50 protein-coding genes (1 of these 50 running past the window's edge) are annotated in these 57,671 nt (G+C 33.7%); 17 read left to right on the top strand and 33 right to left on the bottom strand.

Annotated elements, in window-relative coordinates; all coding sequences use genetic code 11:
* From MPR_RS07105 to MPR_RS07070, 8 genes are all read right to left on the bottom strand, one after another.
* On the bottom strand, positions 1 to 1,045 hold the 5' portion of the coding sequence (locus tag MPR_RS07105) for an aminoacyl-histidine dipeptidase (RefSeq protein WP_025125126.1). 428 nt of this gene lie to the left of the window's left edge; the window shows 1,045 of its 1,473 coding nt (coding positions 1-1,045); it begins with the start codon at positions 1,043 to 1,045; the stop codon falls past the left edge of the window.
* 332 nt (positions 1,046 to 1,377) lie between these two features.
* The gene (locus MPR_RS07100; protein WP_041890784.1) at positions 1,378 to 2,010 is read right to left on the bottom strand and encodes a LexA family transcriptional regulator; all 633 of its coding nucleotides are present in this window, start codon (positions 2,008 to 2,010) and stop codon (positions 1,378 to 1,380) included.
* Between the two features lie 955 nt (positions 2,011 to 2,965).
* Positions 2,966 to 3,541, bottom strand: coding sequence for an AraC family transcriptional regulator (locus MPR_RS07095; protein WP_041890781.1), 576 nt, complete (start codon positions 3,539 to 3,541; stop codon positions 2,966 to 2,968).
* A 139-nt stretch (positions 3,542 to 3,680) separates the two neighbouring features.
* Complete coding sequence (locus MPR_RS07090) at positions 3,681 to 4,151, bottom strand: hypothetical protein (RefSeq protein WP_041890778.1); 471 nt, start codon at positions 4,149 to 4,151, stop codon at positions 3,681 to 3,683.
* A gap of 14 nt (positions 4,152 to 4,165) precedes the next feature.
* On the bottom strand, positions 4,166 to 5,257 hold the full coding sequence (locus MPR_RS07085) for an efflux RND transporter periplasmic adaptor subunit (protein ID WP_041890775.1): 1,092 nt from the start codon (positions 5,255 to 5,257) through the stop codon (positions 4,166 to 4,168).
* Positions 5,258 to 5,262: 5 nt separating this feature from the next.
* The gene (locus MPR_RS07080; RefSeq protein WP_041890772.1) at positions 5,263 to 8,421 is read right to left on the bottom strand and encodes an efflux RND transporter permease subunit; all 3,159 of its coding nucleotides are present in this window, start codon (positions 8,419 to 8,421) and stop codon (positions 5,263 to 5,265) included.
* Positions 8,422 to 8,427: 6 nt separating this feature from the next.
* Positions 8,428 to 9,819 (bottom strand): TolC family protein, encoded by a 1,392-nt coding sequence (locus MPR_RS07075; protein WP_041890769.1) that lies wholly within the window; start codon positions 9,817 to 9,819, stop codon positions 8,428 to 8,430.
* Between the two features lie 85 nt (positions 9,820 to 9,904).
* Positions 9,905 to 10,318 carry an HYC_CC_PP family protein gene (locus tag MPR_RS07070; RefSeq protein WP_016649555.1) on the bottom strand — a complete coding sequence of 138 codons (414 nt, stop codon included), beginning with the start codon at positions 10,316 to 10,318 and terminating at the stop codon, positions 9,905 to 9,907.
* 275 nt (positions 10,319 to 10,593) lie between these two features.
* Between MPR_RS07070 and MPR_RS07065 the strand changes: the two genes are divergently transcribed.
* Positions 10,594 to 11,091, top strand: a complete 498-nt coding sequence (locus MPR_RS07065; protein ID WP_006265125.1) for a GNAT family N-acetyltransferase — start codon at positions 10,594 to 10,596, stop codon at positions 11,089 to 11,091.
* A 66-nt stretch (positions 11,092 to 11,157) separates the two neighbouring features.
* Here MPR_RS07065 and MPR_RS07060 read toward each other — a convergent pair whose 3' ends face one another.
* Positions 11,158 to 11,670 carry a hypothetical protein gene (locus MPR_RS07060; protein ID WP_041890762.1) on the bottom strand — a complete coding sequence of 171 codons (513 nt, stop codon included), beginning with the start codon at positions 11,668 to 11,670 and terminating at the stop codon, positions 11,158 to 11,160.
* Positions 11,671 to 11,781: 111 nt separating this feature from the next.
* Complete coding sequence (locus MPR_RS07055; protein WP_041890758.1) at positions 11,782 to 12,147, bottom strand: winged helix-turn-helix transcriptional regulator; 366 nt, start codon at positions 12,145 to 12,147, stop codon at positions 11,782 to 11,784.
* A 165-nt stretch (positions 12,148 to 12,312) separates the two neighbouring features.
* On the opposite strand from MPR_RS07055, the gene MPR_RS07050 reads away from it, so the two are divergent.
* Positions 12,313 to 12,678: a DoxX family protein gene (locus tag MPR_RS07050; RefSeq protein WP_041890755.1), complete on the top strand. Its 366-nt coding sequence runs from the start codon at positions 12,313 to 12,315 to the stop codon at positions 12,676 to 12,678.
* A gap of 770 nt (positions 12,679 to 13,448) precedes the next feature.
* Here the strand turns inward: MPR_RS07050 and MPR_RS07045 are convergent.
* Complete coding sequence (locus MPR_RS07045) at positions 13,449 to 14,285, bottom strand: methylated-DNA--[protein]-cysteine S-methyltransferase (protein WP_041890752.1); 837 nt, start codon at positions 14,283 to 14,285, stop codon at positions 13,449 to 13,451.
* A 441-nt stretch (positions 14,286 to 14,726) separates the two neighbouring features.
* Between MPR_RS07045 and MPR_RS07040 the strand changes: the two genes are divergently transcribed.
* Genes MPR_RS07040 through MPR_RS07025 form a run of 4 tightly spaced genes read left to right on the top strand, consistent with a single transcriptional unit; the run spans position 14,727 to position 19,393 of the window.
* Positions 14,727 to 15,359: a TetR/AcrR family transcriptional regulator gene (locus tag MPR_RS07040; protein ID WP_006260994.1), complete on the top strand. Its 633-nt coding sequence runs from the start codon at positions 14,727 to 14,729 to the stop codon at positions 15,357 to 15,359.
* A complete protein-coding gene (locus MPR_RS07035; RefSeq protein ID WP_041890747.1) occupies positions 15,346 to 16,668 on the top strand; it encodes a TolC family protein in 1,323 nt (440 codons plus the stop codon). Before MPR_RS07040 ends, MPR_RS07035 begins: the two co-directional genes overlap by 14 nt.
* A gap of 1 nt (position 16,669) precedes the next feature.
* Positions 16,670 to 17,815, top strand: coding sequence for an HlyD family secretion protein (locus tag MPR_RS07030; RefSeq protein ID WP_041890744.1), 1,146 nt, complete (start codon positions 16,670 to 16,672; stop codon positions 17,813 to 17,815).
* 3 nt (positions 17,816 to 17,818) lie between these two features.
* The gene (locus MPR_RS07025; RefSeq protein ID WP_006263387.1) at positions 17,819 to 19,393 is read left to right on the top strand and encodes a DHA2 family efflux MFS transporter permease subunit; all 1,575 of its coding nucleotides are present in this window, start codon (positions 17,819 to 17,821) and stop codon (positions 19,391 to 19,393) included.
* 68 nt (positions 19,394 to 19,461) lie between these two features.
* Here MPR_RS07025 and MPR_RS07020 read toward each other — a convergent pair whose 3' ends face one another.
* From MPR_RS07020 to MPR_RS06995, 6 genes are all read right to left on the bottom strand, one after another.
* A complete protein-coding gene (locus tag MPR_RS07020) occupies positions 19,462 to 20,418 on the bottom strand; it encodes an AraC family transcriptional regulator (protein WP_041890741.1) in 957 nt (318 codons plus the stop codon).
* Positions 20,419 to 20,433: 15 nt separating this feature from the next.
* Positions 20,434 to 20,934, bottom strand: a complete 501-nt coding sequence (locus tag MPR_RS07015; RefSeq protein WP_041890738.1) for a DUF2938 domain-containing protein — start codon at positions 20,932 to 20,934, stop codon at positions 20,434 to 20,436.
* A 17-nt stretch (positions 20,935 to 20,951) separates the two neighbouring features.
* On the bottom strand, positions 20,952 to 21,257 hold the full coding sequence (locus MPR_RS07010; RefSeq protein ID WP_006260989.1) for a thioredoxin family protein: 306 nt from the start codon (positions 21,255 to 21,257) through the stop codon (positions 20,952 to 20,954).
* A 210-nt stretch (positions 21,258 to 21,467) separates the two neighbouring features.
* Positions 21,468 to 22,046, bottom strand: a complete 579-nt coding sequence (locus MPR_RS07005; RefSeq protein WP_041890734.1) for an NAD(P)H-dependent oxidoreductase — start codon at positions 22,044 to 22,046, stop codon at positions 21,468 to 21,470.
* Positions 22,046 to 23,071, bottom strand: coding sequence for a saccharopine dehydrogenase NADP-binding domain-containing protein (locus MPR_RS07000; protein ID WP_041890731.1), 1,026 nt, complete (start codon positions 23,069 to 23,071; stop codon positions 22,046 to 22,048). The genes MPR_RS07005 and MPR_RS07000 overlap by 1 nt, the downstream gene beginning before the upstream one ends.
* Before the next feature lie 61 nt (positions 23,072 to 23,132).
* On the bottom strand, positions 23,133 to 23,717 hold the full coding sequence (locus tag MPR_RS06995; protein WP_082027821.1) for a Crp/Fnr family transcriptional regulator: 585 nt from the start codon (positions 23,715 to 23,717) through the stop codon (positions 23,133 to 23,135).
* 94 nt (positions 23,718 to 23,811) lie between these two features.
* Here MPR_RS06995 and MPR_RS06990 point away from each other — a divergent pair, with 94 nt between their 5' ends.
* Positions 23,812 to 24,399, top strand: coding sequence for a thioredoxin family protein (locus MPR_RS06990; protein ID WP_041890728.1), 588 nt, complete (start codon positions 23,812 to 23,814; stop codon positions 24,397 to 24,399).
* 31 nt (positions 24,400 to 24,430) lie between these two features.
* Here the strand turns inward: MPR_RS06990 and MPR_RS06985 are convergent, their stop codons facing one another.
* A complete protein-coding gene (locus tag MPR_RS06985) occupies positions 24,431 to 25,003 on the bottom strand; it encodes a hypothetical protein (protein ID WP_041890725.1) in 573 nt (190 codons plus the stop codon).
* 276 nt (positions 25,004 to 25,279) lie between these two features.
* Here MPR_RS06985 and MPR_RS06980 point away from each other — a divergent pair, with 276 nt between their 5' ends.
* Positions 25,280 to 26,056: a hypothetical protein gene (locus tag MPR_RS06980; RefSeq protein ID WP_041890723.1), complete on the top strand. Its 777-nt coding sequence runs from the start codon at positions 25,280 to 25,282 to the stop codon at positions 26,054 to 26,056.
* A 95-nt stretch (positions 26,057 to 26,151) separates the two neighbouring features.
* Here MPR_RS06980 and MPR_RS06975 read toward each other — a convergent pair whose 3' ends face one another.
* The 8 genes from MPR_RS06975 to MPR_RS06940 form a co-directional block, all read right to left on the bottom strand.
* Positions 26,152 to 27,354: a DUF4374 domain-containing protein gene (locus MPR_RS06975; protein WP_041890720.1), complete on the bottom strand. Its 1,203-nt coding sequence runs from the start codon at positions 27,352 to 27,354 to the stop codon at positions 26,152 to 26,154.
* A 9-nt stretch (positions 27,355 to 27,363) separates the two neighbouring features.
* Positions 27,364 to 29,724 carry a TonB-dependent receptor gene (locus tag MPR_RS06970; protein WP_041890718.1) on the bottom strand — a complete coding sequence of 787 codons (2,361 nt, stop codon included), beginning with the start codon at positions 29,722 to 29,724 and terminating at the stop codon, positions 27,364 to 27,366.
* A 278-nt stretch (positions 29,725 to 30,002) separates the two neighbouring features.
* A complete protein-coding gene (locus tag MPR_RS06965; RefSeq protein WP_041890716.1) occupies positions 30,003 to 32,873 on the bottom strand; it encodes a serine hydrolase domain-containing protein in 2,871 nt (956 codons plus the stop codon).
* An 84-nt stretch (positions 32,874 to 32,957) separates the two neighbouring features.
* The gene (locus MPR_RS06960; protein WP_041890713.1) at positions 32,958 to 33,443 is read right to left on the bottom strand and encodes a hypothetical protein; all 486 of its coding nucleotides are present in this window, start codon (positions 33,441 to 33,443) and stop codon (positions 32,958 to 32,960) included.
* A 3-nt stretch (positions 33,444 to 33,446) separates the two neighbouring features.
* Positions 33,447 to 34,238, bottom strand: coding sequence for a (Fe-S)-binding protein (locus MPR_RS06955; RefSeq protein ID WP_041890710.1), 792 nt, complete (start codon positions 34,236 to 34,238; stop codon positions 33,447 to 33,449).
* Positions 34,239 to 34,289: 51 nt separating this feature from the next.
* Complete coding sequence (locus MPR_RS06950) at positions 34,290 to 35,615, bottom strand: 4Fe-4S dicluster domain-containing protein (protein ID WP_041890706.1); 1,326 nt, start codon at positions 35,613 to 35,615, stop codon at positions 34,290 to 34,292.
* Positions 35,616 to 35,679: 64 nt separating this feature from the next.
* On the bottom strand, positions 35,680 to 36,645 hold the full coding sequence (locus MPR_RS06945; RefSeq protein ID WP_041890703.1) for an MlaD family protein: 966 nt from the start codon (positions 36,643 to 36,645) through the stop codon (positions 35,680 to 35,682).
* 56 nt (positions 36,646 to 36,701) lie between these two features.
* The gene (locus MPR_RS06940; protein WP_041890700.1) at positions 36,702 to 37,847 is read right to left on the bottom strand and encodes an N-acetylmuramoyl-L-alanine amidase family protein; all 1,146 of its coding nucleotides are present in this window, start codon (positions 37,845 to 37,847) and stop codon (positions 36,702 to 36,704) included.
* Positions 37,848 to 37,968: 121 nt separating this feature from the next.
* Between MPR_RS06940 and MPR_RS06935 the strand changes: the two genes are divergently transcribed.
* Complete coding sequence (locus MPR_RS06935) at positions 37,969 to 40,668, top strand: putative LPS assembly protein LptD (RefSeq protein ID WP_041890697.1); 2,700 nt, start codon at positions 37,969 to 37,971, stop codon at positions 40,666 to 40,668.
* A gap of 60 nt (positions 40,669 to 40,728) precedes the next feature.
* The gene (locus MPR_RS06930) at positions 40,729 to 41,109 is read left to right on the top strand and encodes a RidA family protein (RefSeq protein ID WP_016649569.1); all 381 of its coding nucleotides are present in this window, start codon (positions 40,729 to 40,731) and stop codon (positions 41,107 to 41,109) included.
* A gap of 75 nt (positions 41,110 to 41,184) precedes the next feature.
* Here MPR_RS06930 and MPR_RS06925 read toward each other — a convergent pair whose 3' ends face one another.
* The 6 genes from MPR_RS06925 to MPR_RS06900 form a co-directional block, all read right to left on the bottom strand.
* On the bottom strand, positions 41,185 to 42,240 hold the full coding sequence (locus MPR_RS06925) for a linear amide C-N hydrolase (RefSeq protein ID WP_041890693.1): 1,056 nt from the start codon (positions 42,238 to 42,240) through the stop codon (positions 41,185 to 41,187).
* A 659-nt stretch (positions 42,241 to 42,899) separates the two neighbouring features.
* Positions 42,900 to 43,274, bottom strand: coding sequence for a methylglyoxal synthase (locus tag MPR_RS06920; protein ID WP_041890690.1), 375 nt, complete (start codon positions 43,272 to 43,274; stop codon positions 42,900 to 42,902).
* A gap of 8 nt (positions 43,275 to 43,282) precedes the next feature.
* A complete protein-coding gene (locus tag MPR_RS06915) occupies positions 43,283 to 44,128 on the bottom strand; it encodes a BadF/BadG/BcrA/BcrD ATPase family protein (RefSeq protein ID WP_041890687.1) in 846 nt (281 codons plus the stop codon).
* Positions 44,129 to 44,141: 13 nt separating this feature from the next.
* Positions 44,142 to 45,143: a type I glyceraldehyde-3-phosphate dehydrogenase gene (gene gap / locus MPR_RS06910; protein WP_041890678.1), complete on the bottom strand. Its 1,002-nt coding sequence runs from the start codon at positions 45,141 to 45,143 to the stop codon at positions 44,142 to 44,144.
* 26 nt (positions 45,144 to 45,169) lie between these two features.
* Complete coding sequence (pfkA, locus tag MPR_RS06905) at positions 45,170 to 46,156, bottom strand: 6-phosphofructokinase (RefSeq protein WP_006259209.1); 987 nt, start codon at positions 46,154 to 46,156, stop codon at positions 45,170 to 45,172.
* A gap of 71 nt (positions 46,157 to 46,227) precedes the next feature.
* On the bottom strand, positions 46,228 to 50,694 hold the full coding sequence (locus MPR_RS06900; protein ID WP_235280622.1) for a translocation/assembly module TamB domain-containing protein: 4,467 nt from the start codon (positions 50,692 to 50,694) through the stop codon (positions 46,228 to 46,230).
* A gap of 172 nt (positions 50,695 to 50,866) precedes the next feature.
* Here MPR_RS06900 and tsaD point away from each other — a divergent pair, with 172 nt between their 5' ends.
* The 7 genes from tsaD to MPR_RS06865 all read left to right on the top strand — a co-directional run bounded on the left by tsaD (position 50,867) and on the right by MPR_RS06865 (position 56,944).
* Positions 50,867 to 51,889: a tRNA (adenosine(37)-N6)-threonylcarbamoyltransferase complex transferase subunit TsaD gene (gene tsaD / locus MPR_RS06895; protein WP_041890676.1), complete on the top strand. Its 1,023-nt coding sequence runs from the start codon at positions 50,867 to 50,869 to the stop codon at positions 51,887 to 51,889.
* 9 nt (positions 51,890 to 51,898) lie between these two features.
* The gene (locus MPR_RS06890) at positions 51,899 to 52,603 is read left to right on the top strand and encodes a 16S rRNA (uracil(1498)-N(3))-methyltransferase (protein ID WP_041890673.1); all 705 of its coding nucleotides are present in this window, start codon (positions 51,899 to 51,901) and stop codon (positions 52,601 to 52,603) included.
* Positions 52,604 to 52,614: 11 nt separating this feature from the next.
* Entirely contained in the window at positions 52,615 to 53,706 is a 1,092-nt protein-coding gene (locus MPR_RS06885; protein ID WP_041890670.1) for an AI-2E family transporter, read from the top strand.
* Entirely contained in the window at positions 53,707 to 54,885 is a 1,179-nt protein-coding gene (locus tag MPR_RS06880) for a class I SAM-dependent methyltransferase (RefSeq protein WP_041890667.1), read from the top strand.
* A 330-nt stretch (positions 54,886 to 55,215) separates the two neighbouring features.
* Positions 55,216 to 55,794 (top strand): hypothetical protein, encoded by a 579-nt coding sequence (locus MPR_RS06875; protein WP_041890664.1) that lies wholly within the window; start codon positions 55,216 to 55,218, stop codon positions 55,792 to 55,794.
* Positions 55,795 to 56,071: 277 nt separating this feature from the next.
* Positions 56,072 to 56,512, top strand: a complete 441-nt coding sequence (locus MPR_RS06870; protein WP_041890661.1) for a hypothetical protein — start codon at positions 56,072 to 56,074, stop codon at positions 56,510 to 56,512.
* A 216-nt stretch (positions 56,513 to 56,728) separates the two neighbouring features.
* The gene (locus MPR_RS06865) at positions 56,729 to 56,944 is read left to right on the top strand and encodes a hypothetical protein (RefSeq protein WP_041890658.1); all 216 of its coding nucleotides are present in this window, start codon (positions 56,729 to 56,731) and stop codon (positions 56,942 to 56,944) included.
* Between the two features lie 89 nt (positions 56,945 to 57,033).
* Here the strand turns inward: MPR_RS06865 and MPR_RS06860 are convergent, their stop codons facing one another.
* Positions 57,034 to 57,498 (bottom strand): copper resistance protein NlpE, encoded by a 465-nt coding sequence (locus MPR_RS06860; protein WP_041890655.1) that lies wholly within the window; start codon positions 57,496 to 57,498, stop codon positions 57,034 to 57,036.
* Positions 57,499 to 57,671 lie beyond the last annotated feature (173 nt).

The following is a 57,671-nucleotide window of genomic DNA, read 5'->3' as shown; positions in this document are numbered from 1 at the left end:
AAGCTTCTACTAAATCATCGAAGTCTGGACTCATACGGAATACACCGTTATGAGCAGTATACATAGATCTTACGAAGAAATATTGCGCCATAGAAGGCATTACTTTCTTAGGAGTATCAGCAGCTTCTAATTTCTCAAATACTACTTCAAAATCAGGATCTACAGTATGTAACTCTGCTTTAATCTCATCTACGATAGAAGTCATATCAAATACAAATGCCTCATCAAAAGTATTTGCAATAATTACCTCAGCTACACTTTCTCTTGGAATAGCATTTCTTAAACTTCCTCCTTTGATTTTAGATATCTGTAATCCAAAGTTATCAAAAGCATCAAATAACAATCTATTCATGATTTTATTTGCGTTTCCTAATCCTTTGTGGATATCCATACCAGAGTGTCCTCCGTTTAATCCTTTTACAGTTATTCTATATCCGATAGATCCTTCAGGTGTATCCTCTTCATCATATTCAGCAGATGCAGTTACATCTACACCACCAGCACATCCGATATCGATTTCATCATCCTCTTCTGTATCTAAGTTTAAAAGAATCTCTCCTTCTAACATTCCTCCTTGAAGACCTTTAGCACCAGTCATTCCAGTCTCTTCATCTATAGTAAATAGAGCCTCGATAGCTGGGTGTGGAATTTCGTTGCTTTCTAAAATAGCCATAATAGCTGCTACTCCTAGACCATTATCAGCCCCTAAAGTAGTACCTCTAGCTCTTACCCATCCATCCTCTACATACATATCGATTCCTTGAGTATCGAAGTCAAATACAGTATCGTTATTCTTTTGGTGAACCATATCTAAGTGAGATTGCATTACAACCACTTTTCTGTTCTCCAATCCTTTAGTAGCAGGTTTTTTAATAATAACGTTACCTACCTCATCTTTTATAGTTTCTAGACCTAAAGACTTACCAAAGTTCATCATGAACTCAATCACACGCTCTTCCTTCTTAGATGGACGAGGTACTGCGTTTAGATCTGCGAACTTGTTCCATAAGTTCTTAGGTTCTAACCCTCTAACTTCTTGACTCATATCTTAATCTCTTTAATTATTCAAAATATTCCTTCAAATTTAGGACATTCTAAATAAATAAACTGCTATTCCCTAATAAAATTCGGTTAAATCCAATTTCTATTCTCCTTTATCCATATAATCCAAACACCTCATTTTCCTTTTTCTAATTCTCTAAGTATAACAACTTCAATCCTTCATAGCATAAGAACCACTTTTTATTCATTAAATAAACTAAGATTAGATTATTCTAGACCTAAACTAGGATAGATTCTAAAGAGCACTGTTATAAAGGCAATAAAAAACGGGTTATCACAAATGCAATAACCCATTTCTGTAACCAAATATAAAAATTATGAAAGATTCTTAATATTTCCAAGGAATGCTCCTCGTACACAGAACACCTCTCTGATATCTTGAGGTCTTACTACAATATTCTCATAAGTTTCATTATCACTAATAAATGATAAATCTCCACTCTCTGTATATCGTTTAAATCTATAACATAACACACCTTTTCCTTCAATTACAACTACATATATACCCCAAGGTTTAATTTCATCTAATCCGATTTTTTTAGTCAACACATAAGAAGACACTTTTACTGTAGGATACATATTTTCGGCAGAAATCTGAAATGCTGTATCAACCTCCTCTTCTGTTGGAAACACAAAACTAGGTGATGTTGCCCAAGTTCTTTCAGGATTTAAGAAATACTCAAAATGATGATCTACAGAAATCATTTTCACTTTTCGTTTTTGCAAATCAGTATTAAAAACTTTTTGTGTATTTGAAAAGAATAATTCATTCAAATCAATCTTGTGCTCTTTACACAAATTCATGATTTTTTCATACTGTAATGTCTCTCTTGATTTCCATGATGACACTGTATTAGGTTTTACTTCTAAAATATTCGCTAATTCCAAATCTGTTTTTATCCCTAATAACTGTTTCAACTTTTTAATTACGCTTTCACTACTTTTCATACTTTTCACAATTTATTATTCTACTTTACTAACCACTGCTTTATTCGCATATATCGACAAAAATCAATTATCTTGCCAAAAATTAAATAGCAGCAAAAAAATGTTTGAAAAAAGAATAAAAAACCTATCAAAAATAAATCAAATATCTATTAATCAATAATTTACACTTAATAAAAAAGTTACTTTATATTTATGATAAAATATAAATATTCAAATATTAATTATTTACAACGCTTAAAATCAAGCGATATAAACACACCTATAAAATCACAAAAAAAGAATAAGCAACGAATCATTAAATCAAACGTCTTTCAAGCTTCTATCCTATACAAATCTTTGATAAGATAATTTCATCTACTGACTTAAGTTGATTAACACAATAATACGTCCATTGATATAAGAGGAAGGCTACATCTTCCACTCTTATATTATCTATAGAATATCACCTATTTATACGTTCTATTATAGTTGCTGTTTAATGGTTTTTCTTTATTCAAACAATTCAACACAAACATATAATATTCAACAATACATAAAACACATACATTATTATTCAATAAAATAAACAAACAGAAGATAAATAATTATTTTTATATCAGTATTTAACTATTATTCAACATTACAAAACAACCAATAATTAGAGTACTAAACACATATAAACAAGTTAGTCGTCTTATTTGATCACATATAGTGATTATCATATAAGTAGATTTTTCACTAGCAAAACCCATTCACGTTTCGTGATTAAATCACATATTGCTAATTTATTAGCCTTTTTTCAGTTATACTAAACAGGCAGATTAAGATACTTAAAGACAAAAACAGTCAAATAGTAAATAAAGTCACTTTAATCATTATAAAATATCACAAAAAAAGAGGAGCATCTCCCGACGTCCTCTTTTACAAGTACAAATAAAAAAAATACTATGCACTCTCACCTGCATAGCGCATCAAACTAAGTAATTATCTTATCAATATAATTTCTATTAAATTTCTGTTCTTTCTTATACTGAGATGGAGACACCCCCACCACACTTTTAAACTGTTTACTCAAATGACTCAAATCATTATAATACATTTTACTAGCTATTTCTAATAGTGTCATTTCACCATACGAAATATATTCCTTCACACGTTCAATACGTTGATGGATATAAAATTTCTCTATTGTAACTGATTCTCGCTCTGAAAACAACTTACTTGCATAACTATAGTCTATTGCTAAATTATCCGATATTAAATAAGATAGATTGGTAGATAAACGACTATCCGTCTGTACGAGATCTATAATTAATTGTTTAATACCCTCTATCAGTATATCTTGTTTCTCTACTATTAATTCAAAACCAAGTATATTCAATCTCTCTTTAAACACCTTAAAAGTCTGTTCGCTTAAATTATACAAAAGCGACACCTTTCCTAATTCAACTTTAGTCTCTAATACACCTATTTTTTTTAACTCTTGTTCTATCATTAAAACACAACGGTGACAAACCATATTCTTAATATGTAAAACTACCGAATACTCCATATCTCATTTTTTTTATCCTAATAAACAATAGACTGATCATATCTCGTTTTAAACTTTCACTATATAGTATAGTAACTCAATACAATCTTTGTTTTTAAAAAGGAGTACTGACTATATCAGTACTCCTGATTCCTTTTTATTAACTCTGTTTGTGTTCTGCAACGAATTTTTGGTAATTCCCTTCATTCTCAAAATAAGCTACCTCACCATTATTCCCTACTATCACGATATAAGCTTCTGCTTTATCTACTGATTTTAAAGAATATGGATCTATAGCGGCACGCACAGTTGCATCTTGAGGGATTCTTGTTTTACACATTTCACAACATCCATAATACATTTTACCTTCATGCTCTACTTCTAACTGTTTATTCCCCATATAAGCATCATTTACCATACATACTAGATCACTTGGTACAGCATCTCCTCTTTTGTACTGGCCTGTAGCTGCTACTGGCTCACTTTCCTTATGCATTGAATGCATATCGTGATTAGCATGGTTTTCATGTATTGGAGCTGCCTCTACTGGCTCTTTTTTTGTTTCTCCACAAGCGATAGTAAGTAAACTAACTCCCACTACTGCTAAACTTCTAATTGCAAATGTTCTCATAATCATCATTTTTATTACATTAATTTTTGTTCATTCATTATTTCTTCTGTTGCCATTTTTAAGATCTTCATACCTGGTCTTAGCTCTCCAAAAACCTCAACCATCATAGGCATAGCACGTCCTTTAGCTACCTTAATATGATACGCTGTACCATTTCTAACTTCGATCACATACAGCCCAAGATTACTCTCTACTAAAGCTGACTTAGGCACAAAGAATGTTGGCTCTGTACTTTTTAAGCTTACAGTAGCATCTGCTATCATATTAGGTTTTAACAACTGTTCTTTATTATTAATATCTGCTTGAATCTGCTCTGAGCGCAACTTTAAATCTAGACTACCCGCCTTTCTAGTCACTACACCAGTAAACTCCTTTTGGGGAAGCGTACGCACTTTAAACTTCACTGTATCTCCCTCTTGTACATAAGGCGTATTTGCCTCTGAGATAGATAAGTTTAGACGCAGTGTAGAAGTGTCCTCTACGATTAGTAAAGGCATTTTACTCATCGGTCCTACATAAGCTCCTTTATCTACCTGTCTATCTGTAATCATTCCGTCAAAAGGTGCTCTAATTACTAGGTATTGATCTATATTCTTCATTTCTTCATACGAAGACTTTGAAGAAGCTAATTGTGCTTTATCTGCTAACATTTTAGCAGTCACTTGCTCTAAATAATCAGGTGCAATAGCTCCCTCTGTCTCATTCGCTTTTATTGTTCTATCATAAGTAGCTTTAGTTGAGATATAGATTGCCTCTTGTGCTTTCCATTTAGCCTGCGCACTTGATACTTGTGCCTGAATCTCAGGCGCATCTAATACCATTAGCACTTGTCCTTTCTTTACGTGATCACCTATATCCACACGCAAATCAATCACATAACTATTTACTTTAGCAAATAGTTCGGTACGTTGATCGGCTCTTAACTCTCCTGGTAATTGCAATGGAACAATAGGATTGGTTGGTTCTATGCCAATAGTCTCCATCTTATTCATTGCCATATTCATCCCTCCTTTTTCATCTTTCACTTCTTTTACTTCAGGAGTTTTTTTATCTGCACATGCAGTTAATACTACTAGACTAACTAATACTATATATATTCTTTTCATCTTTCTTATTTATTATCTATAGGTAAATAGTGGATACTTTCTTCGTCTTCTGGGTCTAATGATGGAGAATCTCTCGTTACTTTATTCATTACCCAAGCAAATACCATTGGTAAAATAATCAATACAGACACTGTCGATGCTAATAGCCCCCCAATTACTGCTCTTCCTAAAGGAGCTACTTGCTCACTTCCTTCTCCATGTCCTATCGCCATTGGTAACATCCCCGCAATCATCGCTATCGTAGTCATCGCTATCGGTCTGATACGTAACTTCGTTGCTTCTATAGCAGCTGCAGTAGACGTCCATCCTGTCTTTCTCAATGTCTCCGCATTATTAATTAATAATACTGCATTGGCAATAGATACTCCGACCGACATAATGATTCCCATATAAGACTGTAAGTTAACTGTAGAGCCTGTTGCTTTTAATAGTAATAGTGATCCAAGCATTACGAATGGTACTGTAGTCAAGATCACAAACGATACTTTAAACGACTGGAAGTTGGCTGTTAGCATTAAGAATATAACCACAATAGCAATCAATAAACCGTTAGCCAAACTCTGCATGGTATCATCTAATACAGGAGCCATTCCTTTTAACTCCACATTTACCCCTTTTGGTAATTCTCCTAATTCTGCGATAGCTTGTTGTACATCTTCTTTCGCTTTATTCAAATCTGTTTTGTGTACGTTAGCTACTACAGATACATATCCCATTGTCCCTTCATTATAACTCTCAGCTAATACCTTTGACTCTGTTACAGTAGCTACATCGCTTAGCACTGGTCTATCTGAATTCTTACTCAGTGGAATATTCTCTAATTCTTCCTTACTTCCCAGTTGATTTTGCGGCATCTGTACTTGTACATCATAAGCAATTCCCATCATACCTCCTACCCACATATTTCTATTAGTGTAACGAGAAGAAGCTGTTGTCGCCACTAATGATTTTGCAATATCCATTGCATCTAATCCTAATTGAGCAGCACGTACGCGATCTATATTAATTTCATAAGATGGATAATTCATCGAGATAGGCATTTTCTGATCACGCATATAGTCGATTTCTTTCAACTTTGCCAATAATTTATTAGCAGTCATCATATTCATCTTACGCATCATACCTGATACACGAATCTCAATAGGTGTATTGGTTCCTTGACTTAAAATCTTTTCAGTCAATTCGATTGGCTCAAAAGTCAATTTTAACTCTGGTAGCTTCTCTGCAATACGCCCTCGTATTTGGTCTTTTAATTCATCTGTATTACCATCAAAATCTTTAAAAGCTACTTGCATAGACGCTTCATGTGGTCCTGCATTATATAAGTAGATTGGACTTACTGCAAACGATGAAGGGTGTTGTCCCACAAACGCTGATGAAATTGCAATCTTCTCTTTACCAAATAAATCTTCTAATTCACCCAGTACCTTCTTCACTTTCATTTCAGTATGCTCTATACGTGTCCCTTCAGGAGCAGTAATACGCATTTGCACTTGACTTGAATTTACAGTTGGCAGTACATCCTTTCCTATATTTTGGTACATTACTGCTACAGCTAAGAAAGCAGCTAGAATAGAACCTATAACAATTATCTTCTTCATAGGCATCACTTTCTCAATCCCTGCAACTACTCTATTCTTAAACTTATCGAAACCTTTAGCTTCTTCAGGAATAGCATGTTTCTCAGGATTGTACTTCATCAGCCAGTTAGCCATAATCGGTACAAACGTTTGAGAAAGTAAGAATGAAACCGTCATCGCAAAACCAATTGCCATCGCTAGAGGCATAAATAGTGCTCCAGGAATACCTGTCATCATAAAGGCTGGTGCAAATACGGCTAAAATGCTAAACAAGATTAATAACTTAGGAAAGGCAATTTCCTTACACGCGTCCCAAATAGCTTGTACTTTATTCTTACCGAGGGCAAAGTGCTGGTGTATATTCTCTATCGTCACTGTACTCTCATCTACCAAAATACCTATCGCTAAGGCTAATCCTGATAGTGTCATAATATTGATCGTCTGACCAAACATCTTTAAGAACAATACTGCTGAAATAATCGCTATCGGAATAGTCATAATCACAATCAAAGCTCCTCTAGGATCTCTTAAGAATAACATTACCATAAGTCCTGTCAATAAGGCTCCTAGTACTCCCTCTACGATTAAACTCTTTACTGCATTAATAACATTCACAGATTGGTCAAACTCGTACGAAATCTTTACATCATCAGGTAAGTTATTCTGTATATGAGGAATAGATTTTTTCAATTGTTCTACCACATCATAAGTAGAAGCTTTACCCGATTTAGCAATATTGATATACACAGAACGTTTACCGTCTACTAATGCATAACCAGTCGTAATATCAGCACCATCTTTTACAGTAGCCACATCGCGTAAGTACACATTATCTACCTGTCCCTTAAACAAAGGAATATCTCCAAACTCTTCTACCGTTTTTAAAGTGTTATTAGTCGGTGTCAGATAGTTCTTATCTCCTACATATACGTTCCCTGAAGGCATCGTTACGTTTTGTCTACTAATTGCTTCTACCACTTGCTCTGGACTCATATGATGCGTACGCAGTTTATTAGGATCTATATTGATCTCTATCGTACGTGGTGACCCTCCAAATGGTGGAGCTGTAGTCAATCCAGGAATCTTAATCAAGAAAGGGCGCGCAGCAAAGTTGGCGATATCTTGAAGCTCATTATTCGTCTTCGTCTCTGAGCGGAACACTAATTGTCCTACTGGTTGAGAAGAAGCATCAAAGCGAATAATGAAGGGTGGTGGAGCTCCTGGCGGTAAGAAAATTACCGAACGATTAGACAGTGCTGAGATAGACGCAATCGCCTCTCCCATATCTGTCCCTTCATAAAACTCTATTTTCATCAAGGTCAACCCTTGTGTATTTTTAGTGTCAATACTTTTTATCCCATTGGCAAAAAGCATCATATTTACATACATCTTCGTGAAATAACCTTCCATTTGTTGTGGAGTATACCCATTAAAAGAATGGGCGATATAAACCACTGGTAAGTTCATCTCTGGAAGAATATCTACTGGAATCTCTTTAGATGACTTTACTCCAAAGAATAATAGTCCTATTACCAATACCATAATAGATATTGGCTTGCGCAAGGCAAATCGAATTAAATTCATACTATCTTATTTTAGGGGAATAGCGTTTAACAAATATTGAATATCACCGAAAGCAGAAGCCTGTAGCAATAAAGATTGCCATACATTATTTTGAGCTATTTCATAGTCTATCTCTGCACGTTGTAAAGTATACAGCGCTTGAGTGAAATCAACTAAGTTGCTCAATCCATTATCGTATAAAGCTTTCTGCTGTTTAAAGGCTACCTCAGCCGCCTCTAACTGTATTTTTGACTGTGTCCACACAGCCTGAGCATTGACATACTTCTCTTTGGTCAAAGTAACTTGGTTAGCCAAATCTTTGTCCATCTGAGCGAATTCATGTTCATAGCTCTTTGTGATATACTCTTGTTGTTTACGCTTATAAGTCGTTCTAAAAAAGTTAGATATATTCCATGTCAATTGAAGCCCTACTAAATAATTACTTCTATCAATACCCACTCCATCACCATAAGATGAAGAGTAAGCACTATTGTCTTGTACATAATTCCAGTTAAAGCCTGATCCTCTACCTTGCAACACCCCAAAAGCATTTAAACTAGGCAGACTACCTTTGGTTACTAGGCGTTCCATAGATTCGCTTTGTGCTATTTTGCTCTCTTGCCATAATAGCATAGGATGCTGATCTCTATTGACTAAAGTTTCATCTAATACTTCTGGTTTAGCATTTACAAATACCTCATCTAATACATACGCTTTAGTCTCTTCATCTAATAACACAGCTAAGTGCTTATTAAACTCTATTTCTTTGTCATACGCTTTAATATGTAATGCCTCTGCATTTGCTACCTCAGCCATAGCTAATCGCTCATCTACTTGAGGTAACAAGCCACTCTTTGCCTTTGCAGCTGTAACTTCATGAAATACTCTCGCGCGTTCTAAATTCTTTTGTTGCACATATTTTATACGCTGAGAAGCCAAAAGATTTAAATAGGTAGCACTTACTTTTATTTGTTGTTGGAAAATCTCTTGTTCTAAGTCCTTAAGCGTCACTTCTTGTTGAGCTTTTGCCATACCGATTCCTTCCTTTGTCTTTCCAAAAGAAAAAATATTCCAATTGACATTAGCAAAATACAATGAACCAAAGGCTGCATTCCAATTTTGTTCTGCTAAAGGCATAGAGGTAGCTGCAGATCCCAGTCCTCCATAAGCATACAGAGGTCCGTTCTGTGCATTGATCGTCCCATAACTTTGTTGGGCACCGAATGTTAAGTCTGGGAAGTAATGCCCTTTTTGATTAGTTGTGTTTTCTTGAGAAGCAGCAAGTTTTGCTTCTTTAACCTTGATAAGGTCATATCGTTCTATAGCCTGTTTTAACGCAGCATCTAATGTAAGTTTTTGTCCATAAGACATAGATGCTACACCCAATAGGACAAACAGTGCTATCCTATTAATTTTCATGTAAAAGTATGCGTTTAATTATACAATATTGTTGATGTATCTATTCCTATTACAAGAATAGATAAGCCCAATGATATCGTATGAATCAAAGTCTATATACGCAATGCTTAATATACAGAGGTACTTCTTTGACTCTGTATAAATAATAAGTATAAGTAGTGAAATTATCTCTTACTGTATGCACATACTCGTATACTGCCCCAAAATAACGGTGCAATATCGCATCTGTAAAGAAAGAAATCTTTAAAACTTTAAATGAACTATTCTGAACCTCTGATTTTACTTTAACTACCTCTACTTTATCTTGGCAGCAGTTCTTCTTAGGTTCTTCTACGGTTCTACCTGTTAAAGCACAGAAACCGCAGTTCTTTTCATTTGCTTGAGATTTAGGTATATTCGTCTCTTGCACTAATCCTTGGCAGATGTGCTGATATGTACTAAAGCCTGAAGCCAAGCCTGTGTACAAAAATGCGAATAATATGACGAATAGTTTTTTCATAATCTCTACGCCAAAAGTACTACACTAGAGATTCTCATTTGTTATACCATTCCGAGTACTTGTTGTATAATTTTTGGATTTTGTACTTTTCGAAAACATTCTTAAACGATGATGGATACTAAGACTTCTCTTTTTAAGAAACATTTTAGATATAGACATGTATCACTTAACCTACCTACTCATCTTTGGACTACTAAACTATTTAAAAACTGGTCTATAATCCCCTTCCATTTTTACGAGACATTTGCCTCGAAATTTTAAACCAATAAGTATTTATGACTACAACGAACACTGGGGTAACAAGACAACAAGTAACTCTAAAAAACACAACTGCGACTTTAGTAAAAGCGACTTTAGAACACCTAGAAGATGCCTCTATGCTATTCGATATGTATCGAGTATTCTACAGACAAGAATCAAATTATGAAAAAGGAAAACAATTCTTACTTGATCGGCTGTCTAATGACCAGTCTCATATCTTCTTAGCATATGTAGATGGACAAGCAGTTGGATTCGTTCAACTTTATGAATTATTCCATTACATCAAATTAGAAAAACAGTGGTTATTAAGTGACTTATTCGTACATCCAGACTACAGAGGGATTGGGTTATCTGTAGCGATCATCGACCGTTCAAAACAATGGTGTGAAGAAACCAATGCATGTGGACTAATGCTAGAGACAGAAAAGACAAATGATATAGGGAATACGCTATACCCTAGATGCGGATTCGTATACGATGGAGGGCACAACTACTACCATTGGTGGAAATAATGATCATATAATACTTAGCTTATAAATTAAATAGGGAGATTTCATTTTGAGTCTCCCTATTTTATATTACATATATCCATTGTTTCTAAACAATTCCTTTGCCTTCTCATAAAACTCCTCTTTACCAGCTCCTTGATTAGCTAATAAAAATCTTCTCACTTTTCTGTTACCCTTACTATCTTTAAAACGGATATCAAAACCTGTAGCAGAGAGATATGATCTTTTGACCAAATTAACTTCTATAACATCCTGCTTATCTATAACATGAACAGTAGTCATATCCCAACTACTATAAATAACATACAACAAATAAGCTGTAATAATACTTGGAATCAGCGCATAATAAAAGCCCACATAATAATAAGTCAATAGACTAAGTATAAACATGATAATCACTACAAACTGCATCCATGAAAAAAAGCCATTCTCCTTACCTAAAATAGTAGTCTGATGAGAACTTATTTTTCCATCTATAGTAAACACAATCTTAGGTTTGGGTTCTAAGATGAGATGACAGTACTCTGTTTTGCCTTTAATCACAGCCTGTCTTATGATCGATTTACCCTCTTGTGATGTCATATCCTATCTTTATAAGTATTGATACAATGCTTTATCTATCTGTACGATTACTTATTAAATTTACGCTCTTTTTAGATACAAAATACAAGGAGTATAAAATAAATATTCAGCCTATTTATTCTCATTAAAGACCGTTTGGCGGTACTTCTGTCCCCAAATCATAATCTCCTCGATCACTCTTTCTAGTGTTTTTCCATACTCTGTCAATTCATATTCTACAGAAATAGGCTTGGTATTTAACACTGTTCTTTTTATCAAATGATTTGCTTCTAAATCATGTAATTCTTTTGACAACATTTTTGTACCTATTCCCTCTACTTCTCGCATTAGATCCATAAACCTCATTTTGCCTCCATGTAATAATGTTCCGATAATATATACCTTCCATTTACCAGATAATAAGCTCATCGTATCTTTAATAGCTACTATACGTACTTGACATTGTTCTGTATTATTCAACACTGGTTTTTTCTTCATCTGCTCTATTTTTAATTCACCCTAAAATTACTTTATTCTACAGTAGTGTGCAAAAGGAAACCACTTCCCAAAAGGAAACTAATAGAGAAGACCACCTTAAAGTCAGCTATGTTTGCACCCAGAAAAGAACCTATCTATTTAGATAGGCCATAAAAACACTTAAAAATGAAGAATTCTAAAATTACATTCTGGGTATCTACAAGTCTATTTTCTTTATTTATGTTATTTAGTGCCTATAACTATGTAGCAACAGAAGAGATGAAAGAAGCCTTTGTTTACCTAGGTTTTCCTGATTATTTCAGAGTAGAACTAGCCATATTTAAAGCTTTAGGAGCTATAGTGATCTTGCTCCCTTTCTTATCCTCTACGATAAGAGGTTTTGCTTATGCAGGGTTTACCATTAATATTATCTCTGCTGCTATCGCACACTTAGCGATGGGAGAACCTATTACATCACTTGGTTTTGTATTCATAGCAGGGGTGTTATTAGCCTTGTCATACTGGAGTTCATTAACCCAAAATCAACGTTAATCAAACCTAACTCTAATGCATTGAGGCGGGCTTACACAGTCTCGCCTCAATGCATTTATATACTTATCGACTATAACCTCTATGTTTATCCTTCTCCCTCTCTATCGTATATGCTCGTTTTAACCCAAACTATGCGATAGACATATAAACGAAAAGGAATTATACAAAATAGATCTGAATTAGTGATACAAGCATACGATAGTATGTTTTTAGAGCTAATGAAGGAACCATAAGGTAGAATTGCTTTGCAGTATTTGACTACCACAAATTCTAGATTTATCCTTCAAGTCACATCCTAAAAGAATACTAGATCAATAAAAGGACTATCCTTGGACAAAAGCCCGCTATACCCAAGTATTGTCCTACTATACTCCTATAATTGTCCAAGGATCTGTTATGAAACCCCATATTTACTGGGATTACAAGCAATATAGAATAACTTCAATTCTTATTAAAAATCAAACAAACAACTATGTATCAATACATTACATTATTTATCAATTAAAAAAAATGAATATAAAAATTCACTTAGTAGGATTAAAAGGCTAAAAAAGAGGGCAAATAGCTAAAAAAAGGGAGTAAAAAGAGGTCTATTTTGATTTTTTTAGAGAAAAATAAGAGACAAAATCAAAAAAACAATCTGATTTTTTGGGGTTATTTTTCCAAAAATAAATTATTCTATCGGTTTTAATATGGAACTACCATAAAGCAAAAAGAGCATCCACAGTGGACACTCTTCTATACAATATATTTTTTACTGCTAATGTATTTTATTCATGTGTTTTACTTAATTCCCAACCCACAATTAGCTGTTTCTTCTCTGCTCCCCACATATATCCCCCTAACAAACCTGTCTGCTGTATCACGCGGTGACAAGGTATTAATACTGCTACAGGATTCCGACCAATAGCAGTACCTACAGCTCTACTCGCTCCTGCATTATTTAATCTGTCTGCTAGACCACCATAAGTTGTTAATTGTCCTTCTGGAATTTGTAATAAAGCTTCCCATACCTTAAGCTGAAAAGGAGTCCCTTTAAGGTGTAATTTGACTTGTGTCAGATCTCCTTCTCTGTTTAATATATCGATCACCGCCTGATGTATACCCTTCCTTTCTTCTACTAATACAGCATTAGAAAAATCTGCATGAATACGCTCTAATCCATCACTATGCTCAGAAGTAAAAGCAATATGACAAATCCCTTTAGGTGTAGAAGCAACTACTACCTGTCCAAATAAGGTATCCCAATAACTATAGGCAATCTCTAAAAACGCTCCTTTATTTGCGTACTCATTAGGAGTCATGCCTTCTATAGAGACAAACATATCATGTAAACGACTACTGCTGCTCAACCCTACCTCATCTGCAATGTCAAACAAAGTCTGTTCTAACCGCTCTTTGATAACATACTTAGCATAGTTTAAGGTTATATATCTCAAAAACTGCTTAGGACTACTTCCTACCCATTCTGTAAATAATCTTTGAAAATGATATTCACTTAACCCAACTGCTGTTGCTATCTCTGATAAATTAGGTTGTGCGTAGTGATTAGCTACGATATACGCTATAGCTTGTCTTGCCTTTTCATATTGTTTACTTACTTCCATGACTAACTTCTTTAATACAAGTATACAAAGAAATAGATTCTGCTTTTTTCTCACAATCCATTTCTTGCTATTCTTTTAAAAATAGAAATGTGCCCTTATGGAGAATTAGGAATTTTCAATTAGGAATTAGGAATGTGTGCCCTTCGGGCATGAGGTGATGTGTATTGTGGATATAGATTGGGTAAATATATGTCCAGGATTACAAATCCGCGCCAACGCCATGTGCATACCGATTGCCATAGGCAACGATTCTTAATTCTTAATTAGAGCTTATACCTATAACTTCTAATTTACAGTAAATCAAAAAGTTATAAAATACATTAAAACCAATCAATTACTTAAATAATTACATTAAAACTATTTTAACACAAAATAATTACTAAAAATATAATTACCAATTAAACGTTTGTTTAATTTTACGCTCTAAAAAAAATACAACTCATGGCATTAAGTGATAAACAGAAAGAAATATTAATCGTAGCAGAGGAGCTATTCTCTCAAAAAGGTATAGATGGAACGAGTATACGAGATATTTCTAAAGCTGCTGGTATTAATGTTGCTATGATCAATTATTACTTTGGTTCTAAGCAAGCAATGGTTATTGCATTATTCGAAATACGATTAACTCGAACAAGAGAAAAACTAGCTCTTCTTACCACAGATACTCACTTAGACCCTATGCAGAAATTATTAGCTTTCGTAGAGCATATGATGACTGTACAATTACAAAACGCTGATTTCCACATTATCTTAATGGGGCAACTATCTAAAAAAGAGGACATCCCTGAGATATCAGATGGTATAACCATCCTACAGCGCGAAATATTAAATATTATCAATAGTTTTATAGAAGAGGGGTATGAAAAAGGTCTTTTTAAAGCGAAGCCAGACCCTGTTACATTCGTTATCTTTTCATTGGGAATATTAAGTTACCTAATACACCACGAACGTACTTTATCTAGCTATTGGAATATACCCGATCACGAAGAATATAGTTTGCACATCAAACAGCATATATATCCTTATTTAATACAATCCTTTCAATCAATTTTAATCTACAATGAACAAAAGTAATTACATCTTACTTGCTTCATTATTTATTTGCCAAGCGTTTGCTCAAACTTCAACTCAAACACCTATTACCCTAGAGCAAGCCATTACATTAAGTTTAAAAAATGGCAAAGAGATAAAAAAAGTAAAAGCAAGTACAGAGGCTACTAAACTTCAGATTCATAGCGCCCAAAATATGCGCTACCCTGATCTAGAAGTTTCAGGATCATATAATCGCCTCTTTAATGGTACTGATGTTAATCTAAAAGTACCTTTACCTCCATCGTCTGGAGAAAACCAAATGCCACAGGTGACACCACAGCATTTAATGATGGCACAAGCCAAAGCTAATGTACCTCTATTTAGTGGTTTCAAAATTAGTAACGCTGTAAACCAAAGTAAACAATACTACGCATTAGCAGAACTAACAGAGCAATCTACTACGGAGAATGTAGTTTACCAAACCATCAATTTATACTTTGCACTGTATAAGACGCAGCAGTCGATAGCACTACTAACAGAAAATCTAAAGCGTGCACACCAACGCACAATTGACTTTGAACAATTCTTAAACAATGGTCTTATCGCTAGAAATGATTATTTAAGAACACAATTGCAAGAAGCGAATGTAGAGCTGTCTTTAGAAGAAACGAAAAACACCTTGAAGAATATTAGTACAAGATTAAGTACTCTTCTAGATTTTCCGTCTAATGAAACAATCGTTGCAGAGAAAGCTAATCCTGTAGATATCTTACCTACTAAAACAGATGATATCTCTACACGTAAGGATGTTCAGAGTGTAATGAAAATGGACGAAATAGCTCAAACGACTATCAAAATAGCTAGAGGTAATTACTTCCCTTCTATCGGATTAACAGCTGGATACTCAGCTATTCAATTAGATAAAGTAATTGATATCACTAATGCTACTATGGTAGGAGTCGGTCTAAAATATGACTTGGCTTCAATCTTTAAAAACAGAACAGAAGTCAATAAAGCTAAAGCAAAGAAAACAGAAGCTGAATACCAAGTCTTATTAGTAGAAGATATGGCTAAAGTAGAAATAGAAGAAGCGTATAATGCTTATGAATTAGCTTTAAAAAAGAATACTGTTTTATCGAAAGCTCTTATTCAGGCTAATGAGAATTACCGCATTGTAAAAGATAAGTATGACAATGGTCTGACAGACACTGATCATCTATTAGAAGCTGATGTACAACAGCTACAAGCTCAAATAGACAATATGCTAGGAGAAGCTGATCAAACATTGACATTGTATCAATATGCATACAAAACAGGAAAATTATTAGACAACTTACAATCGGGAAACTAAAATGGAAACAAATAATAATGAATATAAAAAACCTCTAAATAAGAAATTTATTATTGCGTTAGGAGCTATAATACTATTTGGAGGAGGATATGGTGTATATAAATACATCCATTCTATGGCTCATGAGACTACTGATGATGCTCAAGTAGAAACAAAGATATCTCCTATCGTATCTAAAATACCAGGATACATCAAAAGTATCCATGTACAAGATAACCAAATGGTCAAAAAAGGAGATGTATTAATCACACTAGATGATACAGAATATGTAATCAAAGTAGATCAAGCTAAAGCAAACTATCAAGCGGCATTAAGTCAATTAAAAGTAGCTGAAGCTGGGCATAATACTAGTGAATCTACAGTAATATCTTCTCAAGCAGGAGCTTCTACTGCTGTAGCTAATGTAGCGACTGCTAAAGCAAATATAGATGCTGCAAAAACTCAGCTATGGAGAGCAAAGAATGACTATGATAGATACAACAAACTTTATGAAAGTCAATCTATTACTAAACAACAATATGAGCAAGCATTAGCGGCTAAAGAAACTGCTGAAAAACAAGTAGTCGTACTACAAGAACAATTAAAAGCAGTCGAGAAACAAGCAAATGCTGTAGCTCAACAAGTAAATATTAGTAGATCTCAAGCTGTAGCTTCTACTTCTCAGATAGATGCTGCTAAGGCAATGGTAGATCAAGCTAAGGCTAACTTAGACAATGCGGAGTTATACTTGTCTTACACCGTAATCACAGCTAAAGAAGATGGTCAAGTATCTAAAATTAACCTACAAGTAGGGCAATTAATACAACCTGGACAAGGGCTATTCAATACTGTACAAAAAGGCAATATCTGGGTAGTGGCAAACTTTAAAGAGACACAAATGCAATATATGCGTGAGGGACAACCTGTCAAAATAAAAGTAGACGCATTCCCTAAGCATGAGTTCGAAGGAGTAATAAACTCTATGTCTCCAGCTACTGGGGCTAAGTTCGCTCTACTACCTCCTGATAATGCATCTGGTAACTTCGTAAAAACAGTACAACGTATCCCTGTGAAGATTACTTTCACTAATCCGAAGGATGAAATGCTAGTATACGTAAAAGCAGGTATGAATGTAGATATCGATGTGAACATTAAAAGTGGACGATAAGCGATGAGTGAAGAAAGCTTAGTAGAACACGGTTATCGCAGAATAATCATTACCATCACCGCCATTCTATGTGCACTGTTAGAGATAGTCGATACGACTATCGTCAATGTAGCCATGAATGATATGAAAGGGAGTATCGGTGTTTCTCTTACTGATATCGCCTGGGTGGTAACGGCTTATGCTATTGCCAATGTAATAGTAGTACCGATGACTAGCTGGCTCTCACAACAGTTTGGAAGACGCAATTACTTTGCTGCTTCCATTATCATCTTTACTGTAGCTTCTTTTTTATGTGGGTATTCTACTACGCTATGGGAGATTATACTATTCCGTTTTATACAAGGTCTAGGAGGAGGTGCGTTATTAGTAACCTCACAGACCATTATCACAGAGAGTTATCCCGTAGAAAAAAGAGGTGTTGCACAAGCAATATACGGTATGGGTGTTATTGTAGGGCCTACACTTGGACCTCCATTAGGAGGGTACATTATAGACAATTACTCTTGGCCATTTATCTTTTATATCAATGTGCCTTTAGGGATTATAGCCACCACATTGGCCATATTATATGTTAGAAGTCCTAAATACGCTGAAAAGAGCAAACTGAATGAGATAGACTTCTTAGGGATTATACTACTTGCTATTGCAGTAGGTTCATTACAGTACGTATTAGAACATGGTCAACAAGATGATTGGTTTGAAAACAGTACTATTCTGACTCTATCTATATCATCTGTATTGGGGTTCTTCTTCTTCGTATGGAGGGAACTGACCTGTGACAAACCTATTGTAAATTTAAGAGTACTGAAAGATTCTAATCTAGCCATTGGTACAGTATTGTCCTTTATCTTAGGATTTGGGTTATATGGGTCTACTTTTATCATTCCTATCTATACCCAGTCGATTTTAGGATGGACTGCTACAGATGCAGGGATGTTATTAGTACCAAGTTCCTTAATGACTGCCTTAATGATGCCATTCATCGCTAGAATGCTACAAAGAGGAGTTCCTCCTAAATATCTAGTATCTGCAGGATTCTTAGTATTCTTCTTATACAGTTTCTGGGCTCGTAATATACTTACTCCAGATACAGGTAGTGAGCATTTCTTCTGGCCATTAGTGATACGCGGAGTGGGGTTAGGATTGCTATTCGTACCGATTACAACACTATCACTCTCTAACTTAAGAAATAGAGAGATAGGTGAAGGAGCAGCCTTTACTGGGATGATGCGTCAATTAGGAGGTTCGTTTGGTATCGCACTAATCACAACCTTTATCTCTAGATGGTCTGTAAATCACAGACTAGGATTAGTAAGTCATTTAGATACTGCTTCTCTAGAAGTGCAGAATCGTGTAGCTGCCTTACAACAAAGCTTTATAGCGAAAGGATTCCCTACAGATGAGGCACTTCAGAAGGCATACACCTTACTAGACCTAGGAGTGACTAAACAAGCAACAGTATTAACCTATATGGATGTATTTATGTTCTTAGGGGTACTATTTCTTATTTGTATTCCTTTTATACTCTTATTGATTAAAAAAGGAGCTGGTAAGATCATTGCTGGTGCAGGACATTAATAAAGAATAAATTATGCATAAAAATAGAGACCTTAGGGTCTCTATTTTGGTTTTATATAAGTAAGTTTTTAATGCTGTTTGTGCTGCTTTCTATATTGAAGAGGAGTTAAATCAGTTTTCTTTTTAAAGAAACGACCAAAATAAGATTCCTCTGTAAAATTCAAATCTATAGCTATCTGAGCAACTGTATCATTCGTCTGTATCAGTCTTGATTTAGCTTCTTCTATCAGATACTTATGAATAAAATAACTAGCAGGCTGATTAGTGATTTCTTTAACTATATCATTAAGGTAATGAGGATGTACATGTAACAGTTCTGCATATTGATTTACTTGCTTTAATTCAATAGCATTCTGGGTCACCAATAGTTGGTACTTTGCTACTAACTGCTCTTTTCTAGATAATACAAAGGGAGTTGATGTAGTCTGTTGATTATATATTCGCTCTGCCTCTATTAAGATAATATTCAGAAACATACGCACTAATAAATCATCATTAAAAGTTTCTTTTTGACATTGTTCTTGATTTAACTTCCAAAACAGATGACTCATCATCTCTACCTCACGTTCTGTAAGTTCCACATAAGGAGCCTTGTCCAATTGAAAAAAAGGAAAGCTATTCAACTTGATTTGATGCTTGATACAAAGTAAAAAATAATCAGAATCAAATAGACACATAAACCCTTCTAAGTCATTAGTCCATTCTTTTATTTGGTGTAATTGGTTATCTGACACAAAGTACATTGTCTGCTCACCTAAGCGGTATTCTTTATGCCCTATGACTTCAGTAACTGTTCCCTTAGTTACTAGCACCATACTGTAAAATCGCTTACGCGTACGACTACCTAAAAACAAATCATTGTGCTGTCTCAAATCAGCCAAAGACAAGACTTCCATATAGCCTGCTCCTTCTTTATAGCGCAGTTTATTACACTCACCACAATTGACTCCTTCAGATACCAAAAAATGATTCTTAAAGTCTTCTATTGACTCTATTTCCCTTATGTCTTTATTACTTTGACTCATTTATATCCTTACTTTTTATCTAATAATTAGAGATAATACCCATCCTGCTACATATAACCCTATCCCATAAACAGTGTGCGCTTGAAGACTTCTCAATCTCACTGTATTCGGTTTAGGTGTTTTGGAAGCTGCTATTCCAAACCCAAAGGCTGGTTGCATCATAAAGAATGGAAACACGGTCGTAGCGACTCCTATAACTAGTGCAGGTAAAAATGTAGGTACTAAAAGCCACTCTACACCACAAATCACTAATAGTATAAAGGCAAAACTTATACCAATTAAGTAATGCGCTATCCATCCTAAAGCTCTCTCATTCTTCACTGGAGTAGCTTGCATAATATTAGGGTGACTAAACACTCCTTTCGTAAAAGATCCTATCCATCTCCCTACCATCGCATAGTCCAATGATGGAATATTAAACAGTTTCTTAATAGCTACTGCATAAAGATCCATAAATATAGTAGCTCCTATGCCTAATAATAAAGCATACTCAATTAATAATACAACGTTATTCATTATTTCAATTCTTTAAATTATTCTTTATCTACTTGCCACACGTGCTTCATAATCTCTTGTGGAGCAACAACACCTGTCTGACGCCAATAGATATCTCCCTGCTTATTTAATAAAATCATCGTGGGTACAGAGCGAACAAAGAACTCTTCTTTTAAGTCCTTACATTGATCTATATTTGCTCTTATCAAATCTACTTTAGCTTCTATATCCTCCTCTATATGATCTATTATACCTGATAGTGTTCTACATGGAGCACACCAATCAGCATAAAATTGAACTAAAACAGGACGTTTTAAATTGTCAAAGTCTATAAACTCTTCCATTTTTGTTGTCTTTTTTAAAATTGAATAATAACGTTGATATTTATATAGAATAAAAAAACGCTATTATTTTGACATTACAAAACTAATAGCGTTCTTATTCTTTATTCTTACCCTAATAGGAGATTTAATAGGACAAAGTACAGATTTATCTCTTCTCGTACTTTTATAGTTCTTATACCATATCTATAAAAACAAAAATCAAGATTGCTCTTACTTCAATTGTTTGCCTAGCTGTTCTACTCTAGCAATCCACTTCAACCTCTGCTCTTCTTTAGAGTTTCTAACAATTCCAATATAAGTGACTTTTACGGGAGATACACCACAGAACTGCAGTGTTGATTTCTTTAGCTGATTGACACTAGGTCTTCCATACATCAGGCGATAATACCATCCTGGTTGATCTAAGGTAGTGATAATATGAGCTGTTTTACCTTTCAGTAATTTGTCCCATAACATACTATTCTCTCTATACTGATACATAATACCTGGTAGAAATATTCTATCGATAAATCCTTTTACTAAAGCGGGAAGTCCACCCCACCATACAGGATGTACCCATACAAGATGGTCAGCCCATTTGATATCATCTATCGCCTTAACTAAATCTGGTTCTAGTTCCATGCGTTTCTGATAACCATACTGTAGGTTCGCATTAAAGCTCATCTTCGCTACTGTGATTTCTCTCACTTCTGCTCCACTCTGCCTGGCTCCTTTTACATATGCATCTACTAATCCAAAACACAGTGAATCTTTATTTGGATGTCCATTGATAACTGTTATTCTCTTCATTATATCTCTTTTACTGTTATAGAATCATATTGTTGTAAACCTGTGAAAAGTGCTTTTTCTCCATGAAGTTGATGTGCAAAATACTGCCCAGGTAAAACTTTATTACTAACTAATGCCTCTGTATGTAATACGGCTGATAAAGCAGTTAATTCTGCCTGTCCTCTATCACTCTTTAATAAAATTCTCCTTACTTGCTGAGAGCCTTTAATAATGATTTCGAATACTGATATATCTCCTGCTCCACTACCTCCAAATATCTTTCTCCTTGTCTTTAAAGACATTCTCTTAAATACACCGAACTGCTGCATCCAGCCTAATACACGAGTTACAAACTTAGAGTTGTAAGTCATCTTCACACTTACGGTAGGTACAGCTTCTACTTGATTCAAAATATACAGATCAGGAGTATCAAAGTTGTAAACTTGTCTATTTCTTAGCCCAAAAGAGAAACAATACGATTCACTATCTAAAAAGTGTAAAACCTCCTTAGGTTGATTCTTTTGATACTGAACAAAAGGAGTTGCAACATGCTCTGCCATAAAATGAGCTGAACTTTCGCCTGCTTTATCTTTTATAGAATAATACACCAACAGTTGTACGCTGTCTATTTTTTCTGTAGTTGGCACAGCAGATTTGACTAATCCAGGAACAATACCTCCCATCCAACCTGAGCCAAATACAATACGGCTATTATACTTAGTATATTCTGTAGTAATCTGTAATGCCTTATGTAAAGCGGGTGTTGGTTTAGTGATATCCAAATAATCTATTCCATGCTCTATCGCAAAACGAAGTACATGATCCTTCTGGTCATTAACAGATAAAATAATTAAATCGATACTTCTAGATAGAATAGCTTCTAATGAAGATGGGCTATTGACATCTATCTGTACTTCTTTTTGTAGATCTTTAGGAGATCTAGTTCCTAAGATTATATTACATTGAGGATTTCGCTCTTTTAAGATACGAGCTATAGTCCCCCCTACTAACCCCTTACCTCCTATGATTAAAATATTGTTCTGCATAATTAATTTGATTTACAGACAAAACTAATAGCCAATAGAGGTCTAAATACTGGACAAATGTCTAAAAAGTAATCTCTTTTCTGATACGACTTAAATGTCTTTGGGTAATTCCTAAATAAGAAGCCAAATACTGTAACGGAATATACTGTACAAAATTAGGGTGATGCATCAATAGATTCTTATAACGTTCAGAGGCAGTCTCTCGCTGAAACTGTATCACTCTGCGTTCTAATTCTAAATACTGTTGCTCAGCAATAATCTTTAAGAAAGTAGTCCACTGAGGTAATCTATCTGCTAAAGCATCGAGATCTTTCTTCTGAATAGACCAAACTACTGTATTAACAATCGCTTGGATACTCTCAATACTTTTTCCTCCTGTAATAAAAGCAGAATATGCACCAATCAAATCATCTGGAAAACGAAAACAATAAGTCAGTTCATCTCCTTTTTCGTTTGTGTAAAAGGAACGAAAAATACCTGATTCAATAAAGGCTATTTCTTCACAGTATTCATTTTCCTTTACGAGATAGTCATTCTTAGCAATATTGCGTTGTGCAAATAAAGCTACAATAATACCTATCTCTTCTTCTGAGAATAGATTAAAACGTCGAAAAAATATATTGAGCATAATAGATACCATATTCATGGTAAATGTAATCCTATATATACAATATCTTATTAATTTTTATTACATTTCGCCGAATTTCATTTAGAAACAACAATACATAAACCTAACAAATATGAAAAAATTAGTTTTATCATCTCTAGTACTAGCTACAGTACTAACATTAGTAAGCTGTAAACAAGAGGTTAAAACAGAACAAGTAGCAACAGAAACAGAAGCAACTACCTCTGACAATACACCTACTACTGCAATAGATACAGCAGCAGCTAAACAAGCTATTGCTAAAGAAAAAGAGGCGTTAGCAAAACCATATAACGAAGAAGAAGATGGTGATGCTAAAATAACAGAACTAATCGCAAAGGCTAAAGCAGAAGGCAAAAATGTTTTTGTACAAGCTGGTGGTAACTGGTGTATATGGTGTCTTCGTTTTAATGATTTTGTACAAAAAAATCAAGATATAAAAACTGTAGTCGATGCGAACTATGTTTATTATCACTTAAATTATACAGCTAAACATAAAAATGCTAAAGCATTCGAAAAATATGCTCCTGAAGGACAGAAATTAGGTTATCCTTTCTTCATCGTAATCAATGGGGAAGGAAAAACGACTAATGTAATTTCATCTGGTGAATTAGAAGCTGATAAAAGCTATGACGTAGCTAAAGTAAAGCAGATGTTCGTAGACAATGCTCCAAAGAAATAAAAGCGAAAGGCTGTCCAATGGACAGCCTTTATTATTTAATCTGTATAGTCTTTAGATTCGCAGATATAGGTATGGCTTTTACTTCTTGATTTACATATAAAAACAATATATCACTGGTCTTCCCTATAAGAATTCCTTCTATCACTTCCCCTCCTATATACTCTATTTTAGTCAATTCTTGTTGTAGTGTTTCAACATAAGTTCGCTTGCCATAATACTGTGCCATCAATATAAGATACCAGATAAAAATAAGGATAAACACACCTCCCTTTATTTTTCTATACCAAGAATATTGTTCAAGATTAAATGTTGATTTGCTATAATTAGCAGGAAATTTCTCTTTCCAATATGCATCACCTTTAAACAATAGATAAGTAATAACCATTGTCACAATAGCAAAAGCTACTATTCTAAAGTCTGCAAAGGGAGCTATCAAAAAATCAAATATAGAAGAGTAATCAAAAATATTAATACCAAAAGCATTGTACTTCTGTGAATTAAATAACATCCCTATTCCAATAGCCAATAGATATGCAAAAGTCAGTATAAGCTGTGCTGACTTCATTAATTTATTGACAAGCGTTTTTACTATATTTTCATCCATAAAAAAAGAGTTATAAGAATAACACAAAACAACTTCTCTGTCTATATCAGATATATACTTTTTTGACCTAGAATAAATAATAAAAAAACTTCTATTTAAATTCTTATTTACATCAAAATAATAGAAGTAATATATAGATGATATAGATGCTAACTATAAAAGCTTACCTTTGGATAAATAGTTCATTCTATACAAGGGTTTTAATGTTTATAACCAATTGTTTCACTACATTTTCTATCCATGTCTGTTATTCGATATCTTCTTAGCTGTTTTCTAATGATCTTACTCTTGAATGGTTGTACAGATAAATTAAGCAATCAAGATTACACTGATTCTTCTATCCGATGGAAAGCCGATTTCACTATAAAAGGAATCAATATTCCTATTATTTTTACACTAGATAGCATTCCACTTAATATTCATGGTTATCGCACCATCTTTACAGATGGTCCAATTACAAATCAAAAAGAATATACCGAAATAACAAGTGATAGTTTTATCAACCCTTTAGATTACAGTGGTCATATCTATCTAAAAGGGATTATACGAAACGATACAATTAAAGGAATATTTGAAGATAAGAAAGATAAAAACGCTTTAGTTACCATCCCTTTTATAGCCTATAAGACAAAAGAACCTCGTTTTTCTATTCCGAGTACTTATACAGCTATTAATGTAACTGGTCAATGGGAGTTTACCTTTTCAGAACAAGATTCTCCAATTAAATTTACAGAATACTCTAAAATAGAGAACTTCCATTTATTCCAAAATGAAGGTACTCTAATCGCACGTACGACAAGAAATGAAGGTTTTGAAGGTGTAATGACTCAAGATGGTTTTATCTGTTCTTCTATGTCTAAAGATAGACCTACTCTTCTTCAAACTTCCATAGTCGATACTGATAACTTAGAAGGTACTATTCATACACCCAATGAATCGTTCTCCTTCACTGCTAAACGAAAAAGTAAACTCGAAAGCACCAAAGAAAACAGTACGACTCTGTTCAAGATGCTCCGAAACTTATTCAAAGCTTATGAAGAATATCCTAAATAAAAAAAAGCCACTCCCAAGGAAGTGGCTTCAAACCTAACCAAACTAATAGAAAGATATTCCTTCCTATAAAAAATCAAACTTATTATTCTAATTTATTAGTCATAGAATTTATCGAAACGTGCAAATCCTGATATCTTATCAGGAAGTGTCATTCCCTTAGTAACCTTGTCTGTTTTTAGATCATAAATCCAAACGTAGTTTCCTTCTTCTGCACTATTAATCGCGAAGTAGACTTTCTTATCTTGAACAAAGAAACCTAGTTCATACGGTTCATCTAAAGGTAATTCTGTCAACTGTCTTACAACTGATCTAGTCTCTAAGTCGATAATAGCGTATTTCCCATTATAACTTCCTCCTTTAGCTGGATCTCTATAACCAATAATCATTTTGTTGTCTCCTATATAATTCATCGCTGTTTCAGGTTTTAATCCTCCTAATACTTGCGTCAAATTAATTTCGTAAGATCTATCTAATACCCCTTCTGCAGTCTTAATTCTAAATAGATAAATATCTTTAGCCTCTGAATTTGTACGTGTAAAACAACTATAGTAGAAGCTGTCATTATCCTTTACAAAAGAAGTTTTAAAGTAAGGAGAACCATTACTAGCACCACTACTACGAGTGTCTGCTTCTGATTTGATTACTTTAAAATCTGGATATGAAATAGAAGCTATATTATAGAAATTAGGTGTCAACCATTTCGCATTTCTAAAACCGTACTGTAAATACAATACTCCATCTATATAAGCTGCAGAACCTATTGAATAATGGTCATATCCTTGAGGGAAAGGCTCTAGGCCAGACACTTCTCCTTGTTTTACTATTTTAAGATTTGTTGTATTAAAAACTGTATATCGGATGCGCTCTATATCACTTGTATCTCCAAAAAGAATCAAAGTGTTATCATCAGCCCATGTATAAGCACTCACGTCATTAATATAAGAGAAAGGTACTTCTATCTCTGTAACTAGCTTATCATTTGTATATTTGAACTTTTTAAATACTCCTTGATCTGTTTTATAGTTATAGATATACCCATTCTTAACGATATAAGAATACGTTCCTTTAGAGTTAATTTCATCACCTTCTCTATTCAGATCCATAACTCCTTGTGTCACATCATTGGTAGCTGTAATATAATGAACCGTATTAGGCCAACTTCCCAATGCTGATAATAAGAAATACTTATAATCTTTTTCTCCTTCAAAACCACCACTCTGAGATGGTTCTTTACTACATCCTATTACTGTAATAAGCAATAAGATCATAGATAAGATTGTATATGATTTATTTTTCATCTGTAATGTCTATTTTAAAGAATATCTGAATTTGAAATAAAATGCTCTACCTTGTTTTTGAAGTTTAAAGTTGTCATAAGCAAGAGCATTTCCAATATTAGTACAATTCAAAGCAAAGTTATACTTCCCTTTTGCTATCGAATAATTGATTCCTACATCGTGTAATGTCTGGCGAGGGATCGTTGGAATATTCTTTTTGTTTCCATAAGACTGCCAGTTTTTATAGAACCACTCTGTCATAGATACCCCATAAGTTAACTCAATACGAGAATCTTTTTGGAACCAATCATCTTGTCCTATACTAACATCTATATTACCATATAACCAAGGCTGGTTTGGCACTTCTTTTTTATAAGTAGCAGACTCTACATTATCACTATTATTAGCGTATTTCGTATTGTCATAAGCATAGTTATAAGTAATATTTGCCATGATATTAAGAATATTCTTATACTGGTAGTTAAATTCTCCTTCTACTCCTCTAGTAAAGATATTAGATAAGTTCTCATATTTAAAAGTACTATTGAATAAATTAGGTACTGTATAAATATAATCCTTCGTATCTCTAATATATCCTGCTGCATCAAAACGTACGAAGTGATCATCAAAACGCTGGCTATAATACACCCCTAAGTTGAAGTTATTACTGCTCTCAGGACGTAGAGCTAAGTTACTAGTAATAGACACTCCATCACCAAATATTTCTTCTGGTTCTAATAAACGGAATGATTTTTCAAAAGAAGCTTTTAAACCTAGTTCATTGGTAATTTTAAAAGTACTCGCTATACCATATCCCCAATTTCCTGATTGATTTTTAACAGGTACATCCTTACGTGTAGAAGAGTCAAAGACAGTCTTATCTAAATCAACTAAGTAATACTTTCCAAAAAACACATTAGTCCATCTCTTATCAAACCAATCTTGTTGATAGTTAATAGAGAAAATCTGTTTTGTCATTTTCGTTGGATAAGCATCTTCTCTCTTATCGTATAATAAATTATAAGATTGATTCTTCACATAATCTAACATATAATTAAAATTAAACTTGTGAGAATCACTTATTCTATACTCTGTAGTTAATTGAGAGAATACACGATCTCTGTGTTGTCTACTTAAAGAAGGGTTAGTAAGTTCACTTCCTGCTGCAGGAACATAACTTCCGTCCCAACTGTATTTTCTCATTAAAGTATCCGTTCCTTTTTCTAAACTCTTAGAATACCCTAAATAATAATTGATATCAAAGCGATCGTTCAATAGATCTTTCTTCTTATATTTTAAAAAGTAATTATTCGCATCTCCTTCTCTCTTCACTCCTCCATACACAATCTCTTGATTAGATCCTGTCTGAATTTGTTTATCAAATAAAGAATGTGACACTCCTACGAATAACATATCAGCCCATGACTTATCCTCTATTCCCAATTCTGCCATTACAAATAAAGATTTGTAGCGATCATTGAAACGTTTTACATCTCTGTATTCATACTTCTCAGCTTGGGGATTATAGATCTTCATATCACGCATCTTATAATCATTATCCGAGTAATTATAAGCACTATTCAGTCTCATTATAATTCCAGTACCCTTATCTTTTAATTGTCCATTTAAATTAACTTTATGGGTATTAAAAGATCCAGTCATATAACTAGCATCTAAGTAATCTTTAGAATTACCATTCGTGATAATATCGACTGCACCTCCCATAGCATCAGTGCTCAAATGAACAGGGACAACTCCTTTATATATCTCTACACGTTGAGCCATATTAATAGGAAGTGTATTCATATCCACTCCTTTACCTAACATCTCTAATGGAACTCCGTCTACAAAAAACTTAACTGCTTTTCCAGACATTCCGTTTACAGAAAAATTATAATCAGACCCTACACCACCTTGCTGTCTAACTTTGATACCGCTACTTTTGTTTAGTATTTGATTTAAATCATAAGTACTATTAGCTATCTTTTGCATATCTACAGCGCTTACTGTAAAAGCTTGCTCTTTTAAAGCATCTACTTTACCTTTTACACTAACCACAACATCATCTAATACAGAAGGCTCATCTTGCATAGTAATACTCAATGATTTTGGACTTGTATTAAATTGAACAGTTCTGCTCTCTTCAACCATACCTACATAATTAAACAGTATTATATGTTGTCCTGTTGTGTGCTGTAATTCAAACTTCCCATCTAGATCTGTCTGAACGCCAATTGTACTTCCTTTAATAGAAACAGATACTCCTATAATGGGAGTTTTCTGTGAATCATAAACGATTCCTTTTACTTTACCTACAGTTCCTTGAGCATTTACTAAACAAGGTAACAGAAGTAGTAAAAAACAAAAAAATACTTCCTTAAACGGTCTCATTATTTAAATTAATTTTAAATAACAAAAGTATTGGTCATGTTAGTAAAAACCAAAGAAATACAACTTTATTTTTAACAAGTCTAATTAGCTTATTTATACTGACTATTAACAAGCACAATATCAACAAATTACCAAATCAAGATATTACTATTTGTATCACAAGAACACAATGACATAATTATTCAACTTACTCATAACAAACTAGATAACAACTAAGCTCTAAATACAGTTCATAAAAAAAGCGTAGCCATCGCTACGCCTTTACGTCATATTTCTGTTTACTTTATGATAGACTCGTAAATTACCTTTTGAATATCTTCTCTAATATTAGCTTTTGATAAATTATTTACATTGCTATCTGGATAAGTCCTATTAGATAAAAATACAAATACTAAATCTTTATCAGGGTCAGCCCAAGCCATTGTTCCTGTAAACCCAGTATGTCCAAAACTAGACATTGAAGCACATCCACATGTTGGACCAGGAGAACCTGGCTTTTGCGGTTTATCGAATCCTATTCCCCTTCTACTACCTTTACTACAATAAGCACACTCATTAAATGTATTAAAAGTATCTTCTGAGAAGAAACGATCACCTCCATATTCCCCTTTATTCAGATATAACTGCATCATTTTAGCAACATCTAATGCTGATCCAAACAATCCTGCATGCCCAGCAACACCACCTTGCATAGCTGCTCCCATATCATGCACATACCCTTGTACAGTGGTATAACGGTAATAATTATCTATTTCAGTAGGAGGAATTACATTCAAGTCAAATTTACGCAATGGCAAATAAGTTAAACGCCAAGCTCCCATCTTATTATAATACTCACTTTCCACTACTTGATCAAGTGTCTTGTGATATTTACTCTCCACAAACTCCTTCATCATAATAAACCCTAAATCACTATACTTATATTCCTTTTTAGATAATTTAGAATCTGCTATTTGTTGTAGAATTTCATTTGTATACCCTTTTTTAATATATAAATTCTCTGACACTTGAGTAGGATACTCTGGAGTGTAGAAGAAGCTATACAAACTCGGATCAGGTCTATTATTCTCTGCTAGAGTGCGTTTATAAAAAGGAATCCAAGCTGGTAAACCTGACTGATGTGTCAACAAATCTTTAAAGGTGATATCTTCTTTATCTGTATGTTTAAACATCGGCAACATCTGTCCTAGTTTAGTCTCCATTCTCACTTTATGATCATCATACATCTTTACCAATACTGGCAACGTTCCTAAGATCTTAGTTAAAGAAGCTAAATCATATAGATCTGTATTTAATACCTTTGTGCTATTATCATAAGTATGATGTCCAAAAGCTTTTTGATATACTACTTTACCATGACGAGTCACTACTACCTGAATACCTGGTGTGTATTGTTTATCTATAGCTCCTTGAGCAATGGCATCAATTCTATTTAACACATCAGGATCCATTCCTTCATTTGCTGCAGTAGAAAAACCTAAACGATCAATAGCTTTCGTTTTAAGTCCTGTACCAACAGCAAAAGAACCATTGATAGAAACTGGTAACTTTCCTTTAGCTCCTATTGCCCCAAATAGTACTTGAGCAGCAGCTTGCTGAGCAAATTTATTATTCTGATACCCTACTAACACAGTATTTACCTTATCTAAAGGCATTGACTCAAGCGCATACGGCTTAGCAAAAGATACTAACACAGTATTCTTTCTAGCGGCTAAATTACGTAAAGTCGCCTTTTCTGTGTCTGACATATCGTGCTTACGCCATGGGTTATCCACCTTGTGATAGCCAACAATAATAGTTGTAAACGCAGACAAATCTTCTAAACTATCTCCGGCAATTTCTGTTACATCATCATAATTCTGAAGCATACTTAAGAATTGACTACCATCATCATCTCCTAACTTTACATAAGCTATCTTTTGTTTTTCTAAATGCTTAAAAGGAACTAACCTATCTTCATTCTTCGTTAAAGTCATTGCTTCTTCATACAACTTCTGATTTAAATCATCGTAAACTGGAGCATTCAAGTCCTTAACTAAGCTACCTGTTTCAATAGCAGAGAACTTTGTCATACCTGATTTGTACTTGTAGGCTAGAACTTTCTTTACCGAATGAGATAAGCGTTCTTCTGATATTTCTCCTGTATTATAAGCATCTAATATCTTCGTTAGCGCAGTAGGCACATCTTCAGAGAAAAGCAATAAGTCATTCCCTGCTTTAAAAGCAGCTAAGTCAACTTCCCCTGGCTTTAGATAATTAGCAGCTGCCTTCATATTTAAAGCATCAGTAAAGATCAGTCCTTCAAAACCTAATTCTTCTTTCAACAACTTCGTTACAATATTATAAGATAACGAAGTAGGAATATCATTAGGTTCATAAGCAGGTAAGTTTAGATGGGCTATCATCACACTAGACAGTCCTTCTTCAAATAATTTCTTATACGGATATAATTCAACTCTATTTAATCGTCCTTTATCAAAGTCAATTACAGGTAATTTGTGATGTGAATCTGTAGACGTATCACCATGTCCTGGAAAGTGTTTTCCTGTTGCAAAAATATCTTGACTTTGATATCCTTGCATAAATGCACTAGCTCTATCTGTTACTATCTCTCTCGTCTCACCAAAAGAACGCACTCCGATAATAGGATTCTTTGGATTAATATTAATATCTAATACTGGTCCAAAGTTAAACTGCATACCTAAACGCTTAGTTTGTTTAGCCATCGCTTCTCCCACTTGATAAATCAAGTCCATATCTTGAACAGCCCCCAATGTCATATTATAAGGAAAACGGTAAGTATCTTCTAAACGCATACTCAGTCCCCACTCACCATCTATACCTACTAGCATAGGTATTCTACTTAAAGTCTGTAAGCGATTAGTCATTTCAGCTTGACGAACAGGTCCACCTTGAAAGAAGATTAATCCTCCAATATGCTGTTCTTGCACAAGTTTCTCTAAACTCTGTACATGAGCCTCATTTTTATTAGAGTAAGCCGCAACCATAAACAGCTGTCCTATTCTTTCCTCTAAATTCAACGTATTATATACACTATCTACCCATTGTTTCTGTCTAGCTTGATTAAACTTAACCTGTCCAAACGCACTAGAAGCTACAAGAAGTAGTACAACAGTCAATCTTTTCATTAGTTTTTATTTTAGGTCAAAAAAAATCACCATCAAAAGTCTATTTGATGGTGATTTTGATATCGTAAATATAAATATTAGAATCTATTTAAAAAAACGTGAATGCCAACTTTCAGATGCTGGAACTTCCCAAAATTCTCTAAACTCTCCTAAATCATTTACTAAATTATTGAATACAATCGTATTAGCTGATACAGACTTAGACTTTACTAAATCTTTAAATTCTAATAAAGTTTTAAAAGCGATGAATTCTCCTGTTTTATAAGTAACATTCATCTTATCTAGTAAGTCTACATTATACTTTTGTTCAATATCTTGAATCACACGAACTGAAGCATCTATTGAACATCCTGAAGCAGGGTGTATATCTTGATCTACTGTTAATACAATAAATCTATTGTAAAATATCTTATAAGAAGATTCTAATGGTGTAGCATGCGCTGCCCACTCTGCTGTAAAAGCAGCTAAATCCTTATCTATATCTTGAACCTCTTCATCTGAGAACTTACGATTAGATTGGTAAATCCAAACTCTCGAATGATCAGGCATTTCTTCAAATGGTTTAAACATATTTTATAAATCTTCTGCGTTTGCGATTAACTCAGCTACGTCTAGTACTTTTACTGAGCTTTCTTTTTCTTTAAATTTCACTCCATCTGTAAGCATTGTATTACAGAAAGGACATCCAGCAGCGATAATCTCTGCATTAGTCCCTATAGCCTCTTCTGTACGCTCTACATGCACTTCTTTATCACCATGTTCTGGTTCTTTAAAAAGTTGAGCACCTCCAGCACCACAGCAGAAACCATTTTGTCTAGAGCGTTTCATTTCTACTAACTCTGCATCTAATTTTTCAATCAATTGACGCGGAGCTTCATAAACTTGATTAGCACGTCCTAAATAACATGGATCGTGGAAAGTAATTCTCTTCCCTTTAAATTGCCCACCTTCTATAGTCAATCTTCCATCATCTAAAAGTGACTTCAAGAATTGAGTATGGTGTACAACTTCATATTTACCACCCAAATCAGGGTACTCATTCTTAAGTGTATTAAAGCAGTGAGGACAAGCAGTTACGATTTTTTTAATTTCATATCCATCTAATACTTGGATATTCATCATTGCTTGCATTTGGAATGCAAACTCATTCCCTGCTCTCTTTGCTGGATCCCCAGTACATCCTTCTTCTGTACCAAGTACAGCAAATGATACGTTTGCTTTATTTAATATCTTTACGAATGCTTTTGTAATCTTTTTTGCTCTATCGTCAAAACTTCCAGAACAACCAACCCAGAATAATACTTCTGGTTGTTCTCCTCTTGCCATCATTTCGGCCATGGTAGGCACAACTAAATTTGCTGACATAATCTTGTGTTTATTGAGATAATCCTAGAAAAGGATTATGATAGTTAATGTTTAGTTTTCGTCTTTCCAGTTTAATCTGTCCATTTGGCTATATTGCCATGGAGCAGCATTATTCTCAACATTTTGCATCATGTTGTTTAACTCTACAGGAGCGGCACTTTGTTCCATAACTAGGAAACGACGCATATCCATAATGATAGAAAGTGGACTAATGTCTATAGGACATTCTTCTACACATGCATTACATGTATTACAAGCCCATAATTCTTCTGGTGTGATATAGTCGTTTAACAATGTCTTACCATCATCTACAAACTGACCATTGTTCGCATCTAATATCTTACTTACATCCTCTAAACGGTCACGAGTAGACATCATAATCTTACGTGGAGATAGCTTTTTACCTGTCGTATTTTGAGGACAAGAAGATGTACAACGCCCACACTCAGTACAAGAATAAGCATTTAATAACTGTACCCAGTTTAAATCCATTACATCTTGAGCACCGAATTTCTCTGGTTCCCCCACTGGTTCTGCTGGAGCAGCGTATGGATCTGCATTAGGATCCATCATTAAAGAAACTTCTTTCTTAACAGACTCTAAGTTATTAAACTCTCCTTGAGGTTGTAAATTAGCATAATATGTATTTGGGAATGCTAAGAAGATGTGTAAGTGTTTTGAATAATATAAATAATTCATAAACAACATCACCCCTACTATGTGTCCCCACCAACAAAAACGCTCAATGAATGCAACTGTTGCAGGATTAACTCCATCAAATATAGGACTGATAAAACTAGAAATAGGGAATGATCCTACTGCTGTATAATGTGTATAACCGATACTCTGAAGATAGTAATCTGCAGCGTTCATAATTAAAAAGAAACACATCAACACAGTCTCAATGTAGATAATATTATTCGCATCACGCTTAGCCCAACCTTCCATTTCTGGTTGATTAAAACGTCTAAGTTTTATTACATTTCTACGAATCCAGAATACAATAACTCCAAAGATAACTAAGAAAGCTAATACTTCAAAGATTCCAATTAATGCATCATAGCCTACACCTAAGAAGCTAAACACTCGATGTGTACCAAACAAACCATCAACGATGATTTCTAACATCTCAATATTAATAATCACAAAACCTACATATACAAAAATATGTAAGATAGCTGGGATAGGTCTTTTTACCATCTTAGACTGTCCTAAAGCTACGCGGATCATGTTTTTCCAACGTGCTGAAGGATTATCTGTTCGATCGATATCTCTTCCTATTTTGATGTTGCGGACTAGCTTCTTTATATTTTTAATAAAGAATCCAAACCCAACAACTAAAAGAAGTAAAAATAATACTTGGCCTAAATACTCCATAGTCGTAATAATTGTTTCAGTAATTGTTAGTTTTTCTTGTTAGTTGGTTTAGTTGTTTAGTTTATTATTCCTTAACCTCTGCAGTTTTCTCTCCTTCTGTCGCTTGATAAGGTGTCGCTTTCTTACCAAATAAAGAGAAGTGTACATAACGTTTTGGGTGTTCTTTTAAGTCGCGTAATAAAGCTTCTAATTCTTTACTTGCTCCTTCTAAGTTACTATATAATTGTTCGTCTTTCAATAATTTACCAACTGATCCCTTACCACCTTGGATATCTCCCATGATTTTATCCATACTTGCAGTAGCGTTATCTAAGTTAGTAAAAGTAGATTTGATATCCAAAGCTTTTAAATCTGTAGAAATTGAAGCGAAGTTGCTACTCATCGTATTTAAGTTAGTCAATGTACCGTCTAACTTAGGCTGAGTCGCTGCAACCATCTGATTAGTAGTAGCCATCAACTTATTAGCACCTGCTAAAGTACCATCTAATTGAGTCATTGCACTTTTTAAACTCTGTTGAGTATTTTCATCCATTATATTATTAACAGAAGCTAACATCGTATTTAAGTTAGCTAAAGCCTCTTCTATTTTTAACTGTAAAGGTTCGATTTGTTTTGTCAACTTCTCAGTCATATCTAAAACTACCTCTCCTTTTAGCACTTGTCCAGATTCAGCATAATTTGTATCTCCAAATAAAGGATCTATCATAATCCCTTTACCTCCTAATAATCCAGGAGAGTAAATCTTAGCTACACTATTCTTAGATATATTGACTTTTTGAGTCATTAATAACTCAACTTTTAATTTGCCTGAAGTATTATCTAAATCAATCTTAGATACTTTCCCTACGACTAAACCATTAATGGTAACCGTTGAAGAAGTAGTCAATCCTTCTACATTATCGTATTCTACATAAAATCTAGTACTGTTATCAAATATGTTTCTCCCTTTTAAAAATGAGTAACCCCAAATGAACAAAGCAATAGCTCCTAATACTAAAATCGCTGTTTTAATTTCTCTTGATATTTTCAAAACTTTTCATTTTTATAACACGCAAAAATAAACTTTTATTTCTAAAGCGCTTGATATTATTTTAATGCTTCCTCTACTGTAATCACTTTACCATCCTTGAATGCTACAATAAATGCAGAACTGTGTCCTTTATCCTTTGCTACTTTCTGATTTTGTTTCGCTGTCTCATAGTCACTTGTCTCCCCGTAATAATATCTACTAAGATTTCCTGCGCGCATTGTCGTCACTCCTCTTAGTCCTTTAAAATTCTCAGGTTTTAAAGCTAACACTTTTGATCCTGCTGCAATTTGCACTTTAAAAACAACTTTATTCGTGTTTGAACTACTTTCTTTTCGAGAATTAGTAGTTGTCTCATTAGTTGTAGTCTTTCTACTATTATCAGCTTTAGCTGCTGCTTTATCATTAGAATCTGCTAATACTAGAGTTTTACTACCTCCATAATAAGCCGCTTTATAATCAATAATCCCTTGTGCTATAGAACGTGCTAATTCTTTCTGTCCTTTACTTGAAGTCAAATAGTTTCCTTCAGCTGTATTAGATACAAACCCTAACTCTATCAATATACTAGGCATAAAAGCTCCGTGTAATACCCAGAACGGACCTTGTTTTACTCCTCTATTCTTTCTCTTCAGATCATTTGTAAAACCATCTTGTACTCTACTTGCTAAATCAATACTCTGATGAATATAATCTTCCTGTAATAGTGTCAATCCAATAATAGACTCTGGAGAAGAAGGGTCAAAGCCTGCATACTTTGTCTTATAATCATCCTCCATCATAATCACGGAGTTCTCCGTCTTAGCTACATCTAGGTTAGATTTATTCTTACTAAGACCCATCACATAAGTCTCTGTCCCTGAAGCAGCCTCACTATTCACACCATTACAGTGAATAGATACAAATACGTTTCCATTATTATCATTAGCTAATACTGATCTTTCCTTTACAGGTACAAACACATCTGTCTTACGAGTATAGAACACTTCTATATCAGATTGTTTTTCTAATATCTTACCTACCTCTAAAGCTACTGCTAATACAATATCCTTTTCTACATTCTTCTTATGGTTAGTACCAGTATCTTTTCCTCCATGTCCAGGATCTAATACAACTTTAAATTTTTTCCCATTCTGTGCTTGTATAGAGAAACTCAGGAAAAGAATGGCTAGTAAGGCAAACAGTTTAGAACGACTGTAATTCATATAAATGATATTTATAACGTTTTATAATTTAAATAAAAATACATTTTCAAAAAAAATATATGTAAGTTTGACACGTTAAAAACAACGCGCTTAATTTTACAAAAATAGCATATATATAGGTTTGCGAACAAATATTTTTAATATCGTTTTCATTTTATTGGTTTTTGGAGCAACTTTAACACAAAAAGGGATTGCACAAGACAACAATAAGAAATTTACAGCTGTAAATACTACACTAAAAAGAGATTCTATAGTTACCACTTCAGATACTATAGACAAACTTGCTGTACCCTCTATCCAGGATACACTTAAAAAACAAAAAGACACCATAGTTCCTGCTAATAAACCTCTTCTTGAAGAAATGGTTTATAGAAAAGCAAAAGACTATGAAGCCCTAAACTTAGCAAAAAAAGAAATTACATTATATAATGAAGCTGAAATACGCTATCAGGATTATGAACTAACTGCGGGTAAGATCATTTTCAATTATGAAAAAAGTGAAATCTATGCAGGAGGTATTAAAGATAGTGTTGGTAATATGTCGCAATACCCTGTTTTTAAACAAGGATCACAGATCGTAGAACCAGATTCTATCCGCTTCAATACAAAAACAAAAAAAGCATTAGTTTTTAAATCTCGTACTTCACAAGGTGAATTTAGAATTAAAGCAGAAGTGAGTAAAAAAGAGAATGACTCTGTTTACTTCATGAAAGATGTAATCTTTACTACTGCTAAAGATTTAGATGATCCTGAATACTACTTCCGTACCAATAAGGTTAAGTTAGTACCTGGCAAAAAAGTAGTTACAGGAGTTACCAATATGGTGATTGCTGATGTACCTACACCACTAGGATTGCCTTTCGCCTTTTTCCCGATGTCAGAAAAAGCTGAATCAGGATTTATCATCCCAAGTTTTGGTGATACTAATCAACAAGGATACTATATTCAGAATGGTGGTTATTACTTTGCGATAAGTGATAAAATGGATTTAAACGTATTGGGAGACTACTATACTAATGGTAGCTGGGGATTGAGATTTAACAGTTCTTATGCTCAACGTTATAAATATAACGGACGTGTTTTAATCCGTTACGAAAACAATATCTTCTCTGAAAAAGGACTTCCAGATTACGCATCTAGCAAGTTATACAATATTCAGTGGAATCACAGTCAAGATGGTAAAGCCAATCCTAACTCACGATTCTCTGCGTCTGTAAACTTAGGTAGTAGCCAGTACTTCAGACAATCAAACAATACCTATAACGTAGGAGCTTCTATGAATAACACCATGAGCTCATCTGTTAGTTACCAACGTACTTTCGAAAGTGTACCACAAGTGAATATGTCACTTACTGCTACTCACTCTCAATCAACAAATACAAAGGAGATTAACATGACTCTTCCTACATTACAAGTAAACGTAGATCGTGTATTCCCTTTTGCTCCAAAATATGGTTCTAAAAAAGGTATTATTAAAAACTTAAACTTCTCGTATTCTGTACGTGGAGAAAACCGTGTAAAAACACACGAAGATTACTTCTTTAAAAGAGAAATGTTCGACAGTTTAAACACAGGGTTCCAACACAGTATTCCAATTGCAACCAACTTCAAAATATTCAAACACTTCTCTGTAACGGCAGGTGCTTCTTATAATGAAGTTTGGTACTTCAATACCATAGAGAAAAAATACAACGCACAGACTAATAAGGTTGATGACATTAGAGTAAATGGATTCGACAGCTTTAGAACGTATAATGCTAATGCAAGTATTGGAACAACTATTTATGGTACATTCAACTTTGGAGAAGACAAAAGAATCCAAGCTATACGTCATGTAATGCGTCCAAGCGTTGGGTATTCTTACACACCTAGTTTTGAACAGTACTATGACACTTACGCCATAGATGCTACAGGACAAACATTCCAAGATTATACTCGTTTCCAAAATGGTATTTTTGGAGCTCCTGGAAGATATAACTCTAATATGATGAACTTTAACTTAAGCAACACTTTTGAAGCGAAAGTTAGAGATGATGATAATGAAAAAGGTGAACCGAGAAAAGTAATGCTTTTAAACAGCTTAAACTTCTCTACGAGTTATAATATGTCTGCTGACTCACTGAAGTGGTCTCCTGTACGTGTAAGTGCTGGTACAGCTCTATTTAAAGATAAAATGCAAATTAACTTTGGAGCAACACTTGACCCTTATGCTTTAGACAATAACAATAGACGTATAGATACTTACAACATTAACAATGGAGGAAGTTTATTCCGTCTGACAAGTGCTAATATGACTGTAAACTGGTCTCTATCTAGTAAAGATGCTATGTTCGGTAATGCTGAAGACAAAAAGAATCAAAACTCTCTAGACAATGGTGGACGTGCTGATGATTTATTTGGTAGAGCTGTAGAGTTAGGTAATCAAAAAAGAAGTACACTGAGTGATGATGATGAAGACAAACCTTTTGGTGGTTTCTTTAATGCTAAACTACCTTGGGATTTAACCTTTGCCTACTCCATGACTTATAACAACTCATCGAGGCAGAACGAAATCGTCAATAACTCCGTCATGGTATCTGGAAATCTAGATGTAACACCTAATTGGAAAGTTGGTTTCTCTACAGGTTATGACTTTGTTCAGAAAGGAGTTACTTTTACTCAATTAAGGTTTGAACGTGACTTAAAGAGTTGGAGAATGGACTTCTCTTGGGTACCTATCGGAACCTATACTAGTTGGGGATTCTTTATTGGTATTCGCTCATCAATGTTAAGTGATATCAAGTGGGAAAAACGTAAAGCTCCAGACAAAATATACAGATAAAAATAATTCAGAAAGAGGAGGCGTATTTTTACTCCTCCTCTTTTTTTAAAACTATACTTTATGAAGAAAATTATCAATTCAGACAAGGCACCTGCGCCAATCGGACCATACAATCACTCAGTAATGACTGGTGACTTATTATTCATCTCAGGTCAAATCCCTTTTAATCAAGCTACAGAAACGCTTGTAACAACAGGTATTGAAGACGAAGCAAAACAAGTAATGGCTAATCTACAAGCGATACTAGAAGCAGCAAATATGACATTCGAAAACGTTGTTAAAGCAACTATTTTCTTAACAGATATGAATGACTTCGCTAAAGTAAACGAGATATACGGAAGCTTCTTTACAGCCGCTACAGCGCCTGCTAGAGAATGTATTCAGGTAGTAAAGTTACCTAGAAATGTAAATGTAGAAATATCTATGATAGCTTCTAAATAAACAGAAAGTACACTACTAAAAAGGGGTGATTATTAATTAATAATCACCCCTTTTTAGTAGTCTTATTTTTTACTTCTAGATTCCTAAAAACTGAAAAGCTTTAGTTTTCTCTAATTTACTATTTACAACACCTGCGTACTGCTGTTTCTTAGAAACATCTAACTTTCTAACTCCAGCCTTTTCACTAAAATCAATTGTTTTTAAATCAAGCCATATTGGTGTTAACGCAATCGGATCTTCATAATAATACACTAAATTCTTCTGATCAGAAACCGTTCTCCACTTAGTAGAAGATAAATTAGGTTCTCCATCTATATGCACTCCATAAGGCACAGATACATTACGTACAATACTAAATACAGCACCTACAGAAACGCGCTCATCAGCACTTTGTTCTACCGCAGTTGCATAGTATGAAGCACGTGCAAAACGATCTTCAGATCTACCTGTACCAGGCAACACTTTATTTCCTGGCAAATAATTCCAATAATCTCTAATCGCTAATTGCTTATCATAAGTAGGAGAATTAGTCACCACAGTATATGAAGGATCATGATATATCTTCAGTTTACCATCAATAAATTCAAAAATAGCATTATCACCTTGCGCATCAGAAATTGTTAAGTGAACAGTAGCTAAAGAAGTACGTCCTGGCGTATTAGCAGTTACTACGATAATAGGATTCTTTTGCAGATCCTTAACTGCTTCATCAACACTTGCATAATTATCTAAAACATATTGTGCCCAAGCTGCTAAGCTAATCCCCTTATCTTTTCCATCAGGATTATACTCAGGATATTTAGACTCTACTAACCATAAGATATTAGCCACAAGCCCTTTCTCGTTCATACCATCTGTAGTAGCGATATCAAAAGCAGAAGTAACAACACTTCCATACTTAGACTTCCATTTTACAGAAGCCTTCCCTACTTCTCCATTGCGTTCCATTCCTCTTGGAAATACCCAAATATTAGGCATAATTTCTTCTTTCCAATCCATTGAGCGCCCTGTAATAACTGTATTATTAGGTCCTTTATAAACAACTCTTGTACAAGCTTCCGCTTCAGACAAACCAAAGACAAATGCTCCTAAAACCAAAGCACCTGTAAACACTCTTTTTATTTTTTTCATAATATGACAAGTTTGATTTCTACTAAATTAGCTATTTAATTAATTACTCGAAAGCAATTAAACAAAATATAACATCTTTTATTTTGCTTCTTAAAAAAATTAGTCCTTTTAAAATAACAGCTATGTAATTAAAAAACATACTAGACTATCCCAAACACCATGCCTATTTATCTCTAGAGTACTCTTTATAATCTAATACATACGAGAGTATTCTAATTTTATTTAATTCACTCTTTAACAAATCTTAGATTCAAACGATACATGTATCTGTTATTACATTTATTAAACTAAAACACGAATTATGACTTTATTATTTAAGAATAATATCAACGTTCAGCTTGCACTTTCTAGGGGATTACTAGGGGTTTTCTAGGACTTTCCTTGCCCAGAAGCTCTCTTTCTCGAAGAAATGTGCAAGAAACCCGCAAGCAATCCCCTAGCAAGTCAATACAAAACCATCTTTAGCATCTCAATTAATGCTGAGAAGAAACAGAGTTCTTGCTATCAATTCTGTAAATGAGCTATTTAAAAATTTTTATCCATCTGTAATTGCGAAAAAGTAATTGTCACAGGTACGCAAGTTTTTACCAACAAAAAAAGGCACATAATACTTATGCGCCTATTCCTTCTATATTCGTCTAGTTTTTTCTAGAAGTTCCTTATTTTATTGTACTTATAGCGTTTAACAACAATTGAGCTGAAGCTTCATTTGTTGCCAAAGGTACATTGTGTACATCACATACTCGTAACAACATATTAATGTCTGGCTCATGTGGGTGTTTTCCTAGAGGGTCTTTAAAGAATAAAACCATTGAAGTCTTTCCTTCCGCAACTCTTGCAGCAATCTGAGCATCCCCTCCTAGTGGTCCTGATAGCATACGCTTCACTTTAAAACCTGCATCCTCAGCCATACTTCCTGTAGTCCCTGTACCAATCAATGATATTCCTTCACTTGATAGAATTTCTCTGTTTTTTTTGATAAACTCTAACATTTCTTTCTTCTTAGCATCGTGTGCTACAATTGCTATTTCCATACTCCTTACTATTTATGATATTCGATTAATCCGTCTAATGGTTTTTGAATTATTTTCCCTACTTGAATATTATGATCTGCTAATAGCTCTCTAAACTCGTCTTGTAAAAAATAAGCTACAGAACCAACAAAATGAACTGGCACTGTGCTATACTCAGGATTATTCTTGATATAATGATTTATAAAGAAAGTAATTTGTTCTTTGATCATATCTTTAAAAAAAGTTTTATCCTTATGCTCTATTAAAAATGGCAAAAAGGAAGCCATATAAGCATTAGGGTTTTCTTTCTTATAAAAATTGTACTTCACTACATCAGCATCTACATCGTATTTACTTTTAAATAAATCTGCTAATTCTTTAGGCATCATTTTTAAAAAGAAACTCTTGATTATCAATCTACCGAGTGCACTTCCACTACAATCATCCATAGCCATAAAACCTAAGGACTCTATTCTCTGATATACTTTATTTCCATCAAAATAAGAGACATTAGATCCTGTACCATTAATACAAACTATTCCTTCCTCTCCTTTTCCTACAGTCGCGTAAATAGCAGCATAAGTATCTTCGTGGACATTAATGTTTTTACAATTCGCAAAGTAATCTTCAGCAAATCTTTTAACGATATTTTTTGTACGATCAGACCCACACCCTGAACCATAAAAATAAAGTTCCTTAACCTCGTCTTTATTCTTACAGATATCAGGCACTGTATTAACGCGGGTAAAGAACTCATCTAAAGTAATAACTTCGGGATTTAGTCCTAAACTAGTCACCGAAGTTATAACATTATTATTCTGGTCAAAGAAAATCCAATCAGCCTTAGTGGAACCACTATCGACGATTATTTTCATTTAAACTATTTAATTATTTTAAATTATTCATTAAGATAGCCATATCAACCATCTTAGCAGAATAACCATACTCGTTATCATACCAAGCTACAATCTTAAAGAAAGTACTGTTTAATCCGATACCTGCTTTAGCATCTACAATACAAGTATGTGTATCAGATACAAAATCTTGAGACACTACATCCTCTTCTGTATAAGCCATCACCCCTTTTAGTTCGTTCTCACTTGCTTTCTTCAATACAGCTAACACTTCTTCATAAGATGTTTCTTTAGCTACTTTAACTGTTAAATCTACAGCTGATACGTCAGCAGTAGGAACACGCATAGACATACCTGTAAGTTTTCCTTTTAATTCTGGAATAACTTTACCTACAGCTTTAGCAGCACCTGTAGAAGCAGGAATAATATTATTCATAGCAGAACGTCCACCTCTAAAGTCTTTCTTAGAAGGCCCATCTACTGTAAACTGTGTAGCTGTTACAGCGTGTACTGTAGTCATTAAAGCTTCTACAATACCAAAATTGTCATTAATAACTTTAGCTAATGGCGCTAAACAGTTAGTAGTACAAGAAGCATTAGAAACGATTGTATCTGTAGCTTTCATGTCTTTCTCATTCACTCCCATAACATACATTGGAGCAGTTCCTGATGGAGCAGAGATTAATACTTTCTTAGCTCCTGCATCGATATGTTTTTGCGCGCTATCTAATTCTTTAAAGATACCTGTACAGTCAGCTACTACATCTACTTTTACTTCATCCCATTTTAATAAAGAAGGATCTTTCTCTGCTGTTACACGGATTGTTTGTCCATTTACTACTAAATGACCATCTTTTACTTCTACAGTTCCATCAAAACGACCGTGAACAGAGTCAAACTTAATTAAATAAGCTAAGTGCTCTACCGCCATTAAATCATTAACTGCTACTATCTCAACATTAGGATTCTTTACAGCTTCTCTTAACATTAAACGTCCAATACGTCCAAAACCGTTAATACCAATTCTTGTTTTCATAATTCTATTTCGTTTTATTATTTCTTTTAAATTGTGATGATATCAGATACTCTAAGTAGTTCCTGATCTATTGGAGAATGACCTTTTACTGCTTGTTCTAATGGTGTAAGCGCTACTTGATCATTAATTAAACCAACCATATAGTTGCGTTCTCCTGCTAATAACGTTTCAACCGCTTTCACACTCAATCTACTTGCTAATACACGGTCGAAGCAAGATGGTGCTCCTCCTCTTTGCATATGTCCTAATACAGACACACGTACCTCGTATTCTGGTAAATTAGTTTCTACGTATTCTCCTATTTCAAATACGTTTTTACCTAATTTCTCACCTTCTGCTACGATAACTATACTAGATGATTTTCCTGATTTTTTACTTTTCTTTAGAGACTCTAATAGACGCTCCATACCCATATTCTCTTCTGGAATAAGAATCTCTTCTGCTCCAGCTCCAATACCTGCATTCAGTGCGATATGACCTGCATCTCTACCCATAACTTCAACAAAGAATAAACGTTTATGTGAGCTGGCAGTATCTCTAATTTTATCTACAGCATCTACTACTGTATTTAAGGCAGTGTCAAATCCGATAGTATGACTTGTACCGTGTATATCATTATCAATAGTACCTGGAATTCCCATTACTGGAATGTCATACTCCTTGCTCAATATCATAGCACCAGTAAAACTTCCGTCTCCACCAATAACAATTAATGCATCAATACCTGCATTCTTTAAGTTCTCATAAGCTGTTTTACGACCTTCCTCAGAACGGAAAGCTACGCTTCGAGCTGTTTTAAGGATAGTACCTCCTTTATTAATAATGTAATTTACATCACGAGGCCCCAATACTTCAAAATCACCTTCAACTAATCCTTGAAATCCTCTAAATATTCCTACACACATTACATCGTGAAAAGAACAAGTACGAACAATTGCCCTAATTGCTGCGTTCATCCCTGGAGCATCTCCTCCAGAAGTTAAGACACCGATCTTTTTAATCGCCTTACTCATATTTTATCGTTTTGAGTAAATTTACGAATAATAGACCATTTTAACAAAAATAGAAGCCCCTTATTCTACCTCTATTTTGTTAAATTATAAGTGTCTGACGGAGCTGTAGATGACTTCCTTCTATTCTCATAAAACTTGATAAAATCCCTATTAAAATCAGAGTCTGGCAACTCTTCTGATCGATTAGTATCTTGCTTTTTATTCTTACTTTGGTCTTTTTCTCTTGTTTTAGCTCTATTTAAGATTTTTGAGATCAATTCTTTAAAAGTATCAAAATCTACTTCATAAGATAACCCTACACCTTGCGTATATCCAATCCCTTCACCGATATAGTTAATATCATTTTCGCGATTAAATACTCTTGCACTTAAAGACCCTTCTTCATTAAGGCGTAACATCACCTCTACATCTCCCACGATCACAGATTGCTCTACTCCTCCTACAGGCACACCCAATTTACCATTGACAGAAATACGATCATTAACTTTAGTCGAGAAGGTCACCCCTACACGTCCTTCCGTTTGTGTATAAGGATTTCGTTCTCCTTGTGCATAGTTTAACCCTACTTTAAACTTATCGTCCTCATCCGAAAATATCTCATCAAAAATACTACTAGCGCGTTCAAATAAACTTCCTGCTAATGTAGACGAAGAGTTATCAGAAGAGAAGAATGCTCCTGTAGCTAACAGAGCCATCGCTTGACGCTCACGCATATCACGTTCGCTCAATCTATAATCTAACTCTGACTTCACTACAGAACTCACTGTTGGGAAGTTGATCTCAAAGTCTACCTCAGGATTACTTAAACTACCATTTAAGACAATAGCTACATCCGTAGGTACTTTTCTATTGATAATAGAGTTATCTATAATTACACTTGGATTTGCATCTGTATGATAAATTGCTTGTAAGTCTAACATGGCATTCATAGGATCTCCATCCCAACGAATGGTACCATATTTCTTCACAACAAATTTCTTATCAATCAATCCACCATATCGGAAGTTATACTCTCCTTCATACGCCTGGAAATCCCCCCACATATTGAACTTACCTAAGGTATTTATCTCCATCGTGATAAATCCTGCTCCTCTACCTCGCATAGCATGTCCTGACTCACGGTCTAATATAATTTCAATCTCTGCATCAGGAGTTAATACAAACTCAAAGTCAAGCTCTATACCACTGTTTCGATATCTATACATATCGTACTCTTTTCCTTTAAGACGCAATGCCTTTTCTTGAGGAGATAAGAAGTGTATAAAGTTATTCTCCCCGGTACCTTGTGCTTCTTTCAACGGAATTTTAATAGATGTTCCTTTATTAGATGTCGCATTAATATTAATAGCCAACATCTCTACTGGCCCACTTAACTTAGCCATTCCATTGATAAAGGCTTTACCATAATAGATACTTCCCTCTTCGAATTTAGTATCTAAGGCTAATAAATTAGGAGAAGAAAGCACTAAATTTAATGCCCAATCATTAAACGCCTTATGAGAAATATCTCCGTCTATAATTCCTTCAGTTTTATGCTTTGAATCTATAATACGCACTTTACGCAATATAAACTGACGCTCTGTTAAATCTAAAGCAGCATCTTCTTCAAAATTATAATCTACCCCAGTGAACTTAGACTTCATACCTGCCTTATTTAGGTGTAATCGTCCGTTGACCTCTGGTTTCTTAGCTGTACCCTGAATATTAATTTTTCCTGATGCAGTTCCTCTTACATCAGAAACAATTGTTTTAAGTAAAGGTTCAATAGGTTTAACAGAGAAATCTTTAAATCCTGATTCTAGATTTAATTGCATCTGTTTATTGACAATAGCTAAATCACCATTTAAATAGAACTTTTCTTTCTCATTATCCACAATGCTAGACTGAACTTTAAAGTTCTTTAAACGCTCATCTCCGTCAACATGAAAAGCTAAATCTCCCAACCTAACCTTATTGACTGCTAGTTCGTCTATATTGATATTTACTTTAGGTTGAAACACATCTTTAACCTGTGAAAAATGTAAATCACCATCTATATTACCAGCGAACTCCAGATTAGATATATCAGGAGCAAACTTAGCTAAGTCTACTTGTTTAAATTCTAAATCAAAGTGTTTATAAGTTGAGTCTCTTACTGCACCTGTCAGATTAACCTCTTGTCCATTATGTGATAATGATAAATCATCAATAGTGAAGTCCTCTAACTTCTTATTAAAAATAACTTTATTCTTCTTATTATCACTTTCGTTAATACTCCACAAGAAATCTTTTAAGAAGATGTCTGACTTCTTAAACCCTACTACAGATAGGTTTTCTTCATTAATAGTATGGTACAAGTTCAAATTAAACTTATCCTTACCATGCGTTCCTCCTTTAAACTCAGAACGAACAAATAATGTATCATTATGAGTCAAGTTTAATAAATTAAAATCTGTGATACGATAAAACTTAGATTTCATACTATCTAGTGAAACATAAGTATTATATAATGGGTTAGAATTATTTACATCTAACAATACATTATAAAAATTAAAATCTTCAATACCGATACTTGGCGAAGAGAAGTTTAGTTTAAAAATATTGTTATCATTATCAATGCTTCCTTCTACATGAGTTGAGGCACTTAAAGTCAATTGTGGCAAGAATACTTCGATCAGCCTATTGTGTACTGTAATATCAAAATCGAGATATTGATCTTCTTTTATTTTATAAGGAGAATAGTTTGTATACAAACTTCCTAGTGCATTAGTAAACAAAGCTCTTAAATCCTTAAACAAGAACTTTCCTTTAATATACCCCTCTATTGCCTCCTGTGACACAAAAGAAATAAGGCGCTCATTCTCTGGATTAAATTCCGAATTTAATGTAAAATGACCGAATACATACTCATCTTTACTATTGATATAAGTAGTATTACGCATTGTAAATGTACCTGCTAAATCATCAAGAGTATTACCTGAAGCTTTAAATTCAAACTGCCCTTTAAACTTAGAAAGTGTATCATTTACTAAATGTAATGCATATAAATCTGCGTAGTCAACATCTGCAATAAAATCGTAGTTCTTAACTTCTGAACTCAAATCTATCATCCCATTAAAGTCTAACTGCAAATTAGGATCTTGACTATGTACTAAACCGCGGTAATAAGGCATCTTTAACAATCCATCTACTGCGATATTTGTATACTTATACTTAGCAAAGTCAAAAGAGAACACATCTCCCTTAATACTTGTATTCAGTGACTTTTGATTAAATCCAACTCCATCAACCTCTAAGTCAACAGAAGTTAATCCAAAGTTTTTATTTTTAATAAATTCTCCTAAGTCAAACTTCTCTAGGACAATATCCCCTTTATAAGCAGCTAGATTAGGATTATCAAGATTTTCGATATCTATAACTGCTTTTCCTTTTCCGATAGAAGTTAATAACTCTATATCCGTCTTTAACGTACGCTTAGTCATTTCGATATCTCCTTTAATATCTACTTGTCCAAGATTAGTTAATTCTGTAGGCAGTAGTTCATGCAATAACTCAGGCATTAACCCTACAATGTGATCACGAGTAATAAATAATCGATCCACATTAGCGTTCATCCAGAACGGTTTTACTTTATCGAATACATTTCTAAAACTAAATAATCCTCTCACATTAGACATATTGTCATCTACTAGATTTACATTTTTCATTGTAAAATCGTTCATCACACCATTAATATGTCCTGTTACATACACCATCTTATTTTCTGCGAAAATTCCTGTAAAGGCATTTAAGTCTGAGGAATTCAATACTGCTTTTCTAATCTCAAAATCCCAATTCACCTTATCTACGAAGTACTTCATATCACCTAAGGCATAGGTGAACTTAAGGTCTCCTTCTATAGCCGACTTTTTCGTTTGTAAATCTAGTTTCTCCATAGAGATACTAGTTTTAGTATGAGTAAAATTACCTGATAGATTTGTCACACCCATACCCCAGTTATCCTCAAAACTAGATTTCAAAACATTAGCATAAATATCAGGCCCTTTAATAAAGAAGTCTTCTACTTCCCCATTAATATTTTTAAAATCTATAGCTACTGGTGTTTCTGCTTCATCGTCAGAAATAATCAAATGAGTATTTTTAATTGTTAGATGAGAAGATTTTAGTCTAAACTTACCTTCCCCCTCTTTTCCATCATCAAATGCATTAATCAACTGATCTAAGGTTGTAAACTCTTCACCTTTGTATTTATGTATTCTTAAATACAGTCCATCTACCTTAGTTTTACCAAAATATAATCTCCCTTGGATAAGTTCATTAAAATCTGAAATACTCGTTGTAAAGGCTTTTATTTCTATAAAATTAGTATCGTGATTATCCTTTGCAGTAACCTCTTTTAATGTAACTCGACCAAACACACTGATTGCTAGTCTTTCTATCTCTAACTTAGTACCAAACTGGCTATTAATCTTCTCCATAGCTTGCTGAGCCAGAAAGGTTTGAACCACAGGCAAAGACAGTGCCCCTGCAATGATCACAACCAAGCTAAAGACAGCCAATAATAGGCGAAAAAGTATTTTATTAAATTTTTTGATAACTATTAATGTTTTAAATTTGCCCCAATCTACTCACGGTTTCTTATAAAAACCAAACAATAAGCAAATTTATATAATTTTCCATAGGGTTGGGTAGATTTCGCCTTAATAAATTATACAATTATAGAATATTAAAATGTCTTTAAAACCTACCTATATTTTAGCCATAGAGAGCTCATGTGATGATACTTCTGCCGCAATCATGGCTGACAACAAAGTATTGTCAAACATAGTCGCGAGACAGGAAATACACGAAGAGTATGGAGGTGTTGTTCCTGAACTAGCATCTCGTGCTCATCAACAGAACATTGTTCCTGTAGTTGATATTGCTCTTAAAAAAGCAGGAATAACGAAGGATGACTTAGATGGTATTGCCTTTACACAAGGCCCTGGACTAATGGGGTCACTATTAGTAGGCGGATCATTTGCCAAGAGTTTATCTCTGGCTCTTGATATTCCCCTAGTAGCTGTAAACCATATGCACGCCCATATCTTATGCCACTTTATAGATGAAGAAGGATATGACAAACCTGAGTTTCCTTTCTTAGCAATGACCATCTCAGGTGGGCATACGCAAATCGTGAAGGTAAATAGTTTCTTTGACTTAGAAATACTAGGAGAAACCACAGATGACGCTGTGGGAGAAGCTTTTGACAAATCGGCTAAAGTTTTGGGATTCCCTTATCCAGGTGGACCTTTAATTGATAAATACGCTAAAGAAGGAAACCCTAAAGCGTTTGCTTTCACTAAACCTAAAGTAGATGGACTGAACTTCAGCTTCAGTGGTTTAAAAACACAGTTCCTTTATTTTATTCAAAAAAATGTAGCCATTAACCCTAATTTTATTGAAGAAAACAAAGCTGATATATGCGCCTCTATCCAATATACCATTATCCAAATCTTACTAGACAAGCTTAAACTTGCAGTTAAAGAAACGGGGATTAAGCAAATCGTTATTGGTGGTGGTGTATCTGCTAACTCTGGTATTAGACAAGCGCTTAAAGAAGGAGAGAAAAAATATAAGTGGAAAGCGTTTATTCCCAAATTTGAATACACAACAGATAATGCTGCTATGATTGGAATAGTAGGGTACTATAAATACAAAGAATCTATTTTTGCTGATTCTTCAGTAGTTTCTAAAGCACGTATTGAATTCTAAAACTTAAGTATGCAATTATTTTATTCGCCAGAAATTGAAAAAGGACAAACATCTTTTACTTTTGATAAAGATGAAAGTAAACATATCATCAAAGTACTAAGACGTAAAATGGGAGATTTCCTATATGTTACCAATGGTAAAGGTACCCTATTTACAACCAAAATCACTTTAGATTCAGACAAGAAATGCGTTACTGAAATCATCGCTTCTGAAGATCAAGCACCGACTCCTTTTCGTTTACATTTAGCTGTGGCGCCAACAAAAATGAACGAACGTTATGAATGGTTTTTAGAGAAAGCTACAGAAATAGGCATCCATGAGATAACCCCTATTATTTGTGATCACTCTGAGAGAAAAATAGTGAAGACAGAGCGTTTTGAAAAAATTATTCAATCCGCAATGAAACAATCTTTACAATATCATTTACCTATTCTAAACGAGCCAATAAGCTTAAAAGACTTTTTAAATCAAGACCATCAAGGAGAAAAATATATTGCTCATTGTGAAGAAACTGAAAAAGTCTTACTAAAAGACAGTATAGATATTCATAAAAATTATTTACTTTTAGTAGGTCCAGAGGGAGACTTCTCTACCAATGAAATTAACTTAGCATTAGCAAAAGGATATCGACCAGTATCACTAGGACACACAAGATTAAGAACAGAGACAGCCGCTTTAGTAGCCGTGCATAGTTTCGTATTTACAAATGAATAAAAGTCATAATTATGGTGGATGCTAAAACAATTTCTAAAGGAATAGTACGTGCAGTTCTAATTCTATTTTTTCTCGCTGTACTAGGCCAAATGTTTTTGCAGATTAGTTCAATATTTATATATACAGGCTTTGCTTTTGTATTGGCTTTAATCGGTAAACCTATTGTAGAGTTTTTAAGAAGAAAGCTTCGTCTATCTAAAGTATTTGCAGTTACCTTAACTGTTATTCTCTTTTTAGCCTTTTTCTTGAGTTTTATATTTATGTTTATCCCTTTATTCACCACACAAGCTCAAAACTTGTCTGTATTGAATACATCACACCTACAAGAAGATTTTAATGGTCTTATTCGCAAGATAGACTTCTATCTAGACACAAAAGGATTTAGCTTAGATAAAATAATAGAAGGTGCTAACTTTCGTTCTCATCTTAAATTAGATTTTGTACCTAATCTATTTAATACTATTCTAGGCTTACTTAGTGAATTTGGAATGGGGGTTTTTGCCATACTATTCATCACCTTTTTCTTCTTAAAAGATCAAGTTGTACTAGAATACCAGTTCAAAAAGTTGTTCCCTAGTAAACACGAGATTAAAGTTTTGAAATCAATCGATAAGATAAACAATCTTCTATCACGTTACTTTTTAGGACTAGTCGCTCAGATGTCTATTATTTTTGTACTTGCTTTTATTCTATTAGCAGTAGTAGGTGTAAAAGGAAGTCTAATGATTGCATTCCTAGTCGCTATATTGAATATCATTCCATACATTGGACCACTTATTGGTAATATATTATCTGTCCTCTTTACGATGTTGAGTTTTATAGGTGATAACTTTAGTGAAGTTACCCTACCTAAGGCTATTACCGTAATGCTGGGCTTCTTATTTATACAACTAATAGACAATGTTATCAATCAGCCTTTAATCTTCTCCAATAGCGTTAAATCACATCCATTAGAGATCTTCATTGTTATTCTTGCAAGCGGTATGTTTGGAGGAATATTTGGTATGATAGCAGCTGTACCTATTTACACTTGTATCAAAGTAATTGGTAAGGAGTTTTTACCAAACAACAAATTTGTACAATTACTCACAAAGAAATTATAATTGAAAACAGAACTATTCTTATCACAAGAAGTACAACAATATATACACGCTCACTTAGATAGTGATCTAACTAAAATAGCCTTTAAAAAAAGTCCCTTTGAAGATATCTCTATGAGTGATTTATTGACTCAGATAGAATCAAAAAAGAAAACTAAAGATAAGCTACCCACGTGGTATGGGACAGAAAATATTCTATTCCCAAAAAAACTCTCTATAGAACAAACCTCATCTGAACATTGTGCTTCTTATAAAGCTTCACTAGTATCTGGTGACTCTTTGATAGATCTAACAGGTGGTTTTGGTATAGACTGTTATTATTTTAGTAAAAACATAAAGCAAGTATTGCATTGTGAAATGCAAGAAGACCTTAGCGAAATAGTTAGTCTTAATAATCAAGCATTAGGAGTTGAGAATATCAAATGCCATACTGGTGACAGTTTAGCCTACTTGGCCCAACATAACCAACCATGGGATTATATCTATGTAGACCCACACAGAAGAAATGACGCTAAAGAAAAAGTATTCTTCTTAAGTGATTGCGCCCCTAATGTACCTGAACATCTAGATCTATTATTTTCTAGAAGTACTAATATCTTGATTAAGACTTCTCCTCTACTAGACATACAGGCTGGTCTTAACGAATTAAAAAATGTAAAAAGCATTCATATTGTAGCACTTCATAATGAAGTTAAAGAATTACTATGGGTACTAGAAAAAGACTATACAGGAACCATTGAACTTATTGCTATCAATATCACTAAAGAGAATAATCAGTTATTCTTTTGTTCGCTAGACGATACTAGTACATCACTATTCAGTGAACCTAAACAATATCTATATGAACCCAATGCTGCTATATTAAAGACAGGTAAATTTGACGCAATAAGTAAACAGTTTAATTTACACAAACTTCATCCACATAGTCATCTTTATACTAGTGATACATTAATTAGTTTTCCTGGTAGAAGTTTTACGATAGAACAGATTATTCCATATAATAAGCAAGAGGCAAAAAAACACTTGCAGAATATAAAGGCAAATGTTACAACTAGAAATTTCCCTATAAAAGTTGAGGAAATTAGAAAGAAATGGAAAATAAAAGACGGAGGAGATACTTATATCTTTTTCACTACCAATATCAAAAATGAACGAATCTTTATTATTTGTTCACGAACATAACTCTTAAAGGTCATATAGTATTTAATATGACCTTTTTTTATACCATAAAAACATCCAAATCAAAGAAGTAATACAGATATTTAAAACCCGAATTATGCAATAGACATATAAACGAAAAGTAATTATACAAAATAGGTCTGAATTAGTGATTAAAGCATACTATAGTATGGTTTTAGAGCTAATGAAAGAACTATGAAGTAGAATTGCTTTGTAGTATTTGGCTAATGCGTAATTTGGGTTTAAACAACTCATACGTTTACCACACTATTTACAACAATACTATTGTCTTATTAAAAAAATAATGATAATTTGTCACCAAACTAATAACATATGAAAAAACTAGCACTCTTACTAATCTTAACCCTTGGCATCACCACTTCGATATATGCACAAGAGAAAAACTGTTCTATCGACTTTGAAGAAGTTAATGATTCTATTAACTACAAAAAAACAAACAACGTACTTGTTTATGAGTTCGACAGAGTATCTACTACTAGCTCATTGTTCTTTGCTTTAGTAAACAATAACGGGCACCCATTTCTAAACTTGCAGTATCTACAAAAGAGCCCTGACTTCATCCCTATCACTTGTGTAGCTAAAAAAAGTATGGTTTCAATAAAGTTAGTTAATGGAACAACCATAACCGCACATTATTTAGGAGATGATGTTTGTGGAACATATACCTATGATCAAGAAAAGAAAAATAATATCAGAATCCTAGATGCTGACTTTTATATAAAGAAAGAACATTTAGCATTATTAAAAGCTTCTCCTATATCAATGATTCAAATCAGATTCACTGGTACAACAGAACTTTTTATTATCAGAAATGAATTAAAATCAACCATCGTTGACCTACAAACTAAACCAACACAATTCTTCATAGACAATATTCCATGCATAGAATAAACGCTTTTAGCGATTTTAAATCAAAATAAACACACAAAACATCATGTTTTAAAAGGTTTTTAGTAAAACTAAAAACCTTTTTTTATACCTTTATACGTCAGCTTTTGACATTATAATATATTAAGCGATAGGATATTATATCTTCATTTAACTTTAGCACAATAGTTTTAATAAAAATTATCAAAAAACAATTTGTTTTTATTAAAATTTTACCATATTTTTAATTAAAATTCTGAGTTTAGACCACCACACTTTACTCAACTAAAATTAACAAACTATGAAGAAATTTGTCGCTTTTTCCGTTGCCTTATTATCGATATTGACGATTACAATACTTCAAGGCTGTTCATCTTCGGATGATAATAACACACTAAATGAACCACAAACTCTAACAGCTACTCATAACAATATAGAGAGAAAGTGGTTGACTACGTACTATACTTTTACACCGGATATTAATAAAGCTGTGAAAACAGCATATCAAGTATCCTCTGTAGAAATTACTTTAAAGAATGGTGAATATACCTTATTTGATAGATATAGTGAGAAGAGCGACAAAGGCACTTATACACTAAATGGAAGTTCATTAACTCTAAAATCATCAATTGTAGATGAAAATATCAATTTCAAAATAAACAAATTAACTCAAAATGAAATTGACTTAACTGTAATTAATCATAAACACTTGACTTCAGTTGAACTAATCGCGATTAAATAATCATACTTTTAAATTATATAAAAAGACTTGTATTTTGAATTCAAGTCTTTTTTTTGGCCTAATTCTTGTTTTTCTAAATATATAGAACAGGTTTTCATTAAGGACACCTGCTCAAAAATACACAATATGAACTATTTTAGTATTTTTTATATGACAAAACTAAAATACTCACATATTTTTAATATATTAGATCATGTAATAAAAAAGAAAAGTACTATGAAACAGAAATTAAAAATCACTAGTAGCTTTATCATTATTGCTTCCTTACTTATATTAGGCCACCAAATCTATATGTATAATATCCATATAGAAACCTTACAACAAATAGAAGCTTTTAAAATACATGAATATGACAAAGAAATATTCATCAGTATTCTAACCTTCCTAATTGGAATAACAATGTATATTAGGTCTAGAAGAATAAAAGAATAGTAATAATAGTATTAGAAATCTAGTAACCTGAAGTTAATGATAAAAAAAACCTTTCTTTCGAAAGGTTTTTAAATTTTATAATATGTTGACTATTTCTTAGCTAAAACATATTTATCAGCTAGAGGTCCAGTAACTTCTTTACCTTCTTGGTCTAACATTAATAGGCTTCCTTCTTGCACTTTATATTGTGTAGATTCACCCTCAGCAACTAAAGTAACGATAGTTCCTTCAGCATTCCAAGTAAAAGTACCTTTCTCTTCGAACTTCTCTTCTCCTTTGTCTACATAGATTGCAGTCTTAGTATACGTTTTATCTTGATTTAAAACTACAGTAGTTTTAATATCACTATTAGCACCTGGTAAAGTACCTTCGTAAGTACCAGCCCAATCTAATGAGTTTTCTGAAGTGTGCTCATCCTTAACAGCAGTTTCTGTTTCAGTTGTTGTAGCAGTTTGCTCAGTTGCAGTAGTTTCTACTTTTTTATCATCTTTACAACCAACAAATGCAATACCTGTAACTAATACAGCTAATGCTAACATTTTTTTTCCTTTCATAACTTTGTTTTTATTATTTGAGAGAATAAAATTACAACAAATAATAGAACGAACAATAGTTAACTCTTTTTTTATATAAAAAAGAAAGATATGATAGGTAATTAATATACAATACAAATATTTGCCTCTCACTCCTTATTATTTTTAACATTCTAAAGAGCTTAGACTATAAA

The sequence above is a fragment of the Myroides profundi genome (genome assembly GCF_000833025.1).
Taxonomy (GTDB): Bacteria; Bacteroidota; Bacteroidia; order Flavobacteriales; family Flavobacteriaceae; genus Flavobacterium; species Flavobacterium profundi_A.
This window is presented reverse-complemented; position numbering and strand designations above follow the sequence as displayed.

Coding starts and splice junctions, on each gene's coding strand:
- MPR_RS07005 (WP_041890734.1), bottom strand. CDS start 22,046: ATGAAGAGAATAACAGTTATCAATGGACATCCAAATAAAGATTCACTG.
- MPR_RS06985 (WP_041890725.1), bottom strand. CDS start 25,003: ATGGATGAAAATATAGTAAAAACGCTTGTCAATAAATTAATGAAGTCA.
- MPR_RS07100 (WP_041890784.1), bottom strand. CDS start 2,010: ATGAAAAGTAGTGAAAGCGTAATTAAAAAGTTGAAACAGTTATTAGGG.
- MPR_RS07030 (WP_041890744.1), top strand. CDS start 16,670: ATGGAAACAAATAATAATGAATATAAAAAACCTCTAAATAAGAAATTT.
- MPR_RS06965 (WP_041890716.1), bottom strand. CDS start 32,873: ATGAAAAGATTGACTGTTGTACTACTTCTTGTAGCTTCTAGTGCGTTT.
- MPR_RS07050 (WP_041890755.1), top strand. CDS start 12,313: ATGAAGAATTCTAAAATTACATTCTGGGTATCTACAAGTCTATTTTCT.
- MPR_RS07085 (WP_041890775.1), bottom strand. CDS start 5,257: ATGAAAAGAATATATATAGTATTAGTTAGTCTAGTAGTATTAACTGCA.
- tsaD (WP_041890676.1), top strand. CDS start 50,867: ATGTCTTTAAAACCTACCTATATTTTAGCCATAGAGAGCTCATGTGAT.
- MPR_RS07015 (WP_041890738.1), bottom strand. CDS start 20,934: ATGAATAACGTTGTATTATTAATTGAGTATGCTTTATTATTAGGCATA.
- MPR_RS06995 (WP_082027821.1), bottom strand. CDS start 23,717: ATGAATATGGTATCTATTATGCTCAATATATTTTTTCGACGTTTTAAT.
- MPR_RS06930 (WP_016649569.1), top strand. CDS start 40,729: ATGAAGAAAATTATCAATTCAGACAAGGCACCTGCGCCAATCGGACCA.
- MPR_RS07075 (WP_041890769.1), bottom strand. CDS start 9,819: ATGAAAATTAATAGGATAGCACTGTTTGTCCTATTGGGTGTAGCATCT.
- MPR_RS07020 (WP_041890741.1), bottom strand. CDS start 20,418: ATGAGTCAAAGTAATAAAGACATAAGGGAAATAGAGTCAATAGAAGAC.
- MPR_RS07035 (WP_041890747.1), top strand. CDS start 15,346: ATGAACAAAAGTAATTACATCTTACTTGCTTCATTATTTATTTGCCAA.
- gap (WP_041890678.1), bottom strand. CDS start 45,143: ATGAAAACAAGAATTGGTATTAACGGTTTTGGACGTATTGGACGTTTA.
- MPR_RS06955 (WP_041890710.1), bottom strand. CDS start 34,238: ATGTCAGCAAATTTAGTTGTGCCTACCATGGCCGAAATGATGGCAAGA.
- pfkA (WP_006259209.1), bottom strand. CDS start 46,156: ATGAGTAAGGCGATTAAAAAGATCGGTGTCTTAACTTCTGGAGGAGAT.
- MPR_RS07010 (WP_006260989.1), bottom strand. CDS start 21,257: ATGGAAGAGTTTATAGACTTTGACAATTTAAAACGTCCTGTTTTAGTT.
- MPR_RS07000 (WP_041890731.1), bottom strand. CDS start 23,071: ATGCAGAACAATATTTTAATCATAGGAGGTAAGGGGTTAGTAGGGGGG.
- MPR_RS06860 (WP_041890655.1), bottom strand. CDS start 57,498: ATGAAAGGAAAAAAAATGTTAGCATTAGCTGTATTAGTTACAGGTATT.
- MPR_RS07070 (WP_016649555.1), bottom strand. CDS start 10,318: ATGAAAAAACTATTCGTCATATTATTCGCATTTTTGTACACAGGCTTG.
- MPR_RS06975 (WP_041890720.1), bottom strand. CDS start 27,354: ATGAAAAATAAATCATATACAATCTTATCTATGATCTTATTGCTTATT.
- MPR_RS07025 (WP_006263387.1), top strand. CDS start 17,819: ATGAGTGAAGAAAGCTTAGTAGAACACGGTTATCGCAGAATAATCATT.
- MPR_RS06980 (WP_041890723.1), top strand. CDS start 25,280: ATGATCTTACTCTTGAATGGTTGTACAGATAAATTAAGCAATCAAGAT.
- MPR_RS07045 (WP_041890752.1), bottom strand. CDS start 14,285: ATGGAAGTAAGTAAACAATATGAAAAGGCAAGACAAGCTATAGCGTAT.
- MPR_RS07060 (WP_041890762.1), bottom strand. CDS start 11,670: ATGACATCACAAGAGGGTAAATCGATCATAAGACAGGCTGTGATTAAA.
- MPR_RS06875 (WP_041890664.1), top strand. CDS start 55,216: ATGAAAAAACTAGCACTCTTACTAATCTTAACCCTTGGCATCACCACT.
- MPR_RS06925 (WP_041890693.1), bottom strand. CDS start 42,240: ATGAAAAAAATAAAAAGAGTGTTTACAGGTGCTTTGGTTTTAGGAGCA.
- MPR_RS07040 (WP_006260994.1), top strand. CDS start 14,727: ATGGCATTAAGTGATAAACAGAAAGAAATATTAATCGTAGCAGAGGAG.
- MPR_RS06920 (WP_041890690.1), bottom strand. CDS start 43,274: ATGGAAATAGCAATTGTAGCACACGATGCTAAGAAGAAAGAAATGTTA.
- MPR_RS07080 (WP_041890772.1), bottom strand. CDS start 8,421: ATGAATTTAATTCGATTTGCCTTGCGCAAGCCAATATCTATTATGGTA.
- MPR_RS07090 (WP_041890778.1), bottom strand. CDS start 4,151: ATGAGAACATTTGCAATTAGAAGTTTAGCAGTAGTGGGAGTTAGTTTA.
- MPR_RS06940 (WP_041890700.1), bottom strand. CDS start 37,847: ATGAATTACAGTCGTTCTAAACTGTTTGCCTTACTAGCCATTCTTTTC.
- MPR_RS06970 (WP_041890718.1), bottom strand. CDS start 29,724: ATGAGACCGTTTAAGGAAGTATTTTTTTGTTTTTTACTACTTCTGTTA.
- MPR_RS06960 (WP_041890713.1), bottom strand. CDS start 33,443: ATGTTTAAACCATTTGAAGAAATGCCTGATCATTCGAGAGTTTGGATT.
- MPR_RS07065 (WP_006265125.1), top strand. CDS start 10,594: ATGACTACAACGAACACTGGGGTAACAAGACAACAAGTAACTCTAAAA.
- MPR_RS07055 (WP_041890758.1), bottom strand. CDS start 12,147: ATGAAGAAAAAACCAGTGTTGAATAATACAGAACAATGTCAAGTACGT.
- MPR_RS06950 (WP_041890706.1), bottom strand. CDS start 35,615: ATGGAGTATTTAGGCCAAGTATTATTTTTACTTCTTTTAGTTGTTGGG.
- MPR_RS06890 (WP_041890673.1), top strand. CDS start 51,899: ATGCAATTATTTTATTCGCCAGAAATTGAAAAAGGACAAACATCTTTT.
- MPR_RS06870 (WP_041890661.1), top strand. CDS start 56,072: ATGAAGAAATTTGTCGCTTTTTCCGTTGCCTTATTATCGATATTGACG.
- MPR_RS06990 (WP_041890728.1), top strand. CDS start 23,812: ATGAAAAAATTAGTTTTATCATCTCTAGTACTAGCTACAGTACTAACA.
- MPR_RS06885 (WP_041890670.1), top strand. CDS start 52,615: ATGGTGGATGCTAAAACAATTTCTAAAGGAATAGTACGTGCAGTTCTA.
- MPR_RS07095 (WP_041890781.1), bottom strand. CDS start 3,541: ATGGAGTATTCGGTAGTTTTACATATTAAGAATATGGTTTGTCACCGT.
- MPR_RS06865 (WP_041890658.1), top strand. CDS start 56,729: ATGAAACAGAAATTAAAAATCACTAGTAGCTTTATCATTATTGCTTCC.
- MPR_RS06915 (WP_041890687.1), bottom strand. CDS start 44,128: ATGAAAATAATCGTCGATAGTGGTTCCACTAAGGCTGATTGGATTTTC.